A 44,217-nucleotide genomic window follows, 5' to 3' on the forward strand; every position below is an offset into this window, starting at 1 on the left:
ACCAGCAGTACGAGAAGTTCTACGGCGGCGCATCCTATCTCGTGAAGACCAACATGTACCGAAACTACGACTTCGACCGCGCAGGCAGGCTCGTCGATGCAGCACTCGATACAGCCGCTGCTTGAAACGATCAAAGGGCCGGATGCCGACTGGCATCCGGCCCAACCGGCCATCTTAGGACTATCTCTAACTCAAGTTGATGGGCGCGGCTCGTCAAAACAGAAGGGCAGGGCTATTTCGCCTTGCCGCCGCCGCCGCTCATGCCGCGTATCGTATCGGCCGAAATATTGGCGGGACGCATCTCGAAGATATTGGTGACCGAGGTGTAATTGCGATATCCCATGCGGGCCAGCGGCCGCATCTTGATGATCTCGACCTTGCCGTCGGCGCCGATGTAGTCGTCGTTGATATGGATGCCGACAACGCGTCCGATTACCACCGAGTTGAACACGCCGGGCGTATCATTGGCGAGCACGATTGTCTGGTGATGCTTGCACTCCAAATTGACCGGGCTTTCGAGCACGCGTGGCGGCCTGACCAGGCGCGAAGGCGCCGCGGTCAGACCTGCCGCCGCCATCTCGTCGACCCTCGGTGGGACCTAAGCGATGACGGCTTTGACTTCGTGGAACTCCTCGAACCCGAACAAGCCCACCTCGCGCCCGTTGCCCGACTGCTTGTAGCCGCCGAAAGGGGCTTCGAATTCGTAAGTCGGCGTCTCGTCTTGCGGCAGATCGTTCAGGTAGATGCGGCCCGCGCGGATGCGGCGGCCGACCGTGTCGGCATCCTTTATATCGTCGGCCGATACGAAGCCGGCCAGGCCGTAAATGCTGTCGTTCGCGATCTCCACAGCGTGGTCAACGTCGCGATAGCCGATGATCGTCAGCACCGGGCCGAAAATCTCCTCGCGCGCGATGCGCATACCGGGTGTCACGTCCGCGAAGACGGTAGGCTGGACGAAATAGCCGCGGTTGCAACCGGCAGGCCGGCCTTCGCCCCCTATCACCAGCCGGGCTCCCTCGTCGATGCCCGACTTGATCAGTTTCTGAACGCGATCGTATTGCCGACCGTTGACGACGGGGCCATGCGTGGTGTCGGGAGAGCGCGGATCGCCGACGACGAATGCTTTGCTCGCCGACTTGATGAGGTTGACAACGTGGCCGACCTCCGCCTCCGGCACGAGCATTCGGGCGGGTGCAATGCACGACTGGCCACTGTTGGTGAAGGCCCGGATCATGCCGTAAGGAACGGATTTCTCCATGTGGCGGCCGGAAAGCAGGATATTGGCTGACTTGCCGCCAAGCTCCTGATGAACGCGCTTTACGGTTGCTGCCGCATCCCGAGCGACCGTGATTCCCGCCGCGGTGGATCCGGTGAACGACACCATGTCGATGCCAGGGTGTTTTGAGATGGCGCTGCCTACGGTCGGTCCGTCACCATTGACAAGATTGAAGACGCCTGGCGGCACGCCGGCGGCGGCGAGGATTTCAGTCAGGATGACCGGGCTCAATGGCGCGTATTCGCTGGGCTTCACAACCATCGTGCAGCCTGCTGCGAGAGCGCCGCCCAGTTTGGCTGTAATTTGGTTGATCGGCCAATTCCAGGGGGTTATGAAACCGCACACGCCAATTGGCTCGCGCAGGATGCGTGTCCGACCGAGCATATACTCGAACTTGAAGTCCTTGAGTACGGCGATCGCGGCCCGAAGGTGACCCAGGGTGGCTGGCGTCTGCAGGCCGCGCGAGAAGCTGATCGGCGAGCCCATCTCGGTGGTGATCGCCCAGGCGATATCGCCGAAGCGCCGCTCATATTGCTCGATCACGCGCTCGAGCAGGGAGACGCGATCTTTCACGCTCCAGCCGGAAAAAGTCTCGAAAGCACTGCGGGCCGCGGCAACCGCGCGGTCGACGTCCGCCGCACTGCCCAGGCTCGTGCGCGCCACGACTTCCTCGGTCGCCGGATTGATGACATCGAATGGGGTAGCGTCGATCGGCTCGACCCATTGGCCATCGATATAAAATTTCTGATAGTTTTCCATCGAACCTTCCAAGCCGATTGCAGCAGGCATTCCATGATCGAATGTCGGCCGGGAAATACAGTGATCAGACGCGGGCGCGGGGCGGGATTTCTTCGGGCTACAGATCCAGCACGAGACGTGGTGTCTTCGAGCGGCCGCAACAGACCATCATCAGCGTTCCCTCGGCCTTCTCTTCGTCCGTCAGGATCGTATCGCGATGGTCGGGTACGCCTTCGAGCACGCGTGTCTCGCAGCTTCCGCAATATCCTTCCTGACAGGAGAAGGGCACGGGTATGCCCGCATCGAGAAGCGTGTCGCCTAGGCTGCGGTCCGGCGGGACCTGCAAAGTGATGCCCGAAGTGCGCAACTCGACCTCGAACGCGGAATCGCCTACTAGGTCGGCCGGCGGCGGCATATTCTCCGCGGCCCCGAAGCGCTCGATATGCAAGACATTGGAAAGTCCGCGCCGCACCGAGGCCTCTTCCAGCGCAGTCAGCATTCCGCCCGGTCCACATCCATAGACCACTTCTCCGGAGCCCACAGTGGCAAGCAGGGCATCGAGATCGGGCCTGCCGGCTTCGTCTTCAGGCAGCAGAGTCACCGCGCCGCCCTGCCTCTCTAATATCTCGTTGAAGAAACCCATCGTCGCCTTGGAACGCCCACCATAGACCAAACGCCAGGGCGCTCCCGCAGCTTCCGCGGCCCGGATCATCGGCAGCATGGGTGTGATCCCGATCCCGCCAGCGATGAAAAGATAGGCCTTTGCCTCGACCAGCTCGAAATGGTTGCGTGGACCGCGGACGGTCAAAACCATATCTTTGCGGGCGATTTCGTGAATTTCCAACGAGCCGCCGCGTCCCATGGTTTCGCGCAGCACTGCGATGCAGTAGCGGGACCTATCGGACGGATTGCCGCAAAGGGAATACTGCCTGGACTTTCCTGACGGCAGAACAAGATCGATATGCGCCCCTGGGGTCCAGGCAGGCAAAGCTTCGCCACCGTCGCCACTCAACTCGAGTACGACGATGTTAGGGGTCTCGAAACGAGACCGTACGATTGAAAGGAGTCGCTCGTTGGCATCGCGCATGGCTGTGATCCCGGAAGTCGCATGCATGTCGCGGGTGACGCTGACGGATGGTTCGGGCGATTGGATCGAATCCATCTGGTTGATCCTGATCCGCCTTACGCTTTCGCCGGTGGCGTCCATTCCGCTTGCAAATTGTTAATCGTGGTGACGGTCAGCGTCGGCAAATAGTCCAGCTTCTGGTTTGGGACGGCGTGGATGTCCGGCATCCTCCGAAGCAGTTCCTCGAAGGCAACCTTGGCTTCGAGCCGGGCGAGGGGATTGCCCAGGCATGAATGCCGTCCATGGCCGAAGGCCAGATGCTTATCGCTGTTGGCGCGATGGACGTCCCACTTCTGCGCGTCCGGAAAATGGCTTTCATCCAGACCGCCGCCGATGAACAAGAGCCATATCAGGGAACCCTGCGGGATCATCACGCCGCCGAGTTCGACATCCTTGGTGGTGACGCGAAACAGGCCGGGCGAGGTGCCGCGGCGCCGCAGCGTCTCCTCTATCGCGCGCGGCAGCAGCGACTGGTCGGCGCGGATCTGCGCGTCCTGGTCGGGATTTTCGCCCATATAGACCAGCATGTGCGCCATCAAATTGGCGGTTGTGTCATTGCCGGCGGCGACAAGTTCGTGAAGTTTGCGGGCAACGCCATGCTGCGTCATGGCGAGATCGCCGGCCTGGTCCTTTGCCTGAAGCATGATGCTGGTGAGATCGCCGACGGGACACCGCGCGCGCTCCGTCACGAAGTTCTCAAAGAATTCCTGCCCTTCGCCAAGCCGCGACCAGCGTTCCCGCCGCTCCTCTTCGCTCATGGGCTTGCTGACGGCGTCCTTGGTCTTTGGCGTCAGCACGGAGAACAGGTCCTCCGTCCAAAGCCGATAGTCGTCAGCGCGCTCGGGTGGCATGCCAATCAGGCCGATGATCACGTTGAGCGACAGGGGATAGCAGAATTCCTGCATCAGGTCGCATTTACCCTTGTCGATGAAAGCATCGATCAGGGTGTTGGCAATGCGGCGGATGTTCTCTTCCTGCTTCTGCAACTCGCGCGGCAGGAACTGACGAGCGATTGCCACGCGATTGCGCGTGTGCTCCGGCGGATCCTGCGAAATGAAGTGATCCGACAAAAAAGTATCGGGAATTTTTGGCTTGATGTCTTCCGGAGGCGGAACGAAGCCGGTGGCATCGGACGAAAAGGTCTCTGCGTCACGCGCCGCGCGACAAATGTCGTCATATTTGGTGACGACCCACATGCGCAGCGGGGCATAGTAGAACACCGGAGCGATCTCATGCGCGCGCTTTATGGTCGGGGCCGGATCGCTCAAGAATTCCTGCCCAAACGGATCGAACCCGTCGAGAACCGGGAAAGAGGCCGTGTCTTTCATCATGGAAGGAAACCTTTCGTCCATCCGGACATCAGACTAGGCGCTTCGCACTACGCCCAAAATTTGTGTACATAATGTATGTTCCTCGGCGATTGGCGACATGTCAAGCCGAATTCGTGAAGGCTGCGGCAGCCTTAAGATTGCTGGACGAACCCTGATACCAACGGAGCGTGTTGTGCTTTCGATTTGGGTGCTCCTGCCAGCAGGGCGTTTGGCCGGCGTAAGCGATCGTCGCGGTGACCAGTCTCATGGTGGCGATCCGCTCGCGCCCAGTTGGCGGCCAACACAATCAGGCGGTTAGGTCTTGACACCTACATAATGTAGCTATTTAATGAATACATCTGCGCTGCGTCGCGTGGATTGTCAGCGGAGGCGGCTACCATGAATTCGACTATAGACACAGCGCCCAAGGCGACCTTCGACAGCAGGGCCTTCCGGGATGCTCTTGGTACCTTCACCACGGGCGTGACGGTCATCACCACGGTAACGCCAGAGGGCGAGAAACTCGGAACCACTGCGAGCTCTTTCAATTCGGTGTCGCTCGATCCTCCGCTGGTTCTGTTCAGCATGGCTCGCAACGCCAAGGCTTTTCCCGCTTGGCAGCAAGCCCGAAGCTTTGCAGTCAACATCCTGGCTGAGGATCAAGACGAACTATCCACGCGGTTTGCTCGCCCGCTGACCGACAAATGGTCCGATGTCATCCCGGAGCATGGTCCGGTCGAGGGTCTTCCGTTGCTCCCCGGCGCCCTTGTGTCCATGGAATGCACCTCGTACGCCAATTACGATGGCGGCGATCACATCATCATGGTGGGGCGGGTTGTTTCGTTCATGCGCCGACGTCCGCATGCCCGTCCGCTGGTTTTCTTCGGAAGCCGCTACCGCGCGCTGGACAAGCGCGACGATCCCGAAGCTATGCTGGGTTATAATGCTCCGCGCGAAACGGCCCGGTCGCAGTAACTTGGCAGCGTGTTGCGCTGCGAAGGTTCGGATGCCGATATGCGGCATCTTGCCGATAGCTGCTTGACAGCCTTCGGCGTTAGGTAAATCATGTAATTACATTATGTACATATTATCCGGGTCGTCTTTCCCGGCGCCGTCGCACAGCAGGGGGGCGTTTGTCTAGCCTTGAGTGGCGCGGCAACCATAGAGAGCCGGAAAAAATCTGGCCAAACATCAACGCATGCAAATCATCAAGGGGAACTATGATGAAATCCAGCCTGAAACTAACCGCAGCCGCGGCAGTTGCCGCCTTCATCGCCACGTCGGACATCGCCCTGGCTGAAGAGGCTGGTCTGACGGACACCACAATCAAAATTGGCATGATCGGCTCCTTGACGGGGCCGGCGGCGCTGTGGGGATGGCCGACGATTAATGGCGCCAAGATGGTCTATGACGACATCAACGCCAATGGCGGCATCAATGGCCGAAAGATCGAACTGGTTATCGAGGATTCGCAGTGCCAGGCGCCCTTGGCACTTGCCGCGGCAAAGAAGCTGATAAGTCGCGACGAGGTATTCATGCTGCATGGCGGCAGCTGTTCTGGCGCCATCCTGCCGGTGCGTGACTTGGTGCTGAAGGAAAAGGTTCCGATGATGGTTCTCGTGGCGACCGCAGACGAGATCGTTGCACAGCCGAATGGCTACATCTACCGGGCATTCCTGCCCGGCAGCTACGACGGCGAGATCATCGCAAACTTCATCGCGACGTCCCCGCAGTTGAAGAAGGTCGTCGTCGTCGGCAATACGGACGCGGTAGCTAATGTCCGCTACCCGAAGCTCGAGGAAAGCATCAAGGCGAACAATCTCGAATATCTCGGCCTGGAACCTCTCGAGGTTGAGGCGACCGACGCGACGGCACAGGTTCTGAAGGTCAAGTCGCTCAATCCCGATGCGGTCGTGCTGGTGGCTCGTCCGGAGGCGTCTGCGGTGTTCCTCAAGGATGCTGCAAAGCTCGGCCTAGATGTTCCGGTATTCGGTTCCACGTTGGTCGATCTGCAGGATCTGCTCGAACGGATCGGCGATCCGAAGCCGATGGCCAACATGAATGTCGTCTCTTTCTATAAGTCGACGCTGACAGAGGCTCCGATGGCGCGGTGGGTGGATATGCTCAAGAAGTACTATCCCGACGACAAGGTTCAGGCTGCCGCGTTCTACGGAACGTCCGGTGCCCTTGCCGTCGTCGAGGCGCTAAAGCGCGCCGGCCCGGATCTGTCGCGCGAGAAGATGGTTCAGGCACTGTCCGAAATCAAGGACATGGACGGCGGGCCTATGGCTTGCTCGGTCACCTTCGCTGCGGACGACCACGAAGGGTGCAAGACCGGTTCGATCTGGGGAATGCGTGACGGCAATATCACCGCGCTGGGCGACAGCTGGAAGTAATTCTGCTGGTTGTCGTCCCTGCCGGGTCGTCGTCGACTATCCGGCGGGCACGCTTCGAATCGCCACGCCTCCCAAATTGGACGAAGAATAGATGGAAATCGCGACGCTGCTGTCGGTGGGTGTGTCGAACGGCTGCCTATATGGTTTGGTCGGACTTGGACTTGTCCTGGTTTACAACGCCCAGGGAATTCCAAACTTCGCCCATGGCGAGTTGTTCATGGCGAGCGCATTCGCCGCCTACACCGCCAATATACTTTTCGGGCTCTCCTACGCGCTGTCGATGCTTGTCGCAATCGTCTTCGCGTTCGCGCTCGGCGTCGTCGTCGAATTTCTCGCGATCCGTCCAATCGCCATGAACCGCTCGCTGGGGCGGGCCTCGACAGAGGTTGCGATCGTGCTCTCGACAGTCGGTCTCATGATCGCGATCAAGGGCCTGGCGCGTATCCCGTGGGGTGACAGCGTGAGGAAATTGCCGGCGGCATTTTCCACCGAGACGATTTCCGTTGGCGGTCTCGTCTTGTCAACGCAGCGCCTGTTGATCATCGTCGTCGCATTCGTGTTGACGATTGCCATCTCGCTGTTCTTCTCCAAGACGTCGTTGGGAAAGAAGATGCGCGCCACATCCCAGAACACCGCCGGCGCGATGCTGGTCGGCATCAATACGGGACACATTTATTCGGCCACGTGGGGCCTCGCGGCGATATGCGGCGGCGTCGCCGGCATACTGGCTGCGCCCTTGATCTTTCTCTACCCCGACATGGGCACGCGCATGTTGCTGAAGGGCTTCGCCGCCGCATGTCTCGGCGGGTTCGGAAGCGTAGGTGGCGTGTTCGTCGGCGGACTGGTCATGGGCATCGTCGAGATCTTCTTCGGCCGCTATCTGGCGACCTCGATGATGGACATCTTCGCACCCATAATCATCATAGTCGTCCTGCTGTTCCGGCCGCAAGGCCTGTTTGGCTCGCGCAGCGCCGTGAGGGTTTGACCAGTGCTTGCGGCAGTCAGAAGTAACATTCTTCCCCTTTTCTTCGTCCTCTTGTTTGGGCTTTCTTTCACCACCGACGCGTACGCGCAGTATCTTATCAATCTGATGCTCGTTTACGTGGTTGTCGCCCAGGGCTTGAACCTGATCCTGGGCTTCGCTGGAATGTTTGCCTTCGCACATGGCGCGTTCATGGCGATCGGAGCCTATGTATCGGCGCTTCTCATGAACAAGTTTGGCGTGTCCTATCTGGTTGCCATGCCGGCGGCGGGCCTCGCCGCAGCGCTTGTCGGCTGCAGCATCGGCATTCCGGCGATCCGCGTAAGCGGCCTCTATCTTGCCATGGTCACCATGGGCTTCTCCGAGATTGTCCAATGGATACTCAGGAACTGGAAGCCGGTCACCAGCGGCACCGATGGCATCAGCGTCGCATCGCCCGTTTTCTTCGGTGTCGAGTTGAGCGACGACTTTCAAACCTTCTATATCATCCTGGCGGTTTGTGCCGTGATGACGGCCCTGGCCCAGTTCATCATACGCTCGCGTCTCGGCCGGGCGTTCGTGGCTATCCGGGATAGCGAGATCGCCGCACAAAGCAGCGGCATCAATGTCGCGCGAACGAAGGTGTTGGCCTTTGCAATCAGCGCGTTCTATGCGGGCGTCGGAGGTTCGCTTTTCTCGCTGACGCAGCACTATATCAACCCGGACAACTTCAATCTCTACCAGACCATCATGCAGTTCTGCATGGTCATCGTGGGCGGCGCCTCCAGCCTCATCGGCCCCTTCATCGGCGCGACCATCCTGACGTGGCTGCCGGAATTGCTGCGCAACGCGCAGGCTTTCCAGGAAATCGGCTTCGGATTGCTGCTGATCGTGTTCGTGATTTTCGTGCCGAAGGGATTGGCAGGGCTGTTGATCGACAAAGGGATACTTCCTCGTGAGGAATACTCCAGTCGCGTCCGCGGCAAGTGGGTCGTGCGGAAAGAACGCGCAGAAGGCTCGGAGCGCACATGACCCAGATTCTTAAGCTAGAGGGGCTAATGGTCCGGTTTGGCGGCCTCACCGCCGTGAATGGCGTTAGCCTGACCATCGCCTCAGGGGAGATCCGTGGGCTCATCGGCCCGAACGGCGCCGGAAAGACCACTCTGTTCAACGCAATCTCCGGTTTGGCTCCGGCGAGTGCTGGAAGCGTCCATCTCGACGGACTTGAAATCACCTCGAAATCCGCGCCGCAACGTGCCGCCCTTGGCATACGCCGCACATTCCAGACCGTGCAGCTCGTGCAAAGCTTCACCGTCTATGAAAATCTGCTTTTCGGCCTCCACACGAGGGCGGGAAATCCGCTGACCCGTCTGATCGTCGGCTCCTATGCGACGCCGGATGCTGACGCCGATGCCATTATCGACGAGGTGCTGGATTATCTCGGCATGCGGGACCTGAAGCATCGTGTCGTCGACACGCTGACCATCGCCCATCAGCGCTATGTCGAGATCGGCCGGGCGCTCGTCGCCAGGCCGAAACTTCTGATGCTCGACGAGCCCACGGCCGGGCTTTCTCCAGCACAGATCGAACGACTTGACGATCTGATCGGCAGGCTCTCATCCGATTGGAAGGTTTCGATCCTGCTGGTCGAGCATGTGATCCCGCTTGTCGTTAAATTGTGCAGCAGGATCACGGTGCTCGACCGGGGACGCGTGATCGCGGAGGGCACGGGCGCCGAGATCGGTCAGGATGCAGCCGTTCAAAAGGCCTATCTGGGAGAACGCCTGGATGCTTGAGGTTTCCGGTCTGGAGGCGGGATATGGCCCGCAACTGGTGCTCAAGGGCGTTTCCATGCAAGTGCCGAAAGGCGAGATCGTCGCGCTTCTTGGCGGCAACGGCGCGGGAAAGACCACGACTCTCAGCGCCATCATGGGGCTGATATCCGCCCGCAAGGGAACCGTACGTTTCGCAGGCGTGCCGATACAGTCCAAGCCGGCGCATCGCGTGTTCGGTCATGGCGTGGCCCTGGTTCCGCAGTGGCGCGAACTCTTCAGCGAGATGTCGGTGTTGGAGCATCTCGATCTCGGCGCGATGCAACGCTGCCGACGTTCCGAGATTGGGCAGCGCATCGAATCCGTGCTGGAGTATTTTCCCGAATTGCGTTCCCATCTGCACCGGAGGGCGGGCGCTCTGTCGGGTGGACAGCAACAGATGGTGGCGATTGCCCGCGCCCTGGCTTCGGAGCCGAAGCTGCTGATGCTCGACGAGCCGTCGATGGGGCTCGCGCCGATGATCGTGAGTGAACTTGGACGCACGATCAAGCGGCTCAACGAGACGGGAAAATCGATCCTGCTCGTTGAGCAGAACGTGCATCTCGCCCTTAGCGTGGCGAGCTATATCTATATCATTCGTGGTGGAACCATCGTGAAGCACGGCCCCACAGTCGCGTTCGCCGACGAGCGAGAGTTGTTCCAGTCTTATATCGGCTGATAGCAGGCTCCCGATATCGTCGGGAGGGCTGCTTCCCTAATTCCGGCTCTCTGTGCGTGATGGCGACCAGGTTTAGGTCGCCGGACCGCGGGAGACCTTCGCCAGACCTGCTTCCATGGCGGCCGCGATTTCGTCGCTGTCCTTCCGCGTCAACACCAGCGGAGGCGACAGGAGAATGTTGTGACCGACGATGCGGACCAGCATCCCGGCGTCAAACATGGCGTCACCCACCGCACCCATGAAGGTTTTGCCGGCCGGCTGTTTCGTCTTGCGGTCGGCGACGAACTCCATCGCCATCATCAACCCCCTGCCGCGCACATTGCCGATCGCTTCATGCGTGTCCATCATGGACCGGAAGCGCGACAGCAGATAGTCACCCTCTCTGGCGGCATTCGCCGGCAGGTCGAGGCGAACGGTTTCGGCCAGGCATGCAAGCGCGGCTGCGCAACCCACGGGGTGTCCGGAGTAAGTATAGCCATGAGAGATGACGCCCATCGCATCCTTGTTGGCCTTGAACGCGGTCTCGATTCGCTCGTTGACGGCGACCGCGCCCATCGGGAAGTAGCCTGATGTGATGGCCTTGGCGAGGCACATCATGTCCGGCTTGACGCCCCAGCCCCGCGCGCCGAACCATGCTCCCGCGCGGCCGAAGCCTGTGATAACCTCATCAGCAATCAACAAGATTTCATGCCGATCGAGCAGCGCGCGTAATTTCGGCCAATAGGTCTCTGGAGGAACAATGACGCCGCCAGCGCCGAGTACGGGCTCTGCGATGAACGCGGCGATCGTGTCGGCGCCCTGGAAAGCGATCTCGTCCTCGATGGCCGCCAGGCAAAGGTCGGTCAGCCTGGATGGATCGCTCTCATTGAACATGTTCCGGTAGTCGAACGGCACCGGCATGTGAAAGCATCCGGGCAAGAGCGGCTCGTAGACCCGCCGGAACACGTTGTTTCCATTCACCGACGCTCCGCCGAAATGTGTGCCATGATAGCCGCGCTTGAGCGACAGGAACTTCGTGCGATCGACATGGCCGGACAGTTTCCAATACTGTCGCGCTAGGCGCAGCGCGGTTTCGACCGAATCGGACCCTCCAGACGTGAAGAAGACGCGCCGCATGTCCTCCTGATCGAGCATATCCACCAAGACGTCGCTCAACTCGATCAGTTTCTCGTTGGTCGTCCCCTTGAACGCGGAGCTGTACGGCAGATCGGCGAGCTGCTGGGCTATGGCGTCTTTGACTGGCTGGTTTGAGTAGCCGAGGTTCACATTCCACAGTCCAGCGCATGCGTCGATCACCCTGCGTCCATCATCGTCGAACAGATGAACGCCTTCACCCCGAGAGATGATGCGCGGCGGGTGCTCCTCAAGGTCGTTCGGGTGCGCCATCGGGTGGTAAACCTTCTTGGCGTTCATCTCGCGAAGATAATTTTTGTTGCGCGCGCTGCTCATGAGGTCGCCTTTCTTACCCGATCCGGTCTAGCGACCGGAGCCGTTCGCAATCCGCGCCAAAGGATTGGCCCAAAAAGCATTCCCAACGGGACAATTTACATACATATAGCAGCTGTCTATATAGATTAATCATGTTGTCAATTGACTCATGCCGATCGATGTTACGGTCCGTAGCGGAGGCGCGTCGCCCAAAAGTCCGGCGAGACCAGACTTTTCGCCTTTGGATTTTCGTAGGAGACTGGACGCATGGACATTGAGCGTATCGAGCCCGGCCAACGCTCGAGTGCCGCCGTCATATTCGGCGATTTCATCTTTATCTCCGGCCAGGTTGGAACTCCAGGTACCACTGTCGCCGAGCAGACACGGCAGATACTGGCGCGGATCGACGATCTGCTGGGGCAGTCTAACTCGGACCGGTCGCGTATCCTGCAAGCGGTAATATGGCTGGCTGACATCAGCACATTTGACGAGATGAACTCGGTTTGGATGGAGTGGATTCCGCAAGGTCGCGCGCCGGCGCGTGCGACAGGCGAATCCCGTCTTGTTACACCCGAATACGCGGTCGAAATTTACGTTACTGCCGCCCGTTCAAAGTAGGCGGTCACACCTGTTCGCTTGACGGCTGCAATAAAGGACGCAAATGAACCCGGGCAAGAAAAAGGCTGACTTCATCCTGCGCAATTCCAGGATATGCACGATGGATGACGCCCTGCCCTGGGCGTCTGCGCTTGCCGTGCAGAACGGGCGCTTCATCGCCGTGGGCGCATCCGAAGCGGTGGATACGCATATCGGCCGTGAGACCGAGGTCGTCGACGGCCTTGGCGCCTTCGTTATGCCAGGGCTGCTGGATTCACACTGCCACGCGGTCGAGGCGGCCCGGGCCGATCTGTATGAGGTGAGACTTTCGGGAACCGATGGTCTCGACGACGTCATCCGCTCCGTGGGCGATGCTCTGACCCGGCTGGCCGGTAAAGGCTGGCTGAAAGGGGCAGGGTGGTCGATACGGCTGATTGACCAGATGCGTCTGCCTGGGGCGCTGGCCGCGCTTGATCAGGTCACAGCCGATCGTCCGATGGTGCTGCGTGACAGCAGCCACCATGCCATGTTCGCCAACTCCGCGGCTCTGCGGATTGCTGACGTCTCAGCGGCCGACGTCAAGGGCGGATTGGTCGACCGTCGCGCCGATGGCAGCTTGTCCGGGCTGCTCTTCGAGGATGCGTGCGGCCTTATCGATCGCGCCATCCCATTGGATGAAGATGCCGTGCGGCGCAGGAGCGCTCTCCACGCCGTTTCGACGTACAACAGTTTCGGCGTCACTGGCTTTGTCCAGGCTGCGACGACAGAGATGACGATGAAGCTTTTCAGCGATCTGGATCGAGAGGGCAGTCTCTCCGCCTGGGTCGCGACATGCATTGCTACGGATACGATCCTGACGCCTGAAAGGGAAGGGATCGGCGCCGAAACGATCGCCCGGCGCAACACCTACCGCTCCCATCATGTGGTCGTCGACTTCGTCAAGTTTTTCATGGACGGCGTGCCGGGCGCGCGTACGGCGTCATTCCTTTCGCCATATGCGCTGCGCGAGGGTGTCGGGGCTGAACCTGCTCCATTCCACTCCGCCGAAGCATTGAGCAGGTTGATCCAACCCCTCGATGCCAATGGGATCCATGTCAAGGTCCATGCTGTTGGAGACAGGGCCATCCGGGAAACGCTGGATGCAATCGCATCCGTCCGCCATCAAAACGGGGGAGGCGGCCCGCAGCATTCGATCGCGCATCTCAGTTATATATCGGATGCCGACATCCCACGCTTGCGAGAACTCGATGTGGCGGCGGACCTCTGCCCTCCACTGTGGTTTCCCAATGCGATCCTGCAAGCCAACGCGGTCGCGCTCGGCAACGAGCGTGCGGACCGCGCGTGGCCGATCGGAGACATATTACGCTCCGGCGCGACTGCGGTCTTAGGAACGGATTGGCCGATTGTTTCGTCGCCAAATCCATGGCCCGGACTCGCTGCCCTGGTGACCCGCGAAGACCCCAGTCGCTGCGTGTCCGGCGTCTTCAGGCCAGACCAGGCATTGACGTTGCAACAGGCGTTGCGCCTTTGCACTTGCAACGTCGCAGCGTACATGGGCATCGGCGATCGGACCGGTTCCATCGCGTGCGGCAAATCCGCCGATTTCGCCTTTCTGGATCGCAATCTGCTTGAGGTGCGTCCTCAGGATATTGCTGACACACGAGTGTCGAAGACATACTTCGGCGGGCGCCTAGTCTATTCCCGATGAATCGGAGCACCATGCCAGCATCTCGCACGGAGCGGGCGCCGGCGTCCTTACACGGAACGCGTGTCCGTCCTTGACATCCGAAGAGAGGTGGCAATTATATACAGTTGATATGTTAATTCCTATAACATGTATCGACGGGAGCCGGAACGAGCCTCAAGCGGAACAAATATCGACTCGGCTCATCAACCATCAGAGGGGTATCACCATGAAACTGACGACGAACAAGGCGTTGATAGGTCTGTACCTAGCCGCATCTACGATTCTCATTCTATCCTCGCCAGCCCGCAGCGATGGCCTTTCGCTTGCGTTGTTCACAAGTCCTCTGGGCGAGGTGCTGAAGACCGCAGCCATCGAGCCTTTCCGCGAGGTAACCAAGATCGATGTGAAGGCCGACAACCGGGACTGGGGCATCGGCGCGGTTCGAGCCAAGATCGAAAGCGACAGCGGCGTGTGGGACCTCGTGACGGTCGAAGACGCCGAGGCCATACAAGGTTGCGATGAAGGCTATTTTGCCAAGATCGACAAGTCGAAGATTGCCGGCCTCGAAGACTTCGATCTGATGGACGACAAGTTGGAATGCGCCGTGCCCTTCGTTTTCTACGGTACGGTGCTTGCCTACGACAAGGCGCGGATCGGCGACGAACCAACCTCCTGGGCCGATTTGTGGGATGTGAAAAAATGGCCCGGACGGCGTGGAATGAACAAGACGCCGATGGCGACGCTGGAACTGGCGTTGATGGCGGACGGTGTCGAACGTGACCAGGTTTATGCAGTGCTCGCCACCCCCGAAGGCGTCGACAGGGCGTTCAAGAAGCTTGATGAACTCAAGCCCAACATTGTCTGGTGGCAAAACCCCGGCCAGTCCCGCCAGATGCTGGCCGCAGGCGAGATCGTAATGTCGGTGACGTACGACAACGGCATCCGGTTTTTCAACAAGACGCAAGGGACCAATTTTGGCCTGGTCCGCAGCAACACGATCACCCATGTCAACTATTGGGCGCTTGTCGAGGGCAGCAAGAACGTAGACAACGCCTACGCCTTCCTCAATTACGCCGCGAAGCCCGAGGTACAGGCTGCCGTGACGAACGGGCTGGCGATTTCGACGCCGAACAGGAAGGCAATGGACTTCGTTCAGTCGGACCTAAAGCCGTTCCTCACGTCGAACCCGAACAATCTGAAGGAGTCGCTGAAGCTTGATCCACAGTTCTGGGTGGACAATTACGACGCTCTGTCGCAACGTTTCGACGCATGGGTCAGCGCGGGATGAGGCATTGGCAACAGCGGGAAATCACTTGCCGAACATAGCGCGTGATCAGGCTCGCTCGGAGCGTGCGGCGAAGTTCCGCGCGCTCATGCTGGTTGTTCCGATCCTGCTGTTCCTGCTGGTCGTCTTCATTGGTCCTGTCGTCAAACTCTTGAGCCGAAGCGTCGATGATCGCGACGTGGCTTCAGCGCTTCCACAGACAGCCCAGGCGCTTGCTGAGTGGCGATGGGGTACGCCCCTTCCCGATGCGGCGTATGGCGCAATGGTCGGAGACCTGCGCGCCGCATCGACCCCGGCAAACCTGGCGCCGGCGGCCGGTCGGCTCAACTATTCCCTGCCGGGCATGCGCGCTCTGTTGATGACGACCCGGACAAAGCTTCAGGCCCTCGATCGGCCGGAAGCCGATCCGAAGTCGATTTTGATTTCCCTCTCCGCCAAATGGGCGGAGCCCGCGACATGGGCCAACATTCGGCAAGCGGCCGGGCCGATAACCGATTTTTATCTGCTGACCGCCGTCGATCTGAAACGCGACTTCGATGGGTCCATCGCGCGCGTGCCCCCGTCGCAAAGCTCTTTCCTGCCGAGCATCCGGACCACGTTCGTCATCGCCTTTACCGTCACCTTGCTGGCCATAGTTTTCGGCTTTCCATTTGCTTATCTCATGGCGTCGGCGACAGAGCGTGTAGCGGGGATCATGATGTTCGTCGTGCTGTTGCCCTTCCTCACGGCGACCATGGTTCGGATACTGGCCTGGGGGATTCTGCTCGGACGCGAGGGCGTCATCAATTATGGTCTTCTTTCTTCCGGCCTCGTCGACGGCCCATTGGACCTTCTTTACAACCGGACCGCGGTTAACATCGCGCTCCTGCATATTTTCGTACCGTATATGATCCTTCCGCTCTACAGCGTCATGAAGACCGTACCGCTGTCGCATATGCGCGCGGCGGCTTCTCTTGGTGCACCGCCATTTACGGCCTTTCGGCGTGTCTATCTGCCGCAGATCGCGCCCGGACTGGCGGCCGGTTCGCTGCTCGTCTTCATCCAATGCTTGGGCGTCTTCGTCGTGCCGGCTATTCTTGGGGGCGCCCAGGAGCAGGGCTTGCCGTCGTTGATCGCGCACTACGTCAACAAGACCCTCAACTGGGGCCTGGCCGCCGCCCTGTCGGTTATTCTCCTGGTGTCAGTCTACCTGGTCTACTGGCTGTTTGTGACGTTGACCAAATCGGCATCTCTGAGCTTGGGTACACGATGACCCAGCGCGCCATGACCTCTGCATTATCGCTGGCCAACCGCGCAGCGCTTGGCATTTTCGGCGTGATGTTCTGCATCTACCTGCTTGGGCCGATTCTCGCCTTCATACCCATGTCGTTCAACGATGTGGCCCTTCTGCACTATCCGATCGAGAGGTTCAGCCTGCGCTGGTACAGCAACCTGGTCGCTTCCAGCGAATGGCGGCTTGCCCTCCTGAACAGCGTGGTGGTCGCCACATCGGCGACCGTTTTAGCGACGATATTGGGCGTCTGCGCAGCCTTCGGGCTCTGGCGTGGCCGATTTCGCGGCCACAGCATCATCATGGTCGTCATCATGACGCCGATGATCGTGCCGAGCGTGATCGGCGCCATCAGCATGTATTTCAGTTTCGCCGAGATTGGCATGGACTACACGTATAGCGCCCTTATTCTTGCTCATACCGCCATGGCGGCACCGATCGTCGTGGTTACGGTGTCGGCGGTTCTGGCGCGTTTCGACGGGAATTTGCTTCGCGCGGCGGCCAGTCTCGGCGCTGACCCTCTGCTGGCATTCCGCAAGGTCACTCTGCCTCTTATTATGCCAGGCGTGGTCTCCGGGGCCGTGTTCGCTTTCGCCATCTCACTCGATGATGTGGTTGTCGCGCTTTTCCTGGCGGGACCAGACCAACGCACCCTGCCCGTGCAGATGTATATGCGGTCGACGGACCTTTTTGATCTGGCGACCGCCGCCGCCGCAGCCATGATGTTCATCGTGGCTGTGGCGATGATGATTTTCCTCGAATTGCTTCGCCGGCGAGACAGGCTCGCGCCCGTCGCCAAGGCAGCCGATTCCCGCCGCTAAGGCTCAGGATTGCAAACGACATGAAGCCCAGCGTTGAGTTCAGAAATATCTCGAAATCCTATGACAACCAGACGCTCGTCATCCGGGACCTCAATCTCAGCATCGAGCGCGGGGAGTTCTTGACGCTGCTCGGACCGTCGGGCTCTGGCAAGACGACCGCCTTGATGATGCTGGCGGGTTTCGAGATGCCGACGACCGGAGAAATCTTCGTCGAGGGACAGCCATACTCCGCGCTACCCGCGCACAAGCGCGATATAGGCGTGGTCTTCCAGAACTATGCGCTTTTCCCCCACATGTCGGTAGCGGAAAACATCGCTTTTCCCCTTCAGGTCCGGGGCCACGGCCCAAAGGATCTCGACCGGCGTGTCAAAGCCGCGCTCGACATGGTTCGCTTGCCCGAGATTTCAGCACGCAAGCCGGCGCAACTGTCCGGCGGCCAGCAGCAACGTGTCGCCTTGGCGCGCGCCCTGGTTTACGAGCCGAAAATCGTCTTGATGGACGAGCCCCTAGGTGCTCTCGACAGACAGTTGCGGGAGGAGATGCAGATCGAGATCAAGAGCATCCATGCGCGCGTGGGTGTTACGTTTGTCTATGTCACGCACGATCAGGGCGAAGCGCTGACGATGTCCGACAGGGTCGCCATCTTCAGAAAAGGAGTCATTGAACAGATCGCCGATCCGCAGACGCTTTATGATCGGCCATGCAATGCATTCGTTGCGACGTTTATTGGCGACAGCAACCTGCTCAGGGGAACAATAGTCGGTCGCGGTGGTGGACAAGCCACGGTGGCCATGCCAGGCGGCGGTACGCTGGACGCTCGCGCAGGCGACAACGGGGCCGGAAAGGACGCCTATGTTTCGGTGCGTCCGGAGAAGATAGACGTATCGGCAGGATGCATCGACCGGGGAGTTGGGAACATACTCGCCGGCACGGTCGACAAGACGGTCTTTTTCGGAGACCACGTCAAGGTGAGCATCCGACTGGAAGGCGGCCAATTGCTTGCCGTGAAGACCGGCACGACCGAACCCTACAAAAATGGACAGACAGTTACGGCATCCTGGAGGGCGGAGGACTGCGTTGCCTTCACAGCACCCCCGACCCGCGACACCGCGGTCGTGGAAACCACGGTTCAAGTCTAGAGACGGCTGACCTTGACCAGTTTGGTGTTCATATAGGCTTCCATCGCCTCGCTCCCGCCTTCCGAGCCATAGCCGGAATCTTTCACTCCGCCAAAGGGTAGTTCCGGCAGTGCCAAAAGGTTGCCATTGATGCTAACCATGCCGGCTTGAATCCGGTTGCTAAGATCGAGCACTATGTTGTTGGACTGGGTGTAGGCAAAGGCCGCGAGACCGTAGGACAACCTGTTGGCTTCAGCGATGGCCTCATCCACGGAATCGAAAGATCTTATCAGCGCGACGGGGCCGAACGGTTCCTCGTTCATCGCCTTGGCCGTTGTCGGCACGTCGCTGAGAACCGTCGGCTCATAAAAGTATCCGATATTGCCGTGCCTTCGGCCGCCAGCGCGCAGAACGGCGCCCTGTTCGACGGCATCGCTGACAAGAGCCCCGACCGCCTGAAGCCGTCGCTCGCTCGCCAGCGGTCCCATCTCGGTGCCGGGCACCAACCCGTCGCCTAAGCGCATCGTCCTGGCAGCCTCAGCGAAAAGATCGGCGAATTGTTCACTTATGCTGCGATGCACCACGAAGCGCGTCGGCGATATGCAGATCTGGCCCGCATTACGGAACTTGGCCTGGGCCATGGCCGCCGCCGCAGTCGCGACGTCTGCATCAGCGAAGACGAGCACAGGCGCGTGCCCGCCAAGTTCCATGGTCGACCTTTTCATGTGTTCGCCGGCTAGTGCCGAGAGCTTCTTGCCAACCGCAGTCGATCCGGTGAACGAAATCTTGCGGATGGCGGGATGCGAGATCAGGTAGCTCGAAATCTCCGATGGGACGCCAAAAACCAAGTTTAGAACGCCCGCTGGCAGTCCGGCGTCGCAAAAAGCCTTGGCCAGCTCGGCGACACATGCCGGCGTTTCTTCCGCCGGCTTGGCGACGACCGAACATCCGGCTGCCAACGCCGCGGCGATTTTTCTGGCTGCCTGGTTGAGCGGAAAATTCCACGGTGTGAAGGCCGCGACCGGACCGATCGGCTCCTTCAAGACCAGTTGCTGGGTGCCGACAGCCCGTGAGGGCACGACACGGCCGTAAGCCCGGCGTCCTTCTTCCGCGAACCAGTCGATCGTGTCGGCGGCAACTCCTATCTCGGCCATCGCTTCACCCACTGGCTTGCCCTGCTCCAGGGTCAACAGACGGGCGATGCCCGTGGCGCGCTCGCGTAGAAGGTTTGCGGCGCGCCGCATGATCGCCGAACGGTCATAAGGCGACACATCCCTCCAATGTTCAAAGCCAGAGACAGCGCTGGCCACGGCCGCTTCGAGGTCGGCCTCCGATGCCATCGCCGCATGGCCGAGTTCTTTTTCCGTGGCGGGATTCACCACGACATAGGTCTTGCTGGCAACGGCATCGATCCATTCATTGCCGATCAACAATTTGACGTCCGGATAATCCTGATCGCCGCCCGCCATCGTGGTTCTCCCTTTATCCGCGCCTGGACCAGCTGGCGCTCTCCGGCAATCCAGACCATTCCGCATTACAAGCTGAATATATGTTTTACATTATGCTATCTAGTGTAGTTTTTTGGTATTTAGCTCGCTGGAGAACCCCAATGTCAACGCCGCGCCGACATCGTCTTGATGCAGAACCCAGGACTGTTCACTGGGGCTACTTCAGTGCCGAGCTTAAACCATGCCTGACGATCGACAGCGGTGATGTCGTGACGATATCGGCCGTGTCGGGCGGCCCCGAAATCCTGCCGGAGCCGCCGCTGGTCGTTCCAGCCGCGCAACGGGCCATCCACGAATCCGTGACAAACCGGATGGAGCCGGGGCATATCATGACTGGTCCAGTCGCAGTCCGTGGCGCAAGACGGGGAGACGTGCTCCAGATCGACATCGAGGCCATCGAGCCTCTTGTCGATTGGGGCTACCACCTCATCAAGCCGCTTGTTGGCGCCTTGCCGCTCGACTTCGAGGAGCGCCGGCTGATCCACCTGACGTTGGACGAGGAAAGGAAAGCCTGGCGGCTCCCTTGGGGCCAGGAGGTTCCCTTCGCTCCGTTCTTTGGAGTCATGGGCGTTGCGCCTCCGGCGGGCTGGGGGACGGTAGGGTCGTTGCCACCACGTCAAAATGGCGGCAACATCGACAATCTTGAACTGCGGGCAGGCTCCACGCTTTATCTGCCTGTTTTTGCCGACGAGGCGCTGTTTTCGGCAGGCGATGGGCACGGTGCGCAGAGCGACGGCGAAATCGGCATGGCTTGCGAAACAGGGCTTATTGGAACCTTCCGCCTGAACGTGCGTCGGGACTTCGCTCTGGAATGGCCGATGGCGGAGACGCCGACACATTTCATAACGATGGCATTCGACGTCGATCTGGACAACTGCGTCGCGATATCGCTTCGCTCCATGCTGGTGCTGCTTGTCTCAAAGACCAGACTGGACCGTTACCAGGCCTATGCCCTCATGAACCTAGCAGCCGAACTGCGCATCACGCAGGTGGCCAATGGCGACAAAGGCGTCCACTGCATGATGAACAAACGCTATTTCGACGCCTGACCCACCGGACAAAAGGCGCCAACCACAGTTCAAACCTGGAGGCGTTGCTTGCCGCCGTATCCGGCCCCTGGATAGATTGCAGTCAGGTCTGCGGTGATCGTGTCCAAGACAGCCATCAACTGCGTTACCTGCTCAGGCGACAAGTTAGCGCGGGCTTGGGCGTTGACCCTGGCTGCGGCTTCAAGAAGGCGGGGTTTCAGCGCTGCCCCTTCCGGGGTGAGCACCACGTTGATCGCGCGTCGATCCTGCGGGGATCGCTCTCGCCGCACGAGGCCGCGAGTCTCCAGTTCAGCAAGAATAGTCGTCGAGGACGCCATTTCTACACCTACGCGCCTCGACAAATCCTTTTGCGTCAGACCGTCCATTTCCCACAGACGCTCCAGGTGAATGAACTGGCCGAAGCTGACGTCCTCTTTAGCCAGTTCAAGACGCAAACCACGGCTGAAGGCCATGTGAGCAAGTCTAAGGCGCTTGCCCATTCCGATATTCGACGACACGGGCTCCCCGACCTCCAAGTTCAACTTTAAACCGGAGTTGAATCTCCTGGCGTCAGCCAAGTCAAGCCGCTGGCGCGTCCTGGCACTGCGCGCGGTGCGCAAGCTTCCAAGGCGCGAACACCGGATCAAGTTTGAAGAGGGACTGGGAGTTGCCGCCCAGGATTGCGCGCTTTGCACTTTCGTCAAGGAAAGGAAGATCGTAGATCGTGCTCGGCAAATCCATGTCCCAGTGCGGATAATCCGACGAATAGAGCAACTGGCTGTCGGCCTTGATCATCTTGAAGGTCAACTCCAGCGCCTCCCGGTTGTCCACCATCTCCATCGGCTGTGAGGTGTAGAACATTTCCCGCATGTAGTCGGACGGCTTGCGTTTCAACAGCGGCGCATCGGAACTGCGCATCATGTACTCGTTATCGAGGCGCTGCATAAGGAACGGAACCCAGGCCAGACCGCTCTCGATCCACACCGTCTTCAGTTTCGGAAACCGCTCCGGCATGCCGTTGACGATCCAATTGGTCATGTGGACCATGTTGTGCCACACGAAGCCAAGCGCATGGACCGAGATGAATCGGTTCATCAGCCGCGTCGACTGGTCGCCCCAGGTATACGCGGCGTGGAAGCCCAACGGCAGATTGCGCTCCTGCAATGCCGCATACGTCTTCATGTAGGCATTGTCGTTGTTCGCCTTGTAGTGGGTCGAGGTGACCATGAAGCCGATGACACCTTTACGATCCCCGAATTCCTCGACCATGGCGAGGCAGGCGTCGGGATCGTTGAACGGCAGATAGAGCATGGAAGTCAGACGCGGCTCCTCGGAGAGGACGTTGTCGCAGAGCCAGCGATTGTAGGCGCGGGCCAGCGCTGTCTCCACATCCACGCGAGGGCAGGTCGCGATGTTGAGCATCGGCGTGGGAAACATGCAGGCCATGTCGACTCCCATCGAGTCCATCCAGCGCCGCATGAGCGTGATGTCGCGGTGGATCGTCGGCGGGGTCTTTTCGCGCCGCCGCATGGGATAGCGCGTCACGCGGCCGGTCATCTCCTGATAGGAACCGTCGATCGAGGTGACGCCGCCGCGCGCCATACCCTGATACTTGGCCTCGAGCCGCAGAACCGGGTCGTCGATATATTCGGCGATCTCCTGAAACGCCTCCGTTTCGTAGTGGTGCGAGTCCACGTCGACGATCAGGAAGTCTTCATAGCCGCGACTCACGGCCTGTTGCTTGGCGTGAGCGAGGTGCTGCTCGCTGTCGAAATCTTCCCGCGACGGTTCGATCAAATGGTTTCCGGGCGTAAAGGTCATCGTCTACTGCTCCATTTGCTGGTCGGTACGCGCGCGCTTGGTTGAGCCGGTGCTCGTCATGGCTTGCCAAGCCGCCAACTCGAAGACCTCGATCGAGGCGCTTTCGAGGATCGCGGTGCACGCAATGACGGCGTCGGTGGCGCTAAGGCGGCTGTTGCCGATGGCTAGGTTAACGGTAAGGTCGTTCTGGGCTCTGGCCCCGACGAGGCGTAGCATGCTCGTCAATGCGGCGACGAGAGCGGTATCCGAAAGCGTCGACAACTCGCCCGTGTCGACGCTTTTCTCGCAAACTTCTGCGAGATGAAAGGCCAATTCGTCGGGGCTTGTTCCGTCAGATCTGGACATAAATGCCGCCTTGGCGGGTTTCAACGCCAAATTTGCGCAGTTTCAGCGCCGCGTTGCAGACGTGACTTCCGGTCGTAAGATGATACTCGTAGCCATGCCACGGGCAGACGATGTGCATGTCGTCCTCGTCGAACTTTTGCCCGAGAAATACGCCGCCATCACCGATGACATCGACCACCTGCGGCAGGCGCAGGCCTTCGCAGGCAGGCCCGCCTTGATGCGGGCAGAGATTCTGGTAGGCATAGTAGCTTCCGCGATGATGGATCACCCCGATCTCCAGGCCTTCGCCCTCGAATATCCGGACATCACCCTCAGCCAATTCACTGATATTGCAGACGAAATGCTCGGCCATCGTTTGCTCCAAAAAACAATAAGGTCTCTTATTATATTGGCCCCGACATGGCGTCAAGCCGAAACCGGTGGTTGCTGAGTTGCTGCTGCCGTTCGCTTATTCCGTCGAACCGTCATGCCGCCCGATCAGGCCTTGCATCGTTCTCGCACCCCAGCTGGTACGGCGGCCGGTCTAGGGCTAGGACCTGTTAATCTGGTCGAACTGATATGCGGCCATCAGTTTGGTTACGCGCAGTGAAGGCGCAGGAAATGTTGACCATTTTCAAGCCCTTCGCGACAAATTAGCCGGGCAGATGAACCATGTCCTCCGGACGCCGAAACACCTGCAAGCTGCCGGGTCGAAGCGCTTGGCCGGTAGGCTACCCCGACCTGGGCGCTCCTCCTTGCATCTTCTTGCCGTTTCAGACGCCATTTCGATCATGTTAATAGGTCCTGACCCTAGCCCGTTGGAATATCCACGTGACGCCTTGGCGTCAGAGCGTCACGTTGACATTCTTCAGCTGTGTACACGCGAGAAGTTCCTCGATGGACTCTTCGCGTCCGAGCCCCGAAAGCTTGTAGCCGCCGAAGGGCGCGCCGAGGAAATGCGAACTGACGCCGTTCACCCAGACGTAGCCCGCTTCCACCCGTGATGCGGCCCGATGCGCATTTGATAGATTGTTTGTCCAGATCGAGGCGGTCAGTCCGAGGTCGGAGTCATTGACCGCGGCAAACATTTCCTCCTCGTTGCGCCATTTGATGACCGACATCACTGGGCCAAAAATTTCCTCCCGTGCGATGCGCATATCAGCGCGAACATCGGCGAACACGGTCGGGTTGTGGAAATACCCCTTTGCGAACTGCCCGCCCTTCGGGCGGTCGCCGCCGACCACAAGCCTGGCCCCGTCATCCTTGCCGTACTGGACGTAGTGCTGCGTTTTCTCCAACTGCGCTGCATTGACCATGCAGCCCATGTCCGTTTCCGGGTCCGATGGGATGCCCGGCACCAGCTTGCGGACCGCCCCGACGATCTTGTCCAGGACTTCGTCGTGGACCGACTCGTGAAGGAACACGCGAGATGTTGAGCCGCAGGACTGTCCACACCAAGTAAAATTCATGCCCTGCGCTGCCGCTGCTGCCACCTTGTCTGGGTCTGCGTCGGGAAATGCGATGAGCGCGTTCTTGCCGCCAAGCTCCAGGCTGAGCTTCTTCAATGTGCCGGCCGCGGCGCGCGCGATTGCTTTGCCAGTCTCAACCGATCCGATCAGCCCCACCATGCTGACGTCCTTGTGCTCGACCAAGGCCTGGCCGCACTCCAGGCCGCCGGGAAGCACGCTGAAGACGCCGGCTGGGAACAGGTCGCCGATCAATTCCGCGAGCAGGAGGCTGGACAACGGAGCTTGCACAGGCGGCTTGATGATAAGCGTATTGCCGGCGACAAGCGGCGCCGCCGCCCGTTGGGCTGCGAAGAGGAAGGGGTGGTTAAAGGCATTGATCCTGACGACTACGCCCAATGGTTCACGCAGCGTGTAGTTGAGGGAACTGTCGTTGAAGGGAATCGTGCTGCCTTTCATCTCGGTCGCCAAACCCGCGAAGAACTCGAAAGTCGCGGCGCCTGCCTCAGCGTCCTTCAGCATGCGCTTGTAAGGACCGCCCGAATCCAGGGAGTCGGTCAGCGTTATGCGTTCGGCATTCGCCCTGATGATCGCCGCGGCCTCACGCAGGATACCCGATCGCTCGCTAAGGCTGGTGCGGCGCCACTCGGCGAAGCCGGCCTTGGCCGCGCGCACCGCCGCCTCGACATCAGCGCGCCCGGCAATGGAGGTCGTGCCCAAGCTGGATCCTGTGGCTGGGTCGAAGACTTCTTCGATCGACCCGTCGGCCGATGGACACCACTTTCCGCTATGAAACAGCCCGCGTTGGGAGGGCAGCGCGTCAAGTTTCTTTTCGTACGACATCCATTGCCTCCCACGGAAAAGCTATTCCTATATGCCTACACAATGTATGTTATTTATCAAGGCTTTTCTGTGCTGGCGACAATTTGCGCAACAGGCTGACTTTATCGGTGCAATTGTCTGACATTGCGCTGAAAATTCCTTCAGTTAAATACGTTTCCGATGTACGTAGCCTGTATAAAAGATGTGCAAATGGGATTTGCCAACGATCGATTGCGTTCCAATGGATGGGATCATGCCAAAAGCAAAAGTCAACAAGGCGCCAACCAAATCGAAGACCGCGAAAACAACGGGGGGGCTTGCCAAGCCTTTTGCGCCGCCGGTGACGGTCTCCCATCCGGAATTACTGGTCGATGGGAGCGATGACCGGTTTCGTGGGCTTATCTATCTCTTCGTCGAAGTTCTCGGCCGCTTGAGTATGTGCCGCGAAGCTTTCGGACGCTCAATCGGGTTGACTGGGTCACAATTCGCCGTTCTGGTTGGCGTCGCATATCGGGAAGAGACGCAGGGAGTGACAATCAAGCGGTTGTCGCAGTATATCCACCTGGCCCCGACGCATGTGACGACCGAAGTCGGCCGCCTCATGCGCAAGGGATTGCTGGTGAAGTCCGCGGCCGATGACGACAGGCGCAGCGTGCTGGTTAGGCTGACGAAAGAGGGCCGCGAGGCGGTTTCGTCGGTGAACCAGTTCGTACGTCGCGTCAACGACATCCTCTTCGAGGGTGTGACGTCCGAAGACGTCGACAACGCCGAGAATCTGTTTGACCGGCTGTCGCGCAACAGTGAATTCGCGATTGCCGATCTGAAAGTCGCTCAACGCGGATCCAGGATAAAAAGTTGAGGAACGCTCCTCGGACCGGTAAGCCGATCAAAGGAGCGAGGCTTTCCTGATATCAGCCAACTGGAGCCGTGATAATTATGTCCCTGCGGCGTTGAGCGCGTTCCATACCCGCATCGGCGTCGCAGGCATTTCGAACGTATCGACCCCTCGGCTTCTCAGTGCATCCTTGATAGCACTGGACACGGCGGCGAGGGCTCCGACAGTTCCCGCTTCGCCCGCGCCTTTGACCCCAAGCGGATTGGTCGTGGTCGGCACGCCGTGGCTCAGTACGTTAATGGTGGGAACATCGTCGGCACGCGGCATGCCATAATCCATGAAGGAGCCAGTCAGAACCTGCCCGTCTTCGCTATAGACGATCTGCTCCGACATGATTTGACCGATGCCTTGCACGACACCGCCGACAATTTGACCGTTCACCAGCATGGGATTGATCTGGACGCCGACATCGTCGACCACAATGTAGCTCACGATCTCGACCGAACCCGTCTGCGGATCGACGACGACTTCGCAGATATGACAACCATTGGGGAAAGTGGCCTTATCAAGGGACACCGACGCTTCCGCTTCCAGACCTGGCTCCATCGCCGGAGGAAGCCGATCCGGATCGAAGGAAGCGATGGCGATATCGCTCAACGAGAGATTTCTGTTCGAGTCCCGGGCGAAGAACCGGCCGTCGCGAAACTCCACTGCGTCGAGGTCCGTCTCCATTAGGTGCGCAGCGATACTGCGCGCCTTTGCGAGAATGGTTCCTGTCGCCCCTGAGAAGGCCGCGCCATACGCCATCATGGTGCGCGAACCGAACGTGCCCCTGCCGCTGGTGACCTTGTCGGTGTCGCCGTACACTATTTGGACGGCATCGGCGGGCGTGCCCAGAAGCGTCTGCGCCATCTGCAGATAGTTGGTTTCGTGTCCCTGTCCTTGGGAATGGCTGCCAGCATAGACGATGGCTCCGCCGTCGGCGGTAAACTCGATCTTCGCATATTCTTCGAACGGTTTGTCGGCCGGTCCCCCCGCGATCTCGATCGCGTAGGCAATGCCGATCCCGCGGATACTGCCTTCGGCTTCGGACGCTTGCCGGCGGTGCTCGAAACCATTCCAATCAGCCGCGTCGGCACATTTCTTAAGTATGGCTGGAAAATTGCCGCTGTCATAGGTGTAGAGCAGGGCAGTACGGTAAGGCATCGCCTCCGGCGGCACGAGATTTCGCCGTCGGATTTCCACGCGATCGACACCAAGTTCGTAAGCTGCCTTGTCGATAATCTGCTCAATGTAGAAGGTCGCCTCCGGGCGGCCGGCGCCGCGATAGGGGCACGTGGGAAGCGTGTTAGTGAATACGCCGCGGACGACCACATCGAAAGCTCCGATGGTGTAAACGCCGGCAAGCCCGCCCAAATTGTTGGTGGGCGAGTGCAGACCGTTCGAAGCGATATAGGCTCCGATATTGGCAAGCGTGGTTACTTTCAAACCAAGGAACCGACCGTCCTCATCCAGCGCCAATGATACGTCCGTGACATGGTCGCGCGATTGGTGATCCGATAGGAACGCTTCAGATCTCTCGCAGACATGCCGAACGGGACGTTGCAGCAGGCGCGCAGCCCATAATACGAGAATGATCTCAGGATGAAGGCTGGCCTTCATGCCGAACGCGCCGCCGACATCCGGGCCAACGACCCTGAACTGTTCGACTGGCAGCCCGAAGATGTGGGCGATCTCTCTACGCATTGCATGTGGAGATTGGAGTCCCGCATGCAACGTGAAACGTCCCGTTTCCGGATCGTATTCTCCCAATGCGGTTCTCGGCTCGAGCGGGTTGGCGCTGACGCGAGAGATGACCATCCGGTCTGAAATGACGTGGGCTGCGCGTGCGGCGGCTTCCTGCCAGGCATCACCGTCCCCGACACGATGCTCGAAGCAGATATTGTCCGGTTCAGTCGGCCAGATCAAGGGCGCATCCTTGGAGACCGCCTGCGTCATCTCGACAACCGGCTGAAGCGCATCGTAGGTGACATCGACTTGCTCGGCTGCGTCCTTGGCCTGATCCAGAGTTTCAGCAACCACGACCGCAACTATATCCCCGACATGCCGTACGTGTCCGACTGCCAGGGGCATGTAGGGCGGGGAGAAATTGGGCTCGCCATTCGCCTTCTTGCGCATCACCCGCAAGGGAAACGGACGGAAATTCTCCGCCGCCATCTCCTCGCTGCCAAGCACCGCAATCACGCCCGGCATGCCGCGTGCGCCAGACAGGTCGATCGAGAGAATACGCGCGAAAGCATAAGGCGAACGGACGGCAACGAGATGCGCGGCCGGGCCGTGTTCAACGGCTATGTCGTCGGTATAGCGCCCCAGTCCGCGTACGAGGCGCAAATCTTCCCGCCGCGAAACCGAGGCACCGATACCGCCTGCATCGACGGAACTGCTCACCGGCATTTCGTTCACGCCGGCGTCCGAGCCGCTGTGAGCGTCAAGGCCGCGGCTTCGCCCTGACGCGAGCGTTCGTGGCGCAGAAACGGCTTCTGCAACCGCATGAACAAATGGTTTACCGTTGCCGTGACCGCAAAGATAATGATCATGACCGCGTATGTCGAACTGACGTTGAAGTTATCTGAATAGCGAATGAGCCGGGCACCGAGCCCAACGCTGGCGTAAGCTATTTCCGCCGAAAGCACGCCGATAATCGCCATCGCAACGCCTAGTTGCAGGCCAACGGATAGTGGACGAAGCATCGCGGGAAGATAGATGAGCCGTATCATTTTGGCTCGGTCAAGGTGGAAGCTGCGCCCGACATTTATGAGCGTCTGGTCGATCTGAAGGAAGCCCGCGATCGTGCTGATGGTTACGGGAAAGAAAGTCGACATTGCCGACTTGGCGATCTTCGACTCGATGCCTAGCCCGAAAACAAGAAAGATGATTGGAAGGAAGATAATCTTCGGCATGCTGGCAAGCGCGTGAATGTAAGGTTCGAATGCGCGCCGGAAGAAGCCGCTGCTGCCAAGCCACAGCCCAACGGCGACCGCCAAAGCAGATCCGACGACAAACCCAACCGCCGCTTCGAAAAGCGTGATGCCGAGATCGATATAGAGAGAAGGCAGGAGCAATTCCGAGACAAGCGCCTTCAGAACCGCGAGGGGTTGCGGAAGCACACCTTCGAACAGCAAGCCGGAAATGGAGAGCAGCTGCCAGGCAATCAGAAGAACCAGGATCGTGCAGATCTTGATGCGCCGAACGGGGGTCAGCCAATGAGTGTAGGCGGATGTCGAGTTCATATCACCGAACCATCTTCTCAAGGCGATTTACAATCAGGTTCAACGTGATGCTGACCAGAGCCACCGCGCATATCGCGGTGTAGGTTCCTGCGATATCGAAGCGGAAGTATCTGTCCGACACCATGCGGCCCAGACCGCCTGCGTCGACAAGAAATTCGATCGCGATGATATTGATCAGCGTGTAGATCAGGCCAAGCCGGATGCCCGAGAAGATTGTGGGGGTGCCACTAGGCAGGATGATCTTCCAGAAGATCGCAGAATTCGACAGGTGGAAGCTTCGGCCGACATTGATCAGCGTTTCGGGAACCGTCATGAAGGCGAGGCGCGCGTGAATGATGATCGGTATCACGCCGGCGGCAAAACCCATGAACACCAGCGTGTAGTTGTTGCGGCCGATGATGACCATGAAAAGCGGATAGAGGAGGAAGATGGGCGCAGCGAACAAGGCGGCGAGCCAACCTTCGTAGGCGGCTCCAAAGATTGGTTTCCGGTAGAGAAAATAGCCAGCCGGGATAGCGACCAGGATTTCCAGCACGAGCGCCGCAGCCACGAGTCCGAAAGTTAGGCGGCAGGCCCGCAGCAACTCGCCGCTGAATTCCGGCGAGAACAGACCGGCGATGGCGTCGCTGGGCAAAGCGATGACCGCTCTCGAGATGTAGTTGCTGGCCACGAGCCATTCGACGATCCCGAGTACCGCAATGACGACGGCAAGTCCGAAAAACACTGCCGGATCGGCAGCCTTCTTCATGAATCGCGAAAGAAACGGACTGGAGGCCCGGCGACGCGGCGCACGGTCTGCGCTCGTTTCAATGGCCTGCGACATCGTCCGTGCTCCTCATAGCTTCAATGGTGGTTAAGCCAGTCAAGGCTGGAGCCGTCGGACGGCTCAATCTCGATCTCGATCAAGTAGCAGCCACCCTTTTCGACTTCATCAAGCCCCCGCTCCAGTGCCGTCTGGATGTCGCCGGAATCCCGAACGACGGGTTCGGTTGCAAATCCGAGATCGCTGGCAAGACCCGCAATATTAATGGCGGGCTCATCGATGCGCTGGCCAATCCACTTATTTTCCGGCGGTCGACCGCGGGCAACGGCAACTGCTTCCTGCTGAACCTCATCGGTGTAATAGGAGCGGTTATTGGCAACCACGATAAGGACCGGGATGCGATAGTGGGCTGCGGTCCATAGTGCCGTTGCCCCACCGATGAACTCTCCATCGCCCATCAGTCCTACCGGGATTCGCCCTGACCCTTTCAACGCCAGCGCCGAACCGATCGTCATTCCCGGACCGGAGCCAACGCCGCCGCCGCCATCATATCCGAGGTAATCCATCGGGTCTTCGAAGGGATAGGCTCCAGCCGGCCAGTTCAGCGGAACGCGGGCAAGGCACAGCTTGCGGTCGGCACGGGCGGCGAGTAATGCCTGGCCAATGTCGAGAAGCGTCGGCTTGCGGCCCGCCACAATAGGACCTGGCTGCGGCGCGGACGCCGTGCGGTCCGTGGTTGCCGGCTTGGGAGGCATGTCGTGCTTTGACAAGGCGTGTAGAAGCGGCTCGAGCAGAACATCGGCTTCGCAGGCGATGCGTACGTCAATCGCCGCGAGGCGCTGGTGGTCGCCGGACCAGCCATTGTGGACCTGATAGTCCACGGACGCGTGGATAACGGTCGCGCGGCGACCGCTATCCGTGAAAGCCTGGCGCATGACGTCGGCAAGGTCATCCCACCCCAGGCTCAGGACCGCGTCGGCATCGGCAAGTATCCGACGGTTGCGTGGTGTCAGGAACAGATCCGGTGGCGCCCCATGCAGGGGATGAGTGGTCGGGAACGACGCGCCGAAACGCAAATCCGTTATCACCCTGGCGCCGAGCATTTCGGCAAGCGCCACCCGGGCATGCCACGCCGCTGGCGCATGCGAGGCTCGCCCGATAAGGATGACCGGCCGTTGCGCCTGCGCCAGCAGCGTGGCAGCCCGTTCCACCACCTCGGTCGCCGGCTTGGGAGGATGTGGCGGGGCGAAAAGGGAAATGTCGGGGATTTCGATGGGCTTTGAAAGAGCATCTTCCTGCAGGCGTCTGTCGAGCGCAACGTAGGAGGGTCCGCAAGGGGCCGTGCAGGCGTGCATGTACGCGCGAAGCATCGCATCGACCGTGGCCGTTGGCGATGTCGGCTGCTCATCCCACTTCACGAAATTACGGATGAGCGCGCCTTGATCGCGCGATGTGTGGAGCCAGTCGATCCAATTGCGGCGCACGGCCGTGTCGACAGCGCCGGTCGCGCCCAGGATCAGCATCGGCACCCGGTCGCACCAGGCATTGAAGATCGACATCATGCCCAGCATGAGCCCGACATTGCTGTGCAGGATCACGCCCATTGGCTTGCCCGCGACTTTGGCATAACCGTGTGCGATTGCGACCACACTCTCTTCATGCAGCGAGAGGATCAGCGAGGGTTCCTCGTTGCCGAGATAGTTTACCATACTGTCGTGAAGCCCCCGGAAGCTGGAGCCGGGATTGATGCAGACGTATTCAATGCCCAGGCGGCGCAGCAATTCTGCTGCGACGTCGCTGCCCCATTTCATCTGATCGTCCGCGGATTTCACCGCTATGTCACGTTCCATCCGGGCCTCCTCAGCCAAACGTTTCCAGAATGGTTTTGACATTCATGTGTTCGAGCACGCCCTCGATGCCGGCTTCGCGGCCAAGGCCGCTATCGCCCACGCCGCCGAAGGGCGCCTCGGGCGCGGTAACCGTCACTCCGTTCACGGCGACGACGCCGGCTTTTAGAGCCGACGACAGGTGTGCGGCGACTGTATGAGACTTGGTGAACGCATACGCAGCCAGGCCATACGGAAGCGCATTCGATTCGGCCACGACCGCATCGATGTCGTCGAACGCCGCAATCGGTGCGATTGGACCGAATGGTTCCAGCCGCATGACGTCGGCATCGGCCGGAACGCCCGAAAGAACAGTCGGCGCGAAGAACATTCCGCGGTTGCCGAGCCGCTGCCCGCCCGTCAAAACCGTTCCGCCCCGCGCTCCGGCGTCCGCCACGAAGCTTTCCATGGCCTCCAGCCGCCGTCTGTTGGCAACTGGACCCATCGTCGTGCCCGCGTCGGTTCCCGGACCGACGTTCAAAGACGCAGCTCCTGCAGTGAATTTTTCGACGAACCGGTCCATCACGGCGGACTGGACGAAGAATCTGGTCGGCGCGGTGCAGACCTGGCCGGCGTTTCGATACCGCGCCTTCCAGCAGAGATCGACGACCCGGTCGATGTCCGCATCCGCCATCACGATTGCCGGCGAATGGCCGCCGAGTTCCAGGGTCGCCTTCTTGAGCTGTCGGGCCGCGCGTTGTGCCACATGCTTGCCGACCGGCACTGAGCCGGTCAGGTTGACCATCTTGATGATCGGGCTGTCGATCAGATAGTCGGAAACCTGCGCGGGATCGCCGAACACAATATTCACGACATCCTTGGGCGCGCCAGCCTCCATGACAAGACGACCGAGCAGCACCGCCGTGCCAGGCGTTTCCTCTGACGGTTTCAGAATGACGGAACAGCCAGCGGCGAGGGCGTGTGCAATCTTGCGCGCCGCCATCATGCACGGGAAATTCCACGGGGAGAACGCGGCGACCGGGCCGACCGGCTCATGTGTCACCAGAATACGCGTATTCTCGAAACGAGACGGCACCAACCTGCCGTAGATGCGACGGCTTTCTTCTGCGAGCCACTCGGTCAGCTCTGCCGTCGCCGCGACTTCGTTGCGCGCCTCCGCCAGCGGCTTCCCTTGCTCTGCCGTAATCACCGCGGCAATCTGCTCGGTGTTCTGGCGTAGCAGGCCAGCGAATTTTCGCAGCACTTTCGAGCGCTCGGGCGGAAGAACGGCCCGCCATATCTGGAAGCCGCGTTCGGCCGATTCCAGCGCGCGATCCAGATCAGCGATGGCGGCGAGAGGCAATCGGGCAACCTCCTCTTCCGTCGCCGGATTGATGACCGCAAGCGTGTCGTCGCCAGATCCGCGCGTCCATTCTCCAGCGATGAGATGTTCCAGAGGCGGGATCACGTCAGGCGCTCCTTCAGGTGATAGAAGGTGCTCAACTCATGCGTGGGACCGACGACTTCCGTCTTGCGGATGTAGTCGGGGGTAAGCTGAGAGAAGTTGTTGACGCCGAGCAGTCCCAGGGCATTGATGATCTCGCGCTCGATGAGTTCAAGACAGCGAACCAGACCGTCCTCGCCGCCGGCCGCCAGTGCCCAACCCTGCAACCGGCCAATGGCAACCGACGACGCACCAAGCGCGGTGGCCTTGATCACGTCAGTTCCCCTGAGAAAACCACCATCGACGATGAGTTCGGCGCGGCCTTTGACCACCGGCGCAATCTCGGCGAGCGTATCGAGAGCTCCCAGACAATGGTCGAGCTGCCGGCCGCCGTGGTTCGATATGTAAAGTGTATCGACCCCACGCTCCACCGCCATAAGCGCATCTGCCACTGAGCCGACACCCTTCAGCATGAAGCTGCCCTGCCAAAGATCTCGGATATAATCCATCAACTCCCAAGTGATAGCGGATTGCAGATGCCGGCCCGTCTGCGCCTGGACACTGGGGGGAAGCCAACGGTTCATCAACTGCCGTTCGCGAATGCCGTAGTAGGCGGAGTCGACCGTCAGGGCGAGGGAGGTGTACCCTGCGGATTTGGCGCGCCCGAGGATGGCCTTGATCCAGTCCCGGTCTCCCCGGACATAAAGCTGGAACACTTTCGGGCCTTCGGCCGCGCCGGCAATGTCTTCAAGGGACGGCTCCGTAATGGAGCTTATGATCGGCATGGTTCCGAAGCGAGACGCCGCCTTGGCCGAGCTCGCTCCACCTCCAGCATAGATTGCCTGCAACGAGCCGATAGGAGCGAGCAGCACAGGAATGCGAACCTTCTGGCCGAGGACAGTTCCGGAAGGATCGATCGACGACATGTCCCTCAACACGCGTGGGATGAAGGCGTAGCTGTCAATCGAATGACGATTGCGGCGCATCGTCATCTCGGCTTCGGCGCCGCCGGTCAGATAATCCCAAACGTCCTGCGTCAGGCTACGCCTGGCGACAGTGACGATCTCTTGATTGCAGGTGAATTCGCTCACGTTCGCCTCGGGCTTTGATGGCACATGTTTGATCAGTGAACCTATTCTGCCTCGACTTCGGCGACCGCATTAGCGAAAGCCTTGATGCCGGCGCGAAGATGCGCGCGCGTCGTGGTCAGCGGCGGCATCAGGCGTATGGTCGAGCCGTAGCGTCCGCAGGACATGATCCGGACGCCCTGGCTTTCGCATTTCTGCAGGATGGCGCCGACGCGTTTGGCATCGAGCGGCGTTCGTTTGTCCTTGTCCGAAACCAACTCTATGCCAATGAAGAGGCCGCGTCCGCGCACCTCATCGATAAAGTGACTGTTGGCCGCGATCTCACGAAGTTCCGCCTTGAGTTCCTCGCCTACCACGGCCGCACGACCGATGAGGTCGTCATCCGGATCGGTGAGGATATCCAGATTGGCCATCGCCACAACGTTCGCGAGTGCGTTTTCGGCGCCTGTCAGCACCTGTGATCCCAAGGGAAGCTTGTCGCGGAACCGCTCGTGGATGGTGACACCCGACAACGGCAGGTCGCCGCCGATCGCCTTGGCCCACGTCATCATGTCGGGCACGATACCATAATGCTCATGCGCCCACATCTTGCCGGTTCTGCCGCCACCGGCCTGCACCTCGTCGATGATCAGGATGATGCCCTTGGCGGTACAGACCTCGCGCAGCGTCTGGAGGAATTCCGGCGGCGGGTCGATGTACCCGCCATCAGCCTGCATCGACTCCACGATGACGGCGGCGACGTCGTCCGCGCCCGTGTTCGGCGTGGTCAACTTGTACCGCGCATATTTGGAGCACAGCGACCCGCACTCTGGGTGCTTGAGATCCGCAAAGCAGCGATAGCAATACGGATAGGGCAGGTGCATCGTACCCGGCATGAGCGGACCGAATTGAGCCCGGAAATTTTCTCGCGTGGTTACCGCAAGAGAGCCGTGGAATACGCCATGATAAGCTCCTTCAAAGGCTACGATTTGATTACGTCCGGTTATAGCCTTGGCGAATTTGATCGCTGTCTCGATGGCCCCGGAACCGCTCATGCCGAACCAGGTGAAGCTCTCGTCTTTAAGCCCGGCCGGCATCGTCGCATTGAGCTTCTCAGCCAGCGCGACTGTCGTTTCGCTGACCAGTCCCGCCGAGTGCATGAGCTTTTCGCACTGCTCGCGGATGGCGGCGACGACCTTCGGATGGTTGCGGCCTACGCTGGACACGGCGACGCCGGCCGACATGTCGAGGAAGACGTTTCCGTCCGGATCCGTAAAGCCAGCCCCCATGGCGCTATCGATCACCAGACGTCCGCGCACCGATGGCCGGGTAGGGGATTGCGCTTTGTGGGCACGGTCGATCACCGCAGCCGATGCCGGACCGGGCATCGAGTTCGTTAAAACCATGGGCATTGATGGGTAGGAGAGGGCAGCAAGATGCTCTTCGGAAATCATGGCGGAAACTCAGCCTCCCAGGGTTGCGGTCACAGTGCGGACCGCCGCGACTACTGCCAGACCACAACCTGTGGCGGATTGATGATGCCGTGCCTCGCCTTGTTGGCGAGCATGTCAAAAGCCTCCGGCACCTTTTCAATACCATGCAGCTTGTGGAGAATTGTCGGCTCGATCTTGACCCTGCCGGAAGCGACGAGATCGATCGAATACTGGATCATACGCGCGGAAGGAGCCCGACGGCCGAAGACGCGCAACCCCTTCTTCTCGATCAGCCCGTAAATGATTTGGGCGCCTGTCGGCAGGTGACCGACTTCCATGATGCGGCCTTCATTGCGCAACATCTGCAGCCCCTGCTGGAACGCCGACGTGCCGGCGTGGCCCTGTTCGTTGCTGCCGCCGGCACAATCGACGACCACATCACATCCGAGCCCGTTCGTGGCCTGCATGACCGCATCGACCGGATCGCTGTTCGTCACATTGACGGTGACGTCTGCGCCCAGCGAGCGGGCGAGTGAGAGGACCTCGTCGCGCCGGGCAATGGCTATCACCTTGCCGGCGCCAGCAACGCGGGCGACTTGCAACGTGTCGAGGCCCATCGGCCCGAGACCGATCACCGCGACGGTGTCGCCCATCGAGATGCCGAGCCCTTCCAGGGACGAAACCATCGAAACCAAAGGCTGAAGCGACGCGCACTCGAAGTCGCTCACTTCCTTCGGCACACGCGCAACCACATGGGCGGGTACCGGAAAATATTCGGCAAGGCAGCCGGGAGTGTCTTCACCGACAAAGGTCGAGGATCGGCAATATTGAGATTGGCCGGCTTTGCAATACCTGCATGTACCGCATTGGGCGCCGCGGTGGTAGAACACCCTGTCGCCGACGCTCAGGTTTTCCACGCCAGCGCCGATCTCCACCACCTCGGCGCAAAATTCATGTCCGAACAGCGGCAACGGCCGCTGCTTATTCCACATTTCCTTATAGACCTCGTGGCTGGAAACAGGCAGGCCGCGAAATTCCGCCACCTCTGTTATCGACAGCTGAAGCACTCGTGTGCGGCAGACCACCCACCCCGGCCGAGCCTTTGGCATAGGCGCATCTTCCAAGCGCATGTCGTTGAAATCATAAGATAACCAGGACTTCATAATCAAACTCCCGCAATAGCGTCATGATAGGCAGCATGAACGAAATATGTCAAATAGAAAGCTACGTTATTAATATAAATAAGCAACTTTCGCCGCTCGGTCGCCCCGAGCTACATGCCGCGGCTGGCTTCAACTCGAAGGTCGGCCCAGATTTCGCCGACAACCCGGCTGAATTCTCCGCTGCCGATCATTTCCGAGGTGCGAGGGCGAGGAAGATTGACTTCGACAACCCGTTTGATGGTTCCGGGCCGATAGGTCATGATAATGACCCGGTCGCTGAGCTGCACCGCCTCGGTTATGTTGTGCGTTATCAGGAGTGTCGTCTGCTTTAGCGATTGCTGAATCTGAAGCACTTTGTCGCCGAGCAGCATCCGTGTTTGCTCGTCAAGCGCCGCAAAGGGCTCGTCCATCAGCAGGATCTTGGGATTTGCCGCCAGGGTTCGGGCAATCGCGGTGCGTTGCCGCATGCCGCCGGACATTTCCGAAGGGTAATGGTCCTCAAAGCCTGAAAGGCCAACGAGGTTCATTAACTCTCTCGCCCGCTCATGCCGTTCTTTCTTCGGCACCCCCGCCGCCTCGAGCGGGAAGGCGACATTGTCCACGGCAGTTCGCCATGGAAACGTCGATTCCTGCTGAAAAACGCTGCCGATGGAACGACGAATGTCGGGACCAGACTTCCCGTCGACGAGAACCTCTCCGGTATAACGGGTAAAGAAGCCGCCGATGATGCTGAAAAGCGTCGACTTGCCGCAACCGCTTGGTCCGATGATTGAAATGAACTCGCCGGGACGGATATCGAATGAAAAGTCCTGCACCGCCCATAGGGTCGCGTCTCCGGTGCCGAAGGATTTTCCGACCCCGCGCAGGGCCAGCGCCGGCATGTCGGTCGTTGTGGCGCCTGCGACGGGGGGGACAACAGTTAGTGTCATTTTTCAAAACCCATCAATTTTGACGGAGCGCGGAACTGGTCGGTGCGATCCATATGTCTGGGACAGGCATGCCAGGACGATCGCGGCATGCCTGGAGTGGTTCGAACACTACTTGGCTGGCGTTGTGTATAAGATCTGCATCAATTTCTTGAGCTCGTCTTCTGTTGGCTCCGCCTTGATGAAGCCTCCGGCAACCGCCTGCTTCAAACCCTTGTCCAGTTCTTGAACCGGCCCGAAGGCAAGGGTTGCGCGATCGTAGAACTCCATACCTCTCTTCGCAATGGCCGGATCGACCTTGTTCAACTTGGCGTAGAACTCAAGCGACTGATCCGGGTTAGCATAAGCCCAATCAATGCATTTATCCAACGTTTCTAGGAACTTGGTCGCCACATCGCGCCGATTGGTGACGAAGTCGTCGCTACCGATGATAAGGCGCTGCGTCATGCTCCGCTGGGACTCAACGTCGTTGCCGGAGAAGATGACGCGGATCTTGCCTTCCTCGGCTTCTTTCAGCATCGTCGGCGGAACGGCGTATCCTACGTCAATCTGGCCGGTCATGGCCATGGTATACGTGGCGTCCATACCGCCGCCAATCACAAGATTTAGATCGATCTTGCGATCAGCTTCGAGGGCGAGAAGGATGGCCTCGCTGGCGCCGCCGGGGCGAGAATAGGCGACCGACTTGCCAGCAAGGTCGTCCATGCTTTTGATCGGGCTGTCAGCCTTCACGTAGAAAAACGAATCATTTTGCCCGCGGAATTCCGAGCTGATTATCTTGATCGCAGCGCCCTGAGTTGCTGCAGCCAGAACGGAGTTGATGCCCGGCGAATAGCCCACATCCATGCCCCCGGCCACCACGGCCTGGACATTCTCGGAACCGCCACGCGTTGAGGTCACCTCCACGTCAAGGCCGGCTTTCGCAAACTCGCCACGCTCGGCGCAAAGCGACGGCTGCGAAGTGTCCCAAAGTCCGAGGAAGGTCGTCGCGACCTTCACCTTCTCCAAGCTCTGGGCCGACGCAGGCTGGGCGACGGCCACCAAAGTTGCAGTCATGAGATATTGAAGCTTTGTACGCATGTTCGTTCCCCATTCTTGATTTGTGAGAGCTGTCGGTCGCTCCGGCTTTGGCGCGCCTGCTCAGGCGCTCCAGAAGGCTACAATATATAGATATGTCTCGTATGCAATATCTGATTGACACAGGATGACACTCACTGTCGATTGGCTCCGGTATCCCAGAAAGCCGCTAAGCATATCCCTGTCGGCAACCTCGCCCACGCAGGAAACTGTGGATAGGCGCTTGATGTTAAGTACGAAATTAAGCTACAACTGGCATATAAAGCAAAATTGGGTGGGAGCGCGCGCGATGAGCACACTGGAGAATCCTTCGAGCCAGATTGTCCGGACCGAATCACCGACGCAATCGGAGCTCGGAAGCCGCTGGGGAAGCGATCACATTTCGGATCTGCTGCGCGGCTTCGACATTCCTTTCATCTGCCTCAACCCCGGCTCAAGCTTCCGCGGGCTCCACGACAGCATCGTCAACGGTCTCGGAAACGTATCGCCGCAGATGCTCGTGTGCCTGCATGAAGAGCATGCCGTAGCCATAGCGCACGGCTATGCGCGGGTGACGGGCAAGCCGTTGGCTGTGGCGCTTCATGCGAATGTCGGGCTCATGCACGCCACCATGGCCATCTTCAACGCCTGGTGCGACCGCGTTCCCATGCTGATCCTGGGGGGCACCGGACCTGTCGACGCGGCTCGCAGGCGGCCATACATCGACTGGATTCATAGCACCCGCGACCAGGCATCCATGGTTCGCAGCTATGTGAAGTGGGATGACCAGCCAGGGTCGCTCAGCGCCGCCGAGGAGTCGCTCCTGCGCGGCATGCAGATGAGCATGACGGCGCCGCAGGGTCCGGTCTACATCAATCTGGATTCCGACATTCAAGAGGCGGAGCTTTCGCAAGATCGTCCACTGCCGCAGTTCTCTCGCTTCGCACCCTTTGCCGACGCGCGTCCATCCGACGATGTTCTCGCTACCGCTGCCGATCTGCTGAAAAACGCGCGCAAACCTGCCATCCTGATGGGTCGCTTGACCCGCGACAAGGCGGATTGGGACCGGCGCGTGCTGCTGGCCGAACAATTGGGTGCGACGGTCGCAACCGATCTCAAGGTCGGCGCCGCTTTCCCGACAGCACACGCTCTGCATGCTGGGCCGCCCGGAATGTCGCTTTCCCCGAATGCTCTGGCCGAACTCCGCGAGGCAGACGTGATCCTGTCGCTCGACTGGGTCGACCTTGCCGGCGCCCTTACCACGCTTTGGCCGAAGCAGACTTGCCCCGCCAAGGTGATACACGTCTCGCTGGACCATCATCTGCACAACGGCTCTAATTTCGAGTATATGGCTCTGCCGGAAGTGGATCTGCACATACAATCCACACCCGATGCCTTTGTCCGTTGCCTCTCGGCGACGCTTAACGCTCCGACAGCGAGGTCTGCGACCCCCCAGCGCGAAAAAGGGCCGGCTGCCCCGACCGGCGACGAACTTACCCTTTCGGATATCGCGCAGGCCCTTGAGGCTGCCGCCGAGGGTCAGCCGATCTCGCTTACACGCGTTCCACTGGGGTGGGACGGTGGCCTGACCGATTTCAACCATCCTCTCGATCAACTTGGTCATTCCGGCGGTGGCGGTGTCGGTTCAGGACCCGGCATGGCAGTGGGGGCCGCACTGGCGCTGATGGGAACCGAACATCTGCCGGTTGCGATCCTCGGTGACGGAGATACGCTGATGGGTGTCACGGCAATCTGGACAGCAACCCACTACAACATTCCGATGCTGGTTATCGTCGCTAACAACCGTTCCTATTTCAATGACGAGTTACACCAGGAACGGGTCGCGAGGCGGCGTGACAGACCTGTGGAAAACAAGTGGATCGGTCAGCGCATCGACGATCCGGCGCCCGATATTGCGATGATGGCGCGGGCTCAAGGCGCTGTCGGCATTGGCCCGATCCGGGACATCGATGCGTTGCGCGCTGCGGTCAAGGATGCTGTGGCTGCGATACGCGATGGCAAGGTGGCGGTCGTCGACGTACACATTGCCGCCGGCTATGCCGCGGCGGGCGCATCCTGATGACGGCCTCTGAGAGCGTCCCGCTCGTTCTGATTCCCGATACCTATGCCGAGACGCTGGAGGTGGAACGGCGCGTCCTCGGCGACAGCGTCCGATTCGAAGTCTACAACGCCGAAAGCGCCGAGGAGATTCCTGAACGCTGTTGGCGCCAGGCCGATACGGTGCTGCTCTGGCATCGGATCAGGATGACGGACGACGTCATTGCAAAACTCAATCGATGCAAACTCATCGTTCGCGTCGGCGTCGGCTACGACAATGTCGACCTGGCGGCATGCTCGGCGCGTGGCATCGTGGTTTCCAACGTTCCGAATTACGGCACGACTGAGATTGCCGACCATGCACTTGCCCTTTTGCTTTCTCTGGTTCGAGGCTTGCCCTCCTATGACGAGAGGCTGCGCCATGACATGGCGGGCAGCTATTTCGCCGAAGGCGTTTCCGTCGTACGGCGGCTGAAGGGATCGGTGTTTGGCGCTGTCGGACTCGGCCGGATCGGGACTGCGGTGGCGCGTCGAGCCGCCGCCTTCGACATGAAGGTGCTGTTCTACGATCCCTTCTTGCCCGAAGGGCACGAACTCGGCGTGGGATTCGACCGTACACATGATCTCGACCAGTTGCTCGAGCGCGCCGACATAGTCAGTCTCCATACGCCGCTGAACGACCAGACCCGTGCAATGGTCAACGCCGGCTGGTTGGCTGGCATGAAACCGGGCGCGCTCCTGATCAACGTCGCACGCGGCAAGCTTGTCGACCTGGATGCGATCGAGGTTGCCCTGCGCAGTGGTCAACTGGGTGCCGTCGGTCTGGACGTACTGCCGCAGGAACCGCCGGACCCCCGGCATCCGCTGCTGGAAGCCTGGCTGGAGCGCGAAGCCTGGCTGCAAGGCCGTCTGGCGTTGACGCCCCATGCCGCATTCTTCTCCGACGCGGCTTATCTTGACATGCGCACCTTCGCCGCAGAGATCGTTCGCGACTTTCTATTTTCGGGAAAAGTTCGCAACAATGTGAATCCCGACTGGCGACGTCCTTCCAGTTCTGGGCCGGACATTCCGGCGCTCACATGACGGACACGGGGCGCACCAATATCCTGACAGGAATCCCCGACCAGGTCGTTGTTGCGGCGCGGCCGCCCTCCAGGGCCGATCCCAGACTCGCGCGCCGATTTCTGAACCTCGACGATTTCCAGGGAGCGGCGAAGCGTCGGTTGCCCCGCCAGATCTACGGCTACTACGCCGGTGCGGCGGAAACGGAACAGTCGCTGCGTGACAATCGCGGAAGCTTCCAGGAACTGGCGCTGATACCGCGCGTGCTCGCCGATGTGTCCCGCCGCACCACAGCGAAATCTCTGTTTGGTAGGGACTACCGGCTGCCGATCGGCATCGCGCCGATGGGGTTGAGCGGCTTGTCCACCTATCAAGGGGATCTGGTTCTCGCACAGTCGGCACTTGCCGAAAATATCCCGATGATCGTCAGCGCAACCTCGATCATGCCGCTGGAAAGGCTGGCGAGGGAAGGGGGCGCAGACTGGTTTCAGGCCTATCTGCCCGGGGAACCGGAGCGGATAGACGCCATGGTAGACCGTGTCGCGCTTGCCGGTTTTTCGACGTTGGTGTTGACCGCGGACGTGCCAGTTCCGGCAAACCGGGAAAATAATGAGCGCACCGGCTTCAGTATCCCGCTTCGGCCGAGCTTGCGGCTCTTCGTCGATGGCCTGATGCGTCCGAGCTGGTCGGTCGGAACATTCTTGCGCACGCTTTCGGATGCCGCGCCGCGCTTCGAAAACATGGATGCCTTCAGAGGCCCTCCGGTGTTTTCACGCAACCTCGTGCGCCAGATCGGCGCCCGAGACCAATTAAGCTGGAGCCATGCGGCGCGGATTCGTGACCGATGGCAGGGCAAATTGGTGGTGAAGGGACTGCTCTCGGCAGCCGATGCGGCCAAAGCGCGGGAGATCGGCGCCGACGGCATCATTGTTTCCAACCACGGCGGACGTCAGTTGGACGGCGCCATCGCGCCTCTGCGGGTCCTGCCGGAGATCGTCAAGGAATCCGGCTCCATGCAAGTCATGATCGACGGTGGCGTCAGACGCGGGACCGACGTGCTGAAGGCCCTGGCTGCGGGAGCGGATTTCGTCTTCATCGGCAGGCCATTCCTGATGTCCGCGGTCTTCGGAAAGAGCGCCGTGCGGCACGCCATTTCTATTATGGCCGAAGAGATCGGGCGCGACATGGCGCTGCTCGGCATCAATAGCCTTGACCAACTGGATGCCTCATTCATCAGGAAGATAAAGTGATGCTGTTTGCTGCTACGCTGCGGGCAAAGCCTGGGATAACGGAGATCCGCGCCCGCATGAGGCCGGCGCATGATGCATATTGGGAGCCGCTGATGGATCGCATCTGGTTGGCTGGCCCACTTCTTTCCGACGACGGTGAGAGGATTGGGCAGATCATGATCGTCAATGCAGAAAATCAGCACGACGCCCACGCGCTGGTGAGCAATGACCCATTCGCTGTTCATGGCTGTTTCGAACCGTTCGCCATGACGGCTTTCCGCCCATCGATCCGGGACGGAATGCCGGCCTGAGAAGCGCCGGCTAGCTGGCGCCGATGCCCCAGGGGGAGCCCGAACGAGCCAGACAAGACCTCGATCGTGAGCAAGCCGCAGCCTCTCCATCAAGTGCGGCGAGGGACTAATGGCAGCTTGACAGCTTCAACATTTATATACTTAATGTATCTAAGATAAGAAGCAGGAGGCCATTGCGACATGGTCCATATCAGGCAGGAGATATCCATGACCGCCGAACTCCGTATGGTTGAGACTGCATCCCCATTGCGGACTGGTTCTGAGTTTTTGTCTGATCTTCGG

Annotated in this window: 39 protein-coding genes; 18 read left to right on the forward strand and 21 right to left on the reverse strand. The window is 59.8% G+C overall.

Features of this window, described 5'->3' with window-relative positions; genetic code table 11:
* Positions 1-232 precede the first annotated feature (232 nt).
* From ICI42_RS22575 to ICI42_RS22590, 4 genes are all read right to left on the reverse strand, one after another.
* A complete protein-coding gene (locus ICI42_RS22575; RefSeq protein ID WP_188166868.1) occupies positions 233-577 on the reverse strand; it encodes a hypothetical protein in 345 nt (114 codons plus the stop codon).
* Positions 578-598: 21 nt separating this feature from the next.
* Positions 599-2,035 carry an aldehyde dehydrogenase family protein gene (locus ICI42_RS22580; RefSeq protein WP_188166869.1) on the reverse strand — a complete coding sequence of 479 codons (1,437 nt, stop codon included), beginning with the start codon at positions 2,033-2,035 and terminating at the stop codon, positions 599-601.
* A gap of 97 nt (positions 2,036-2,132) precedes the next feature.
* A complete protein-coding gene (locus ICI42_RS22585) occupies positions 2,133-3,176 on the reverse strand; it encodes a PDR/VanB family oxidoreductase (protein WP_210317473.1) in 1,044 nt (347 codons plus the stop codon).
* Positions 3,177-3,196: 20 nt separating this feature from the next.
* A complete protein-coding gene (locus ICI42_RS22590; RefSeq protein ID WP_188166870.1) occupies positions 3,197-4,471 on the reverse strand; it encodes a cytochrome P450 in 1,275 nt (424 codons plus the stop codon).
* A 378-nt stretch (positions 4,472-4,849) separates the two neighbouring features.
* On the opposite strand from ICI42_RS22590, the gene ICI42_RS22595 reads away from it, so the two are divergent.
* From ICI42_RS22595 to ICI42_RS22620, 6 genes are all read left to right on the forward strand, one after another.
* Positions 4,850-5,425 carry a flavin reductase family protein gene (locus ICI42_RS22595; RefSeq protein ID WP_188166871.1) on the forward strand — a complete coding sequence of 192 codons (576 nt, stop codon included), beginning with the start codon at positions 4,850-4,852 and terminating at the stop codon, positions 5,423-5,425.
* A 248-nt stretch (positions 5,426-5,673) separates the two neighbouring features.
* Positions 5,674-6,846, forward strand: a complete 1,173-nt coding sequence (locus ICI42_RS22600; RefSeq protein ID WP_188166872.1) for an ABC transporter substrate-binding protein — start codon at positions 5,674-5,676, stop codon at positions 6,844-6,846.
* 91 nt (positions 6,847-6,937) lie between these two features.
* A complete protein-coding gene (locus ICI42_RS22605) occupies positions 6,938-7,831 on the forward strand; it encodes a branched-chain amino acid ABC transporter permease (RefSeq protein WP_188166873.1) in 894 nt (297 codons plus the stop codon).
* Between the two features lie 3 nt (positions 7,832-7,834).
* The gene (locus tag ICI42_RS22610; protein WP_188166874.1) at positions 7,835-8,839 is read left to right on the forward strand and encodes a branched-chain amino acid ABC transporter permease; all 1,005 of its coding nucleotides are present in this window, start codon (positions 7,835-7,837) and stop codon (positions 8,837-8,839) included.
* The gene (locus ICI42_RS22615; protein ID WP_188166905.1) at positions 8,836-9,603 is read left to right on the forward strand and encodes an ABC transporter ATP-binding protein; all 768 of its coding nucleotides are present in this window, start codon (positions 8,836-8,838) and stop codon (positions 9,601-9,603) included. The genes ICI42_RS22610 and ICI42_RS22615 overlap by 4 nt, the downstream gene beginning before the upstream one ends.
* Positions 9,596-10,297: an ABC transporter ATP-binding protein gene (locus ICI42_RS22620; protein WP_188166875.1), complete on the forward strand. Its 702-nt coding sequence runs from the start codon at positions 9,596-9,598 to the stop codon at positions 10,295-10,297. Before ICI42_RS22615 ends, ICI42_RS22620 begins: the two co-directional genes overlap by 8 nt.
* A 72-nt stretch (positions 10,298-10,369) precedes the next feature.
* Here the strand turns inward: ICI42_RS22620 and ICI42_RS22625 are convergent, their stop codons facing one another.
* Complete coding sequence (locus ICI42_RS22625) at positions 10,370-11,746, reverse strand: aminotransferase class III-fold pyridoxal phosphate-dependent enzyme (RefSeq protein WP_188166876.1); 1,377 nt, start codon at positions 11,744-11,746, stop codon at positions 10,370-10,372.
* 246 nt (positions 11,747-11,992) lie between these two features.
* Here ICI42_RS22625 and ICI42_RS22630 point away from each other — a divergent pair, with 246 nt between their 5' ends.
* The 6 genes from ICI42_RS22630 to ICI42_RS22655 all read left to right on the forward strand — a co-directional run bounded on the left by ICI42_RS22630 (position 11,993) and on the right by ICI42_RS22655 (position 18,524).
* Positions 11,993-12,343 (forward strand): RidA family protein, encoded by a 351-nt coding sequence (locus ICI42_RS22630; protein WP_188166877.1) that lies wholly within the window; start codon positions 11,993-11,995, stop codon positions 12,341-12,343.
* A 100-nt stretch (positions 12,344-12,443) separates the two neighbouring features.
* A complete protein-coding gene (locus ICI42_RS22635; RefSeq protein WP_269140810.1) occupies positions 12,444-14,030 on the forward strand; it encodes an amidohydrolase in 1,587 nt (528 codons plus the stop codon).
* A 205-nt stretch (positions 14,031-14,235) separates the two neighbouring features.
* A complete protein-coding gene (locus ICI42_RS22640) occupies positions 14,236-15,297 on the forward strand; it encodes an ABC transporter substrate-binding protein (RefSeq protein ID WP_188166879.1) in 1,062 nt (353 codons plus the stop codon).
* 25 nt (positions 15,298-15,322) lie between these two features.
* Complete coding sequence (locus ICI42_RS22645) at positions 15,323-16,546, forward strand: ABC transporter permease (protein ID WP_188166880.1); 1,224 nt, start codon at positions 15,323-15,325, stop codon at positions 16,544-16,546.
* Positions 16,543-17,385, forward strand: coding sequence for an ABC transporter permease (locus ICI42_RS22650; RefSeq protein WP_188166881.1), 843 nt, complete (start codon positions 16,543-16,545; stop codon positions 17,383-17,385). Before ICI42_RS22645 ends, ICI42_RS22650 begins: the two co-directional genes overlap by 4 nt.
* Positions 17,386-17,405: 20 nt before the next feature.
* A complete protein-coding gene (locus tag ICI42_RS22655; protein ID WP_188166882.1) occupies positions 17,406-18,524 on the forward strand; it encodes an ABC transporter ATP-binding protein in 1,119 nt (372 codons plus the stop codon).
* Here ICI42_RS22655 and ICI42_RS22660 read toward each other — a convergent pair.
* The gene (locus tag ICI42_RS22660; RefSeq protein ID WP_188166883.1) at positions 18,521-19,972 is read right to left on the reverse strand and encodes an NAD-dependent succinate-semialdehyde dehydrogenase; all 1,452 of its coding nucleotides are present in this window, start codon (positions 19,970-19,972) and stop codon (positions 18,521-18,523) included. The two genes, ICI42_RS22655 and ICI42_RS22660, sit on opposite strands and share 4 nt — an antisense overlap.
* A gap of 140 nt (positions 19,973-20,112) precedes the next feature.
* Here ICI42_RS22660 and ICI42_RS22665 point away from each other — a divergent pair, with 140 nt between their 5' ends.
* The gene (locus tag ICI42_RS22665; RefSeq protein ID WP_188166884.1) at positions 20,113-21,060 is read left to right on the forward strand and encodes an acetamidase/formamidase family protein; all 948 of its coding nucleotides are present in this window, start codon (positions 20,113-20,115) and stop codon (positions 21,058-21,060) included.
* 29 nt (positions 21,061-21,089) lie between these two features.
* Here ICI42_RS22665 and ICI42_RS22670 read toward each other — a convergent pair whose 3' ends face one another.
* From ICI42_RS22670 to ICI42_RS22690, 5 genes are all read right to left on the reverse strand, one after another.
* Positions 21,090-21,557, reverse strand: coding sequence for a MarR family winged helix-turn-helix transcriptional regulator (locus ICI42_RS22670; RefSeq protein ID WP_188166885.1), 468 nt, complete (start codon positions 21,555-21,557; stop codon positions 21,090-21,092).
* A gap of 61 nt (positions 21,558-21,618) precedes the next feature.
* Positions 21,619-22,860, reverse strand: a complete 1,242-nt coding sequence (locus tag ICI42_RS22675) for an amidohydrolase family protein (RefSeq protein WP_188166886.1) — start codon at positions 22,858-22,860, stop codon at positions 21,619-21,621.
* A gap of 3 nt (positions 22,861-22,863) precedes the next feature.
* On the reverse strand, positions 22,864-23,205 hold the full coding sequence (locus ICI42_RS22680; protein WP_188166887.1) for a hypothetical protein: 342 nt from the start codon (positions 23,203-23,205) through the stop codon (positions 22,864-22,866).
* Positions 23,192-23,557, reverse strand: coding sequence for a Rieske (2Fe-2S) protein (locus ICI42_RS22685; protein WP_188166888.1), 366 nt, complete (start codon positions 23,555-23,557; stop codon positions 23,192-23,194). Before ICI42_RS22685 ends, ICI42_RS22680 begins: the two co-directional genes overlap by 14 nt.
* A 472-nt stretch (positions 23,558-24,029) precedes the next feature.
* Complete coding sequence (locus ICI42_RS22690) at positions 24,030-25,493, reverse strand: aldehyde dehydrogenase family protein (RefSeq protein ID WP_188166889.1); 1,464 nt, start codon at positions 25,491-25,493, stop codon at positions 24,030-24,032.
* A 232-nt stretch (positions 25,494-25,725) separates the two neighbouring features.
* Here ICI42_RS22690 and ICI42_RS22695 point away from each other — a divergent pair, with 232 nt between their 5' ends.
* Positions 25,726-26,331, forward strand: coding sequence for a MarR family winged helix-turn-helix transcriptional regulator (locus ICI42_RS22695; protein ID WP_188166890.1), 606 nt, complete (start codon positions 25,726-25,728; stop codon positions 26,329-26,331).
* A gap of 75 nt (positions 26,332-26,406) precedes the next feature.
* Here ICI42_RS22695 and ICI42_RS22700 read toward each other — a convergent pair whose 3' ends face one another.
* The 10 genes from ICI42_RS22700 to ICI42_RS22745 all read right to left on the reverse strand — a co-directional run bounded on the left by ICI42_RS22700 (position 26,407) and on the right by ICI42_RS22745 (position 39,299).
* Complete coding sequence (locus ICI42_RS22700) at positions 26,407-28,761, reverse strand: xanthine dehydrogenase family protein molybdopterin-binding subunit (RefSeq protein WP_230980521.1); 2,355 nt, start codon at positions 28,759-28,761, stop codon at positions 26,407-26,409.
* 5 nt (positions 28,762-28,766) lie between these two features.
* On the reverse strand, positions 28,767-29,351 hold the full coding sequence (locus ICI42_RS22705; RefSeq protein WP_188166892.1) for an ABC transporter permease: 585 nt from the start codon (positions 29,349-29,351) through the stop codon (positions 28,767-28,769).
* A gap of 247 nt (positions 29,352-29,598) precedes the next feature.
* Complete coding sequence (locus tag ICI42_RS22710; RefSeq protein WP_188166893.1) at positions 29,599-30,420, reverse strand: ABC transporter permease; 822 nt, start codon at positions 30,418-30,420, stop codon at positions 29,599-29,601.
* A 20-nt stretch (positions 30,421-30,440) separates the two neighbouring features.
* Positions 30,441-32,210 (reverse strand): thiamine pyrophosphate-binding protein, encoded by a 1,770-nt coding sequence (locus ICI42_RS22715; protein ID WP_210317475.1) that lies wholly within the window; start codon positions 32,208-32,210, stop codon positions 30,441-30,443.
* A 10-nt stretch (positions 32,211-32,220) separates the two neighbouring features.
* Positions 32,221-33,654: an NAD-dependent succinate-semialdehyde dehydrogenase gene (locus ICI42_RS22720; protein ID WP_188166894.1), complete on the reverse strand. Its 1,434-nt coding sequence runs from the start codon at positions 33,652-33,654 to the stop codon at positions 32,221-32,223.
* Entirely contained in the window at positions 33,651-34,721 is a 1,071-nt protein-coding gene (locus ICI42_RS22725) for an alpha-hydroxy acid oxidase (RefSeq protein WP_188166895.1), read from the reverse strand. The genes ICI42_RS22720 and ICI42_RS22725 overlap by 4 nt, the downstream gene beginning before the upstream one ends.
* A 41-nt stretch (positions 34,722-34,762) precedes the next feature.
* Positions 34,763-36,151, reverse strand: a complete 1,389-nt coding sequence (locus tag ICI42_RS22730; RefSeq protein WP_188166896.1) for an aspartate aminotransferase family protein — start codon at positions 36,149-36,151, stop codon at positions 34,763-34,765.
* A 50-nt stretch (positions 36,152-36,201) separates the two neighbouring features.
* Complete coding sequence (locus ICI42_RS22735; protein WP_188166897.1) at positions 36,202-37,293, reverse strand: zinc-dependent alcohol dehydrogenase; 1,092 nt, start codon at positions 37,291-37,293, stop codon at positions 36,202-36,204.
* Between the two features lie 110 nt (positions 37,294-37,403).
* On the reverse strand, positions 37,404-38,174 hold the full coding sequence (locus ICI42_RS22740; RefSeq protein WP_230980518.1) for an ABC transporter ATP-binding protein: 771 nt from the start codon (positions 38,172-38,174) through the stop codon (positions 37,404-37,406).
* A gap of 156 nt (positions 38,175-38,330) precedes the next feature.
* Positions 38,331-39,299, reverse strand: coding sequence for an ABC transporter substrate-binding protein (locus ICI42_RS22745; protein ID WP_188166899.1), 969 nt, complete (start codon positions 39,297-39,299; stop codon positions 38,331-38,333).
* A 286-nt stretch (positions 39,300-39,585) separates the two neighbouring features.
* Between ICI42_RS22745 and ICI42_RS22750 the strand changes: the two genes are divergently transcribed.
* The 4 genes from ICI42_RS22750 to ICI42_RS22765 are packed head-to-tail and all read left to right on the forward strand — an operon-like array spanning position 39,586 to position 43,935.
* A complete protein-coding gene (locus tag ICI42_RS22750) occupies positions 39,586-41,355 on the forward strand; it encodes a thiamine pyrophosphate-binding protein (protein WP_188166900.1) in 1,770 nt (589 codons plus the stop codon).
* A complete protein-coding gene (locus ICI42_RS22755) occupies positions 41,355-42,416 on the forward strand; it encodes a C-terminal binding protein (protein ID WP_188166901.1) in 1,062 nt (353 codons plus the stop codon). The genes ICI42_RS22750 and ICI42_RS22755 overlap by 1 nt, the downstream gene beginning before the upstream one ends.
* On the forward strand, positions 42,413-43,645 hold the full coding sequence (locus ICI42_RS22760; protein WP_188166902.1) for an alpha-hydroxy acid oxidase: 1,233 nt from the start codon (positions 42,413-42,415) through the stop codon (positions 43,643-43,645). The genes ICI42_RS22755 and ICI42_RS22760 overlap by 4 nt, the downstream gene beginning before the upstream one ends.
* The gene (locus tag ICI42_RS22765) at positions 43,645-43,935 is read left to right on the forward strand and encodes a YciI family protein (protein WP_230980523.1); all 291 of its coding nucleotides are present in this window, start codon (positions 43,645-43,647) and stop codon (positions 43,933-43,935) included. Before ICI42_RS22760 ends, ICI42_RS22765 begins: the two co-directional genes overlap by 1 nt.
* Positions 43,936-44,217: the final 282 nt, after the last annotated feature.

The organism is Oryzicola mucosus (assembly GCF_014534685.1).
GTDB classification, from domain to species: Bacteria; Pseudomonadota; Alphaproteobacteria; order Rhizobiales; family Rhizobiaceae; genus Oryzicola; species Oryzicola mucosus.

Coding starts and splice junctions, on each gene's coding strand:
- ICI42_RS22625 (WP_188166876.1), bottom strand. CDS start 11,746: ATGAGCAGCGCGCGCAACAAAAATTATCTTCGCGAGATGAACGCCAAG.
- ICI42_RS22580 (WP_188166869.1), bottom strand. CDS start 2,035: ATGGAAAACTATCAGAAATTTTATATCGATGGCCAATGGGTCGAGCCG.
- ICI42_RS22650 (WP_188166881.1), top strand. CDS start 16,543: ATGACCCAGCGCGCCATGACCTCTGCATTATCGCTGGCCAACCGCGCA.
- ICI42_RS22695 (WP_188166890.1), top strand. CDS start 25,726: ATGCCAAAAGCAAAAGTCAACAAGGCGCCAACCAAATCGAAGACCGCG.
- ICI42_RS22655 (WP_188166882.1), top strand. CDS start 17,406: ATGAAGCCCAGCGTTGAGTTCAGAAATATCTCGAAATCCTATGACAAC.
- ICI42_RS22685 (WP_188166888.1), bottom strand. CDS start 23,557: ATGGCCGAGCATTTCGTCTGCAATATCAGTGAATTGGCTGAGGGTGAT.
- ICI42_RS22755 (WP_188166901.1), top strand. CDS start 41,355: ATGACGGCCTCTGAGAGCGTCCCGCTCGTTCTGATTCCCGATACCTAT.
- ICI42_RS22575 (WP_188166868.1), bottom strand. CDS start 577: ATGGCGGCGGCAGGTCTGACCGCGGCGCCTTCGCGCCTGGTCAGGCCG.
- ICI42_RS22600 (WP_188166872.1), top strand. CDS start 5,674: ATGAAATCCAGCCTGAAACTAACCGCAGCCGCGGCAGTTGCCGCCTTC.
- ICI42_RS22750 (WP_188166900.1), top strand. CDS start 39,586: ATGAGCACACTGGAGAATCCTTCGAGCCAGATTGTCCGGACCGAATCA.
- ICI42_RS22665 (WP_188166884.1), top strand. CDS start 20,113: ATGTCAACGCCGCGCCGACATCGTCTTGATGCAGAACCCAGGACTGTT.
- ICI42_RS22745 (WP_188166899.1), bottom strand. CDS start 39,299: ATGCGTACAAAGCTTCAATATCTCATGACTGCAACTTTGGTGGCCGTC.
- ICI42_RS22760 (WP_188166902.1), top strand. CDS start 42,413: ATGACGGACACGGGGCGCACCAATATCCTGACAGGAATCCCCGACCAG.
- ICI42_RS22590 (WP_188166870.1), bottom strand. CDS start 4,471: ATGATGAAAGACACGGCCTCTTTCCCGGTTCTCGACGGGTTCGATCCG.
- ICI42_RS22700 (WP_230980521.1), bottom strand. CDS start 28,761: ATGCCGGTGAGCAGTTCCGTCGATGCAGGCGGTATCGGTGCCTCGGTT.
- ICI42_RS22660 (WP_188166883.1), bottom strand. CDS start 19,972: ATGGCGGGCGGCGATCAGGATTATCCGGACGTCAAATTGTTGATCGGC.
- ICI42_RS22735 (WP_188166897.1), bottom strand. CDS start 37,293: ATGAAGTCCTGGTTATCTTATGATTTCAACGACATGCGCTTGGAAGAT.
- ICI42_RS22690 (WP_188166889.1), bottom strand. CDS start 25,493: ATGTCGTACGAAAAGAAACTTGACGCGCTGCCCTCCCAACGCGGGCTG.
- ICI42_RS22640 (WP_188166879.1), top strand. CDS start 14,236: ATGAAACTGACGACGAACAAGGCGTTGATAGGTCTGTACCTAGCCGCA.
- ICI42_RS22680 (WP_188166887.1), bottom strand. CDS start 23,205: ATGTCCAGATCTGACGGAACAAGCCCCGACGAATTGGCCTTTCATCTC.
- ICI42_RS22715 (WP_210317475.1), bottom strand. CDS start 32,210: ATGGAACGTGACATAGCGGTGAAATCCGCGGACGATCAGATGAAATGG.
- ICI42_RS22635 (WP_269140810.1), top strand. CDS start 12,444: ATGGATGACGCCCTGCCCTGGGCGTCTGCGCTTGCCGTGCAGAACGGG.
- ICI42_RS22710 (WP_188166893.1), bottom strand. CDS start 30,420: ATGTCGCAGGCCATTGAAACGAGCGCAGACCGTGCGCCGCGTCGCCGG.
- ICI42_RS22595 (WP_188166871.1), top strand. CDS start 4,850: ATGAATTCGACTATAGACACAGCGCCCAAGGCGACCTTCGACAGCAGG.
- ICI42_RS22730 (WP_188166896.1), bottom strand. CDS start 36,151: ATGATTTCCGAAGAGCATCTTGCTGCCCTCTCCTACCCATCAATGCCC.
- ICI42_RS22630 (WP_188166877.1), top strand. CDS start 11,993: ATGGACATTGAGCGTATCGAGCCCGGCCAACGCTCGAGTGCCGCCGTC.
- ICI42_RS22585 (WP_210317473.1), bottom strand. CDS start 3,176: ATGGATTCGATCCAATCGCCCGAACCATCCGTCAGCGTCACCCGCGAC.
- ICI42_RS22740 (WP_230980518.1), bottom strand. CDS start 38,174: ATGCCGGCGCTGGCCCTGCGCGGGGTCGGAAAATCCTTCGGCACCGGA.
- ICI42_RS22675 (WP_188166886.1), bottom strand. CDS start 22,860: ATGACCTTTACGCCCGGAAACCATTTGATCGAACCGTCGCGGGAAGAT.
- ICI42_RS22615 (WP_188166905.1), top strand. CDS start 8,836: ATGACCCAGATTCTTAAGCTAGAGGGGCTAATGGTCCGGTTTGGCGGC.
- ICI42_RS22620 (WP_188166875.1), top strand. CDS start 9,596: ATGCTTGAGGTTTCCGGTCTGGAGGCGGGATATGGCCCGCAACTGGTG.
- ICI42_RS22605 (WP_188166873.1), top strand. CDS start 6,938: ATGGAAATCGCGACGCTGCTGTCGGTGGGTGTGTCGAACGGCTGCCTA.
- ICI42_RS22765 (WP_230980523.1), top strand. CDS start 43,645: ATGCTGTTTGCTGCTACGCTGCGGGCAAAGCCTGGGATAACGGAGATC.